The organism is Chitinophaga polysaccharea (assembly GCF_007829335.1).
GTDB classification, from domain to species: Bacteria; Bacteroidota; Bacteroidia; order Chitinophagales; family Chitinophagaceae; genus Chitinophaga; species Chitinophaga polysaccharea_B.
The window spans coordinates 1,614,803-1,672,473 of sequence record NZ_VIWO01000001.1 but is presented as its reverse complement, the minus strand read 5'-3'; the positions used below and the strand labels follow the sequence as shown (position 1 = coordinate 1,672,473).

General features: G+C 45.6%; 51 protein-coding genes (2 of these 51 running past the window's edge). 8 read left to right on the top strand and 43 right to left on the bottom strand.

What is annotated here, in order from left to right; genetic code table 11:
* From FHW36_RS07015 to FHW36_RS06930, 18 genes are all read right to left on the bottom strand, one after another.
* On the bottom strand, positions 1 to 235 hold the beginning of the coding sequence (locus tag FHW36_RS07015) for an ABC transporter permease (RefSeq protein ID WP_145664539.1). The gene continues 1,043 nt to the left of window position 1, outside the view; 235 of the gene's 1,278 nt are visible here — the first part of the coding sequence; its start codon is at positions 233 to 235; its stop codon lies off the left edge, out of view.
* A gap of 145 nt (positions 236 to 380) precedes the next feature.
* Positions 381 to 1,754: an NADH-quinone oxidoreductase subunit N gene (locus tag FHW36_RS07010; RefSeq protein WP_145664536.1), complete on the bottom strand. Its 1,374-nt coding sequence runs from the start codon at positions 1,752 to 1,754 to the stop codon at positions 381 to 383.
* Positions 1,755 to 1,822: 68 nt separating this feature from the next.
* A complete protein-coding gene (locus tag FHW36_RS07005; RefSeq protein ID WP_145664533.1) occupies positions 1,823 to 3,259 on the bottom strand; it encodes a complex I subunit 4 family protein in 1,437 nt (478 codons plus the stop codon).
* A gap of 33 nt (positions 3,260 to 3,292) precedes the next feature.
* Positions 3,293 to 5,191 carry an NADH-quinone oxidoreductase subunit L gene (gene nuoL / locus FHW36_RS07000; protein WP_145664530.1) on the bottom strand — a complete coding sequence of 633 codons (1,899 nt, stop codon included), beginning with the start codon at positions 5,189 to 5,191 and terminating at the stop codon, positions 3,293 to 3,295.
* Positions 5,192 to 5,246: 55 nt separating this feature from the next.
* Positions 5,247 to 5,564, bottom strand: coding sequence for an NADH-quinone oxidoreductase subunit NuoK (gene nuoK / locus FHW36_RS06995; protein WP_079469422.1), 318 nt, complete (start codon positions 5,562 to 5,564; stop codon positions 5,247 to 5,249).
* Positions 5,565 to 5,622: 58 nt separating this feature from the next.
* On the bottom strand, positions 5,623 to 6,123 hold the full coding sequence (locus tag FHW36_RS06990) for an NADH-quinone oxidoreductase subunit J family protein (protein WP_246121090.1): 501 nt from the start codon (positions 6,121 to 6,123) through the stop codon (positions 5,623 to 5,625).
* Positions 6,124 to 6,174: 51 nt separating this feature from the next.
* Positions 6,175 to 6,678, bottom strand: coding sequence for an NADH-quinone oxidoreductase subunit NuoI (nuoI, locus tag FHW36_RS06985; RefSeq protein WP_145664527.1), 504 nt, complete (start codon positions 6,676 to 6,678; stop codon positions 6,175 to 6,177).
* A gap of 51 nt (positions 6,679 to 6,729) precedes the next feature.
* Positions 6,730 to 7,773, bottom strand: coding sequence for an NADH-quinone oxidoreductase subunit NuoH (gene nuoH, locus FHW36_RS06980; RefSeq protein WP_186452325.1), 1,044 nt, complete (start codon positions 7,771 to 7,773; stop codon positions 6,730 to 6,732).
* A 21-nt stretch (positions 7,774 to 7,794) separates the two neighbouring features.
* Complete coding sequence (locus FHW36_RS06975; protein WP_145664523.1) at positions 7,795 to 8,883, bottom strand: 2Fe-2S iron-sulfur cluster-binding protein; 1,089 nt, start codon at positions 8,881 to 8,883, stop codon at positions 7,795 to 7,797.
* A 96-nt stretch (positions 8,884 to 8,979) separates the two neighbouring features.
* Positions 8,980 to 10,341 (bottom strand): NADH-quinone oxidoreductase subunit NuoF, encoded by a 1,362-nt coding sequence (nuoF, locus tag FHW36_RS06970; protein ID WP_145664520.1) that lies wholly within the window; start codon positions 10,339 to 10,341, stop codon positions 8,980 to 8,982.
* A 65-nt stretch (positions 10,342 to 10,406) separates the two neighbouring features.
* Positions 10,407 to 10,619 carry a hypothetical protein gene (locus FHW36_RS06965; protein ID WP_145664517.1) on the bottom strand — a complete coding sequence of 71 codons (213 nt, stop codon included), beginning with the start codon at positions 10,617 to 10,619 and terminating at the stop codon, positions 10,407 to 10,409.
* Complete coding sequence (locus FHW36_RS06960; RefSeq protein ID WP_145664513.1) at positions 10,619 to 11,122, bottom strand: NADH-quinone oxidoreductase subunit NuoE family protein; 504 nt, start codon at positions 11,120 to 11,122, stop codon at positions 10,619 to 10,621. Before FHW36_RS06960 ends, FHW36_RS06965 begins: the two co-directional genes overlap by 1 nt.
* Positions 11,123 to 11,179: 57 nt before the next feature.
* Positions 11,180 to 12,400 (bottom strand): NADH-quinone oxidoreductase subunit D, encoded by a 1,221-nt coding sequence (locus tag FHW36_RS06955; protein WP_145664510.1) that lies wholly within the window; start codon positions 12,398 to 12,400, stop codon positions 11,180 to 11,182.
* A gap of 12 nt (positions 12,401 to 12,412) precedes the next feature.
* A complete protein-coding gene (locus tag FHW36_RS06950; protein WP_145664506.1) occupies positions 12,413 to 12,928 on the bottom strand; it encodes an NADH-quinone oxidoreductase subunit C in 516 nt (171 codons plus the stop codon).
* A gap of 44 nt (positions 12,929 to 12,972) precedes the next feature.
* Positions 12,973 to 13,536 (bottom strand): NADH-quinone oxidoreductase subunit B, encoded by a 564-nt coding sequence (locus FHW36_RS06945; protein ID WP_145664504.1) that lies wholly within the window; start codon positions 13,534 to 13,536, stop codon positions 12,973 to 12,975.
* Positions 13,537 to 13,560: 24 nt separating this feature from the next.
* Positions 13,561 to 13,956, bottom strand: a complete 396-nt coding sequence (locus FHW36_RS06940; protein ID WP_145664501.1) for an NADH-quinone oxidoreductase subunit A — start codon at positions 13,954 to 13,956, stop codon at positions 13,561 to 13,563.
* 163 nt (positions 13,957 to 14,119) lie between these two features.
* Positions 14,120 to 15,883, bottom strand: a complete 1,764-nt coding sequence (locus FHW36_RS06935; protein ID WP_145664498.1) for a tetratricopeptide repeat protein — start codon at positions 15,881 to 15,883, stop codon at positions 14,120 to 14,122.
* 36 nt (positions 15,884 to 15,919) lie between these two features.
* Positions 15,920 to 16,834: a substrate-binding domain-containing protein gene (locus tag FHW36_RS06930; RefSeq protein WP_145664495.1), complete on the bottom strand. Its 915-nt coding sequence runs from the start codon at positions 16,832 to 16,834 to the stop codon at positions 15,920 to 15,922.
* A 565-nt stretch (positions 16,835 to 17,399) separates the two neighbouring features.
* On the opposite strand from FHW36_RS06930, the gene FHW36_RS06925 reads away from it, so the two are divergent.
* The gene (locus tag FHW36_RS06925) at positions 17,400 to 17,837 is read left to right on the top strand and encodes a low molecular weight protein-tyrosine-phosphatase (RefSeq protein ID WP_145664491.1); all 438 of its coding nucleotides are present in this window, start codon (positions 17,400 to 17,402) and stop codon (positions 17,835 to 17,837) included.
* 20 nt (positions 17,838 to 17,857) lie between these two features.
* Entirely contained in the window at positions 17,858 to 19,207 is a 1,350-nt protein-coding gene (hisS, locus tag FHW36_RS06920; protein WP_145664488.1) for a histidine--tRNA ligase, read from the top strand.
* An 80-nt stretch (positions 19,208 to 19,287) separates the two neighbouring features.
* On the opposite strand, the gene FHW36_RS06915 is transcribed toward hisS, so the two are convergent.
* The 5 genes from FHW36_RS06915 to FHW36_RS06895 form a co-directional block, all read right to left on the bottom strand.
* Positions 19,288 to 21,324 (bottom strand): protein-disulfide reductase DsbD family protein, encoded by a 2,037-nt coding sequence (locus FHW36_RS06915; RefSeq protein WP_145664485.1) that lies wholly within the window; start codon positions 21,322 to 21,324, stop codon positions 19,288 to 19,290.
* Positions 21,325 to 21,428: 104 nt separating this feature from the next.
* Entirely contained in the window at positions 21,429 to 21,884 is a 456-nt protein-coding gene (locus tag FHW36_RS06910) for a protein-disulfide reductase DsbD domain-containing protein (protein WP_145664482.1), read from the bottom strand.
* 35 nt (positions 21,885 to 21,919) lie between these two features.
* Positions 21,920 to 22,612, bottom strand: a complete 693-nt coding sequence (gene purQ, locus FHW36_RS06905) for a phosphoribosylformylglycinamidine synthase subunit PurQ (RefSeq protein WP_145664480.1) — start codon at positions 22,610 to 22,612, stop codon at positions 21,920 to 21,922.
* A 190-nt stretch (positions 22,613 to 22,802) separates the two neighbouring features.
* The gene (locus FHW36_RS06900; protein WP_145664477.1) at positions 22,803 to 23,780 is read right to left on the bottom strand and encodes a hypothetical protein; all 978 of its coding nucleotides are present in this window, start codon (positions 23,778 to 23,780) and stop codon (positions 22,803 to 22,805) included.
* A 15-nt stretch (positions 23,781 to 23,795) separates the two neighbouring features.
* Positions 23,796 to 25,316, bottom strand: a complete 1,521-nt coding sequence (locus tag FHW36_RS06895) for a hypothetical protein (RefSeq protein ID WP_145664474.1) — start codon at positions 25,314 to 25,316, stop codon at positions 23,796 to 23,798.
* Between the two features lie 191 nt (positions 25,317 to 25,507).
* On the opposite strand from FHW36_RS06895, the gene FHW36_RS06890 reads away from it, so the two are divergent.
* Positions 25,508 to 26,422: a TIGR01777 family oxidoreductase gene (locus FHW36_RS06890; protein ID WP_145664471.1), complete on the top strand. Its 915-nt coding sequence runs from the start codon at positions 25,508 to 25,510 to the stop codon at positions 26,420 to 26,422.
* Here FHW36_RS06890 and FHW36_RS06885 read toward each other — a convergent pair.
* From FHW36_RS06885 to FHW36_RS06855, 7 genes are all read right to left on the bottom strand, one after another.
* Positions 26,412 to 27,617 (bottom strand): anthranilate synthase component I family protein, encoded by a 1,206-nt coding sequence (locus FHW36_RS06885; RefSeq protein ID WP_246121089.1) that lies wholly within the window; start codon positions 27,615 to 27,617, stop codon positions 26,412 to 26,414. The genes FHW36_RS06890 and FHW36_RS06885 overlap by 11 nt on opposite strands.
* Before the next feature lie 112 nt (positions 27,618 to 27,729).
* Positions 27,730 to 28,176 carry a hypothetical protein gene (locus FHW36_RS06880; protein WP_145664465.1) on the bottom strand — a complete coding sequence of 149 codons (447 nt, stop codon included), beginning with the start codon at positions 28,174 to 28,176 and terminating at the stop codon, positions 27,730 to 27,732.
* 93 nt (positions 28,177 to 28,269) lie between these two features.
* Positions 28,270 to 29,541, bottom strand: a complete 1,272-nt coding sequence (locus tag FHW36_RS06875) for an adenylosuccinate synthase (RefSeq protein WP_145664463.1) — start codon at positions 29,539 to 29,541, stop codon at positions 28,270 to 28,272.
* A 190-nt stretch (positions 29,542 to 29,731) separates the two neighbouring features.
* Entirely contained in the window at positions 29,732 to 31,978 is a 2,247-nt protein-coding gene (locus FHW36_RS06870) for a RelA/SpoT family protein (RefSeq protein WP_145664460.1), read from the bottom strand.
* A 144-nt stretch (positions 31,979 to 32,122) separates the two neighbouring features.
* Entirely contained in the window at positions 32,123 to 32,863 is a 741-nt protein-coding gene (locus tag FHW36_RS06865; RefSeq protein ID WP_145664458.1) for a response regulator transcription factor, read from the bottom strand.
* A gap of 114 nt (positions 32,864 to 32,977) precedes the next feature.
* Positions 32,978 to 34,417: an alpha-L-fucosidase gene (locus FHW36_RS06860; protein ID WP_145664456.1), complete on the bottom strand. Its 1,440-nt coding sequence runs from the start codon at positions 34,415 to 34,417 to the stop codon at positions 32,978 to 32,980.
* Positions 34,418 to 34,419: 2 nt separating this feature from the next.
* Positions 34,420 to 36,999, bottom strand: coding sequence for a beta-mannosidase (locus tag FHW36_RS06855; RefSeq protein ID WP_246121087.1), 2,580 nt, complete (start codon positions 36,997 to 36,999; stop codon positions 34,420 to 34,422).
* Positions 37,000 to 37,052: 53 nt separating this feature from the next.
* On the opposite strand from FHW36_RS06855, the gene FHW36_RS30990 reads away from it, so the two are divergent.
* On the top strand, positions 37,053 to 37,223 hold the full coding sequence (locus FHW36_RS30990) for a DUF6728 family protein (protein ID WP_317131881.1): 171 nt from the start codon (positions 37,053 to 37,055) through the stop codon (positions 37,221 to 37,223).
* Here the strand turns inward: FHW36_RS30990 and lpxB are convergent.
* The 7 genes from lpxB to metG form a co-directional block, all read right to left on the bottom strand.
* Positions 37,220 to 38,326, bottom strand: coding sequence for a lipid-A-disaccharide synthase (gene lpxB / locus FHW36_RS06850; protein ID WP_145664453.1), 1,107 nt, complete (start codon positions 38,324 to 38,326; stop codon positions 37,220 to 37,222). The genes FHW36_RS30990 and lpxB overlap by 4 nt on opposite strands.
* 18 nt (positions 38,327 to 38,344) lie before the next feature.
* Positions 38,345 to 38,647: a hypothetical protein gene (locus FHW36_RS06845; protein ID WP_145664450.1), complete on the bottom strand. Its 303-nt coding sequence runs from the start codon at positions 38,645 to 38,647 to the stop codon at positions 38,345 to 38,347.
* A gap of 64 nt (positions 38,648 to 38,711) precedes the next feature.
* Positions 38,712 to 39,491 (bottom strand): 5'/3'-nucleotidase SurE, encoded by a 780-nt coding sequence (gene surE, locus FHW36_RS06840; protein ID WP_145664445.1) that lies wholly within the window; start codon positions 39,489 to 39,491, stop codon positions 38,712 to 38,714.
* Positions 39,492 to 39,575: 84 nt separating this feature from the next.
* Entirely contained in the window at positions 39,576 to 40,352 is a 777-nt protein-coding gene (locus FHW36_RS06835; RefSeq protein ID WP_145664442.1) for an ABC transporter permease, read from the bottom strand.
* Entirely contained in the window at positions 40,349 to 41,245 is an 897-nt protein-coding gene (locus FHW36_RS06830; protein ID WP_145664439.1) for an ABC transporter ATP-binding protein, read from the bottom strand. Before FHW36_RS06830 ends, FHW36_RS06835 begins: the two co-directional genes overlap by 4 nt.
* 94 nt (positions 41,246 to 41,339) lie before the next feature.
* Positions 41,340 to 43,742 (bottom strand): 3-hydroxyacyl-CoA dehydrogenase/enoyl-CoA hydratase family protein, encoded by a 2,403-nt coding sequence (locus FHW36_RS06825; protein WP_145664436.1) that lies wholly within the window; start codon positions 43,740 to 43,742, stop codon positions 41,340 to 41,342.
* Between the two features lie 194 nt (positions 43,743 to 43,936).
* Positions 43,937 to 46,075, bottom strand: a complete 2,139-nt coding sequence (gene metG, locus FHW36_RS06820) for a methionine--tRNA ligase (protein ID WP_145664433.1) — start codon at positions 46,073 to 46,075, stop codon at positions 43,937 to 43,939.
* A gap of 156 nt (positions 46,076 to 46,231) precedes the next feature.
* On the opposite strand from metG, the gene FHW36_RS06815 reads away from it, so the two are divergent.
* Positions 46,232 to 47,119: a S66 peptidase family protein gene (locus FHW36_RS06815; RefSeq protein WP_246121086.1), complete on the top strand. Its 888-nt coding sequence runs from the start codon at positions 46,232 to 46,234 to the stop codon at positions 47,117 to 47,119.
* Positions 47,120 to 47,195: 76 nt separating this feature from the next.
* Here the strand turns inward: FHW36_RS06815 and FHW36_RS06810 are convergent, their stop codons facing one another.
* Positions 47,196 to 48,008: a HesA/MoeB/ThiF family protein gene (locus FHW36_RS06810; RefSeq protein ID WP_145664426.1), complete on the bottom strand. Its 813-nt coding sequence runs from the start codon at positions 48,006 to 48,008 to the stop codon at positions 47,196 to 47,198.
* 5 nt (positions 48,009 to 48,013) lie between these two features.
* Positions 48,014 to 49,390, bottom strand: coding sequence for a sensor histidine kinase (locus tag FHW36_RS06805; protein WP_145664423.1), 1,377 nt, complete (start codon positions 49,388 to 49,390; stop codon positions 48,014 to 48,016).
* A 580-nt stretch (positions 49,391 to 49,970) separates the two neighbouring features.
* Here FHW36_RS06805 and FHW36_RS06800 point away from each other — a divergent pair.
* A complete protein-coding gene (locus tag FHW36_RS06800) occupies positions 49,971 to 50,528 on the top strand; it encodes a YqgE/AlgH family protein (protein WP_246121085.1) in 558 nt (185 codons plus the stop codon).
* Between the two features lie 501 nt (positions 50,529 to 51,029).
* Here FHW36_RS06800 and atpC read toward each other — a convergent pair.
* Both atpC and atpD read right to left on the bottom strand, forming a co-directional pair.
* A complete protein-coding gene (gene atpC / locus FHW36_RS06795; protein ID WP_145664420.1) occupies positions 51,030 to 51,287 on the bottom strand; it encodes an ATP synthase F1 subunit epsilon in 258 nt (85 codons plus the stop codon).
* A 59-nt stretch (positions 51,288 to 51,346) separates the two neighbouring features.
* The gene (atpD, locus tag FHW36_RS06790; RefSeq protein ID WP_145664417.1) at positions 51,347 to 52,849 is read right to left on the bottom strand and encodes a F0F1 ATP synthase subunit beta; all 1,503 of its coding nucleotides are present in this window, start codon (positions 52,847 to 52,849) and stop codon (positions 51,347 to 51,349) included.
* A gap of 333 nt (positions 52,850 to 53,182) precedes the next feature.
* On the opposite strand from atpD, the gene FHW36_RS06785 reads away from it, so the two are divergent.
* Positions 53,183 to 54,397, top strand: a complete 1,215-nt coding sequence (locus tag FHW36_RS06785; RefSeq protein ID WP_145664414.1) for a metallophosphoesterase — start codon at positions 53,183 to 53,185, stop codon at positions 54,395 to 54,397.
* A gap of 39 nt (positions 54,398 to 54,436) precedes the next feature.
* Here the strand turns inward: FHW36_RS06785 and FHW36_RS06780 are convergent, their stop codons facing one another.
* Both FHW36_RS06780 and pnuC read right to left on the bottom strand, forming a co-directional pair.
* Positions 54,437 to 55,306, bottom strand: coding sequence for a DUF4349 domain-containing protein (locus FHW36_RS06780; protein WP_145664411.1), 870 nt, complete (start codon positions 55,304 to 55,306; stop codon positions 54,437 to 54,439).
* 11 nt (positions 55,307 to 55,317) lie between these two features.
* A complete protein-coding gene (pnuC, locus tag FHW36_RS06775) occupies positions 55,318 to 55,968 on the bottom strand; it encodes a nicotinamide riboside transporter PnuC (protein ID WP_186452324.1) in 651 nt (216 codons plus the stop codon).
* Positions 55,969 to 56,305: 337 nt separating this feature from the next.
* On the opposite strand from pnuC, the gene FHW36_RS30430 reads away from it, so the two are divergent.
* Positions 56,306 to 57,671 carry the 5' portion of a DUF6600 domain-containing protein gene (locus FHW36_RS30430; protein ID WP_186452344.1) on the top strand. The gene runs 341 nt beyond the window's last position, so only the first 1,366 of its 1,707 coding nucleotides appear in the window; it begins with the start codon at positions 56,306 to 56,308; the stop codon falls past the right edge of the window.

Here is a 57,671-nt window from a genome sequence, read left to right as displayed (position 1 = left end):
CTTTATTGCCATCATCCCCCATATGTAGCTGCATACCCCGGTTACGAATAGAAAAGCTGTTGGCCCCCATACTCGCAAAGCTGCTGTAAATACTGCTTTTCATGCTGTCGATCGCAGTAAGAATACCCACCAGTACAGTAATACCCAATGCAATAATGGACACAGTAAGACCTGTACGCAGCTTATTGCCAGTTACAGAACGGTACGCCAGGGAAAAAATATCTCTTGCTTGCATAATATCGGGTTACCTATAAAGTTAACGTAATATAGGTATTTAATTCGTTCATTTTGGGATGAGCGGCGTCAGCAGCTGGTCGGTAGCGGCAATAAAAAAGACCGGAGCGTTTGCCCCGGTCTTTCCATTATTTGGTAACTGGTGATTACAGCCAGCAAAGTAACAGGTTCGGGAATAATCCCAATACCAGCACAAGGGCTACTGCCAGTATTAATGCAGCTTTAAAGCCTCCGGAGATGTTTTCTACTTCAGGTTCACCGGTTTTGAAATACATCGCCATGATGACACGGAAATAGTAATACACGCTGATAGCAGCACAAAGCACTGCCAGTATTACCAGCCACAGTAAATGGCCATGCTGGATAGCAGCAGATAATACAAAGTATTTGGCAAAGAAACCAGCTGTTACAGGGATACCTGCCAGGGAAAACAGGAACACTGCTGTTGCAGCGGCCAGCAAAGGCTGTTTGCGGGCAAGGCCGTTGAACCCTTCGAAAGTATAATCCTTCAATTTCATCAGTACGCCAAATACACCAATGGTAGCAATACTGTAAGCGGCGGCATATAACACGATGCCCTGTGTACCCATATCATTCATGGCTACTACGGCAAACAGCATAAAGCCTGCCTGTGCGATACTGGAGTAGGCCAGCATACGTTTTACGCTTTGCTGGAATACAGCGCTGAAGTTACCAATTACCAGGGTTACTGCGGTAATGATAGACAGGATCAGGGTCCAGTGTTCGCTGATGGTACCGCCGGCAAAGCTGCCGTGGAACATCCGTAAAAAAGCTACAAAAGCACCTGCCTTTACAATGGTAGACATGAAAGAGGTAAATACGGTAGGTGAACCATCGTATACGTCTGGTGTCCAGAAGTGAAATGGCGCTGCGGATACTTTAAAGGATAATGCAAATACGATCAGGATAATACCACACAAAGCCAGGGGATGTACACTTTCTGTACCCAGGCCCAAACCGGCGATATCAAAAGTTCCGGCGGCTCCATATATGAGGGTAATACCCATCAGTAAAATACCGGTAGAAAAAGATCCCATCAGGAAGTACTTCAGGGAAGCTTCATTGCCCTTCAGGCTCTTCTTGTCGGCCCCTGCCAGGATATACTGCGGAATAGACATGATTTCAATAGCCAGGAACAACATGAGGAGGTTGCTGAAAGTAGCTGCCAGGGAGATACCAGCCAGGATAAAGAACACCAGGGTAAAATAGTCTGCCACATGCTCTCCTACTTTTTCAAACTCACTGCCGGATAACAGGAAATATAACAAAGTGGCGCCCAAAGCTACCGCATTGAACAACACGCCAAATTTGGTCACTTCAATCATGCCATACATCACATAACCGCCGTGTTCTACAGACGGATACTGCGCCAGGTTAGCAATAAATGCTATAATGATGGCCGCGATGGCAAAAAATTTAATATGCTGCTTATTGCGTACAAATAAACCAACAAACATCAGTACAACGCCCGATAAAGCAGTAGAAATTAGTGCATTCATATTTTTGCGTTACAAAACCCCGTTACAAATTTTTCCATTTCGTTATTCAGTACCTAAATGACCAAATCTCAAAACAATTTATTTACCACTTCAGATGTACTGCTCACCAAATCCAGCATTGGCTTTGGATACACACCCAACACAATTATCATGATCACAACCAGGCTCAAAGCCAGGGTTTCGCCAGGCTGCAAATCTGTAGTGGTGTCGGTTAAGTCATTGCTTTCACCAAATATTACCTTCTGTATCATACCCAGGGTATACACAGCAGCGAGGATAATACCTAATCCCGCAAATGCCATAAACCAGTGATTATATTGGAACAATCCGCTGAACATCAGGAACTCACCGATAAAACCATTGGTAAGCGGTAAGCCGATGTTAGCCAGACTGATAATAACGAGGAAAATAGCCATCCGGGGGGCTTTCCGTGCCATACCACCCATCTGATCCATGTTCTTCACTCCTAAGCGTTGCTGTATCACTTCTACGATAATCCACAAACCAATGATATTGATACCGTGGTTAAACATCTGGATCAGCACACCCTGCAGACTTTGCTCGTTGTTAGCGAAAATAGCAGCACACATTAAGCCAATGTGGGCAATGGAAGAATAAGCAATCAGGCGTTTCAGATCGTTCTGCACCATGGCGATACAGGACGCGTAGATAATACCGATCACACACAGTACAATGGCTACATCCGACCACATAGCGGCGCCTTGCGGAATCACCGGCAATAACCAGCGGATAATGCCAAACAATCCCATTTTTACCATGACACCGGAAAGGATCATCGTAACAGGCGTGGGCGACTGCTCATAGGTATCCGGCTGCCAGGTATGAAACGGAAATATGGGCATCTTAATGGCAAATGCCACAAAGAATAACCAGAATAACCATTTCTGATCATCCGGGTTCAGGTGAATACTACTGAAGGAAGACCAGCTGAAGGAATGATCAGCGGTTTGGAAATACAGGTAGATAATACCTACCATCATCAACAGTGAACCAAGGAAAGTATAGACAAAGAATTTAAAGGTAACGGCTATACGTTTTTCACCTCCCCATAAAGAGCAAAGAAAATAAACAGGTATCAGCGCTAATTCCCAGAAAATGTAAAACTGCAGGGCATCAAAAGCGGTGAAAACACCGGTTAGCCCGGCCTGGGACAATAACATCAAACCATAAAAAGCGCCCGGCTTTTCATAATCGCGGTTATAAATAGTAATGAAAACCAGCAGAGAAGCTATCGCCGTCAATAAGCAAAGCATCACGCCCATTCCATCTAACCCTACACGAAATTGACTTCCCAGCTGCGGAATCCAGTTGGCAACAAGATTCAGACTGTCTGGAGCAGTACGAAAACGGCACCATGCTCCTATTGCTAACACCACTGTTGCCAGCGATGAAATCATGCCCAGCACCTTTGGCCCGGATCCCTTCAGACCAAATGCGATAAGGCCGGCTATGAAAGGAATCAATATTAATAAAACTGTCAACATAATTTATCTGCGCTTGTAACTTCCGCTATTGGTTTATAATAAGAATCCGATCACAAATAATACAATCATACCGATAACCATGGCAAAGATGTAAAAACCTACCAGGCCATTCTGTACCAGGCGAATCCGCTGGCCACCCAGCTGTACACCACGCCCGATACCATTTACCAGTTTGTCGATACCTGCCTTTTCTATCGTATCCCGGAAGAAACGACCCAGTTCATACAATGGTTTCACTATGATAGTATCATACAATTCATCTATATACCATTTGTTTTCCAGCACTTTACCGAAGCCGATGCTCTCAGCGCCGGTATCTTCATAACTCGCAAATTTCCGACGGGCCAGCAGGATAAATACAATCACCAATACACTGCTCACACCCATTAATAACCATTCGGTGTTGTGGGCCAGGTGATGCTCTACTGCAAACGGAGCAGAAGGTGCAAATACTGGCGACAGGTAATCAGCCAGCAGGTTCTTTGTACCAAATACTTCTGGTAAACCTACATAACCACCAAAGATGGAGAGCACAGCGAGAATCACCAATGGAATAGTAATTGCAGCCGGGCTTTCATGCAGGTGATGTTCCTGGTCATGTGTACCGCGGAATTTACCGGCAAAAGTGATGTAGTATAAACGGAACATGTAAAAAGCCGTCATCAGAGCGCCAATCAGTCCCAATACATATAACATGGGGTTGTTAGCATAAGCCTGCGCCAGGATTTCATCTTTAGAGAAGAAACCGGAGAATCCCGGAATACCAGCAATAGCCAGGCAGCCTACCAGGAAAGTCCAGCTGGTAGTAGGCATGAACTTTTTCAAACCACCCATCTTGCGGATATCCTGTTCTCCGCCCATGGCGTGAATCACAGATCCAGAGCCAAGGAATAATAAAGCTTTGAAGAACGCATGTGTCATTACGTGAAACACCGCGGCTCCATAAGCGCCTACACCCAGGGCCAGGAACATATAACCGAGCTGACTCACGGTAGAATAAGCCAGCACTTTTTTAATATCATTTTGTTTTAACGCGATCGAAGCGGCAAACAGGGCGGTAGCCAAACCAATGATCGCTACGACCGTTTGCACATGTGGCGCCAGTGTGTAAATCACGTTGCTGCGGGCAATCATGTAAATACCGGCAGTAACCATGGTAGCGGCGTGGATCAGGGCTGATACCGGGGTAGGGCCCGCCATCGCATCCGGTAACCAGGTATATAAAGGAATCTGGGCAGATTTACCCATCGCTCCTACAAACAGCAGCATGGCAATGGCGCTGAGGATCGTGTTGTTCATGCCCAGCGGCGCTGCTTTGGCAAATACCTCAGGGAAAGTAACCGTACCAAACTGCATGATCATGAAGAAAATAGCAATCAAGAAACCAAGGTCACCGATGCGGTTCATCACAAATGCTTTCTTGGCGGCGTTATTATAGCTGGTATTTTTAAACCAGAAACCGATCAGGAGATAAGAGCAAAGACCAACCCCTTCCCAGCCTATAAACATCATGACGTAGTTGGCGCCCAGCACCAGTATCAACATAGAAAAAACGAAGAGGTTCAGGTAAGCAAAATACCTGGCAAAACTTTCATCGCTTTCATCATGCATGTAAGAAGTAGAGTAGATATGTATCAGGGTGCCCACACCGGTGATCACCAGCAGGAACAGGGCACTCAGCTGATCTACCTGGAAAGCAAAAGGAATATGCAGGGATCCCACACTGATAAAATCAAACAGGGTAACTACCTGTGCAGCAAAACCGGGAGCTTTTACTTCCAGGAATATTAACAGGCTAATCACAAAGGACGCCAGTACAGCGCCGCTTCCAACAAATCCTACCAGGGACTTGGATAAAAATCTGCGTCCCAATCCATTCACCAGGAAACCTAATAATGGTAAAAATGGTACCAGCCAAACTAGATTAATCATTTATCAATTCTATTTACGACGACGAAAAATTCAATAATTAAGAAGAGCAGAATTATTAATTTTTCAGCCTGTTAAGAATGTTAATATCTACTGAGTGTGTATTTCTGTAAACCATTGTAATGATAGCCAGTCCCACTGCTACTTCTGCAGCCGCCACCACCATTATAAAGAATACAAACAGCTGTGCCGATCCGGCATCTACTCTGCCTGCATCTGCCCACATTTTGGAAAATGATACCATCAGCAGGTTCACCGCATTCAGCATCAGCTCTATGCACATAAAGATGATGATGGCATTTCTGCGCATCAGTACACCCATCACACCTATACAAAACAAGGCGATACTCAGGAATATGTAATATTGAACAGGCATAAAATAAATTACGAATTACCAATTAAGCATACCCGGCAGCTCCGCGTATACTCTTTTTCTAGTCTTTTTTACCAATTACAACGGCACCTACCATGGCGCTGAGGAACAGGATACTGCTCACCTCAAATGGCAGCACATATTGTTTGAACAGGATTTGTCCCAGGTTCTTAATCAACCCTACTTCCGTAGGTTGCGTGCTCAATGCAGGCATGCTGGCATCGCGTAAAGCAGCTACCAGTACCACCAGTAAAGCACCCCCACTGATAGCGCCGGCATATTTCAGCCAGTTGCGTTTCTGTGGTTCCAGCTCTGCATTCAGGTTCATGAGCATCAGTACATAAAGGAACAATACCATGATGGCACCGGCATACACAATGATATGTACCACTGCCAGGAACTGGGCATTCATCATAATATAATGCCCGGCTATAGTAAAGAATGTTACGATCAGGCACAACACACTCGTCACAGGATTCTTACTTAATACCACGCCCAATGCTGAAATCAGCGCGATGACCGACAGCACCATGAAAATTATTTGTTGGATACTCATTCCCATCTCTGCTATGTTTGACTATTGTATTTTTAGCTAAATGCGCTGTGAATAATATTATTTCCCCTCTTTAGGATCAGGAATCAACAGATCATCTTTTCCGTAAATGAAGCCTTTACGCTGATAGTTTGCGGGAGCAAAGGTTTCAGACATATAGATAGCGTCTTTAGGACAAGCCTCTTCACAAAAACCGCAGAATATACAACGCAACATATTGATCTCATATCTTGCGGCATATTTTTCTTCCCTATACAGGTTTTCTTCTCCGGGCTTTCTTTCTGCTGCTTCCATAGTAATGGCTTCAGCTGGACAAGCTACCGCACATAATCCGCAGGCGGTACATCTTTCACGTCCTTCTTCGTCACGGTTTAATATATGTAATCCACGAAATACCGGGCTGAAGTCACGTTTCTTTTCAGGAAAGCTCACCGTGGCCTTACGGTGAAAAATATGTTTAAAAGTGATAGTCATACCCTTGGCAATAGCAGGGATATACAACTTCTCCATGAAGGTCATCGGCCGGCGATCTACTGCTTTTGCCCTGTTTGTTAATGCTTGCATAACGAATGCTTTATTTCATCCACACCTGCGTGTGTATTTAATGAGATAATATTAATGTTGACGCGCCAATACCAACGCTCCTGTAATCAGCATATTTACCAACGCCAATGGAATCATTATTTTCCAACCCAGGCGCATCAGCTGATCGTAACGGAATCTTGGCACCGTCCAACGTACCCACATAAAGAAGAAAATGAATCCCAGGGTTTTGATAAACAGCGCCAGGAACCCTAACAGCGTTAATATGTTACCATCTACTCCCAGCTTATCCATGTACGGGAAAGCATAACCACCGAAGTACATAGTAGCCATCAGGGCAGAGCTGATAAACATATTGATATATTCTGCGAACAGGAAGAAACCAAGTTTCATGGAAGAATATTCCAGGTGATACCCTCCGTTCAATTCGTTTTCTGCTTCAGGTAAGTCGAAAGGAGCACGGTTACATTCAGCGAAAGCACATACCAGGAAGATGAAAAAGCCCAGTGGTTGGTATACCACATTCCACAACCCATGGCGTTGCTGTTCTACGATATCTTTTAAACTCAGGGAACCGGTCATCATCAGCAGGGCGATCAAAGCCAGCCCCATTGGCAGCTCGTAGGAAATAATCTGGGACGCAGCACGTACAGACGCCAGCAGGGAGTATTTATTGTTGGATGCCCAACCTCCAAGCATAATCCCATATACGCCCATACTCACTACACCAAAAATGAAGAGAATACCAATGTTAACATCCGCTACCTGCAGGGATATTTCACGGCCGGCGATGGTCAGCGTATCACCCCAGGGAATAACAGCACTGGTCATACAAGCCACCAGCATAGCAATGGAGGGACCGAGTATGAACAGGAAGCGGTTGGAAGTATTTGGAATAATTTCTTCCTTGAAGAAGAGCTTTCCTCCATCGGCCAATGGTTGCAATAATCCCATAGGACCTGCACGGTTAGGCCCCAGACGATCCTGGATCCACGCCGCGATCTTCCTTTCTCCCCAGGTAGAATACATGGCCACTACCAGTGAAAGTACCAGCACTCCGGATATCAGGAGTACTTTTTCAATTATAAAAAACCAATCTATGCTTAATAAGGTCATACTTACACGTAATTACGATTGTTACTTCTTAAAATCATCAGAGTGAGCCGGGCCATGGATCTTCGACAGATCAATGTCCGGTCTGTTTACCTGGCTTTCAGAATGGATATTAAACAACAGCTTAGGTTGTCTGCCATCCAGTACTTCTACCAACGCATCTTTAGGCTTCACGGTATTCACGTAATGACCTTGTGAAATAACGCTGTGGCGTTCTATTTTACGTGGGCCTTCGATGATCCAGTCTTTCACATCTTTTTTATCAAAACGGCAGGTATCACAGATAAATGCTTCTACTTCGCCATATTTGTCTTTACGGGCAGTTACGCGGAATACTTCATTACCACGCATCCACAACACAGTTTTACCGCAGCATTTCGGATTTTCACAATCGCGGTGGGCATCCACCGGTTTCAGGAACCATACACGGTTTTTGAAACGAAAAGTTTGATCGGTTAAGGCGCCTACCGGACAAACATCGATCACATTACCGATAAAGTCGTTATCCAGTGACTGCGAGATATAGGTACTGATTTCAGAGGCATCTCCCCGACCTAATATCCCGTGTTCACGTTTTTCGGTCAGCTGGTCGGCAGTATACACGCAACGGTAGCAGAGGATGCAACGTGTCATGTGTAATTTGATTTTATCGCCCAGGTCTACCTTATCGAAAGTTCTGCGTTTAAATTCATAACGGGTGCTATCCGCTCCGTGTTCGTAGCTCAGATCCTGTAAGTGGCATTCTCCCGCCTGATCACATACCGGGCAGTCCAGCGGGTGGTTAAGCAGCAGGAATTCCACCACGCCCTTACGTGCTTCCAGTACTTCCGGGGAAGTGATGTTAGACACTTCCATACCGTCCATGACGGTAGTACGGCAGCTGGCCACCAGTTTAGGCATGGGACGAGGATCGGCATCGGAGCCTTTGGATACTTTCACCAGGCAGGTGCGGCATTTACCACCACTTCCCTGCAGTTTGGAATAATAACACATGGCTGGCGGCACTATTTCTCCTCCTATCTGCCTGGCCGCATTCAGTATGGTTGTACCGGGTTCCACCTCTACAGAGATGTTATCGATTTTAACCTTAAATAATTTTTTTTCCTCCGCCATCTTAATATAGTTTTTGCCTGCGAAGCTGCTCAGCAGCAAGGAAGCAAAGGTTATGATTTTATAACTTGTTTACTATTGTGTTGTTTACCCACTGACTTACACAGCTGCTACCGGGGCCGGCAATGGATCCGCATAATGCGCCAGCCCAAAGTTCCGGGTCAGGGCTTCCTGCGGATGCGCCACATGCCATTCAAATTCGTCACGGAAGTGGCGTATAGCGGCAGCCACCGGCCATGCAGCAGCATCGCCGAGCGGGCAAATAGTATTTCCTTCTATCTTACGTTGAATATCCCAGAGCAGGTCTATATCACTCATTTTACCTTTACCGTACTCAATATTCTTCAGTACTTTCTCCATCCAACCGGTACCTTCACGGCAAGGGCTGCACTGGCCACAGCTTTCGTGATGGTAGAAACGGGCAAAAGTGAGGGTATTACGTACAATACACTGGTCTTCATCCATCACAATAAATCCACCGGAACCGAGCATAGAACCTGTTGCAAATCCGCCATCAGCAAGGCTTTCATAGGTCATCATGCGGGTTTCGCCCTTTGCTGTTTTCAGCAACAGGTTAGCTGGTAACACCGGTACAGAAGATCCGCCGGGGATACAGGCTTTCAGGCGTTTGTTATTTTTGATACCCCCGCAGTATTCATCAGAATAGATGAACTCTTCTACGGAGATATTCATTTCAATTTCGTATACACCGGGCTTGTTGATGTTGCCACAGGCAGAAATCAGTTTGGTACCGGTAGATTTGCCGGTGCCATACTTGATATATTCGTCGCCGCCGATGTTGATGATAGGCACTACTGCCGCCAGTGTTTCCACGTTATTTACCACGGTAGGGCACTGCCATAATCCTTTTACCGCCGGAAATGGCGGTTTGATACGGGGATTACCGCGTTTGCCTTCCAGCGATTCTATCAGGGCTGTTTCTTCGCCACAGATATAGGCGCCGGCGCCACGTTGTACATATATTTCGAGATCGAAGCCGGTACCGAGAATGTTTTTACCCAGCCATCCTTTATTTTTTGCTTCTGCAATGGCTTGTTCCAGGATGTCGGGAATCCATGCATATTCACCGCGGATGTAGATGTAAGCACTGTTAGCGCCAAGGGCAAAGCTGGAGATAATGAGCCCTTCAATGAGGAGGTGGGGGATGAATTCCATGAGGTAACGGTCTTTGAACGTACCTGGTTCCGATTCATCCGCATTACAAACCAGGTAGCGGGGAACGCCTTCCGGTTTAGCGATGAAACTCCACTTTAAACCGGTAGGGAAACCTGCACCACCACGACCTCTCAGGCCGCTCTTCTTCACTTCTTCCAGTACCGCATCGGGTCCCATGGTTTTCAGCGCTTTTTCCGCTGCAGCATAACCGCCATTGCTCCGGTAGGTGTCATAGTACCGGATGCCTTCTATATGTGCTTTATCTAACAGTAATTTGCGTCCCATTTTCTTCCTTATGGTGTAATGGTATCGGACTATCCGATCCCATCAATGATTTTTGTGTATATCTTTTATGCCTTACGTATACCGTGTTGCGAAATGCGGTCTGCCAGTCTGTAAAACAGGAGGCCGGCGCTAACGCCACAGATAAAGGAAACCAGCCAGTTATCGATCCGCCACAATGCGGTGAGTAATCCCACCAGTAAAAGTGCTTCTACGATTTGCAGTTTATGCCGCTGATACATGTCCCTTACACGCATGGGCAGGTTGTTTTTTGGATGCATCAGTTTGCGTTTGCTTTAGATCTGCATTCTGCAATGATTTCATCTACCTTGGCAGGCGTCAGATGCTCGCGGTAATGCTTACCCAGCTGCATCATTGGTGCGTAACCACAGGCGCCCAGGCATTCTACCGTTTTAAGGGTAAACAACCCGTCTGCTGTAGTTTCGCCCACACCAATACCCAGTTTATTTTTTATATAATCAATGATCTGATCAGCACCACTTACCATGCAGGGACCTGTTTGGCATACCTCGAAAAGGTAGGTACCAACCGGTTTCAGGTTAAACATGCTATAGAAAGTAGCTACTTCATACACTTCAATCGGCTCCAGTTGCAATAGCGCAGCAACGTAGTCCATTGTTTCTGCACTCAGCCATCCACCAAATGCCTCCTGAGCCAGGTGCAGCACTGGTATCAATGCACTTTTCTGCTTCCCTGCCGGGTAGCGTGCAATGATTTCTTTTACTTTATTCAGTTTCTCTTCCGAAAATTGAACCTCAGCCATTATTTTAATCAGCTTTAATCTTCAAAATATTCTTTACCGGAGTTTATCAGCTCCCTGTTAGGCATCCAGTTCTCCCGCAATCAGGTTCAGGCTACTCATACAAACGATGGCATCGCTCAGCATGGAACCTTTAATCAGTTCGGGATAAGCCTGGTAGTAAATAAAGCAGGGACGGCGGAAATGCAGTCTGTAAGGACTACGGCCGCCATCGCTGATCAGGTAAAATCCAAGTTCACCATTTGCTCCTTCCACGGCATTGTACACCTCACCCGGTAATATATCTGTTTCCCCCATCACTATTTTAAAGTGATAGATAAGGGCTTCCATTTTCGTATATACATCCTTTTTATCAGGCAGGTAATAAGCTGGTACGTCTGCATGGTATACATCTGCCGGCAGGGATTTCAGTTTCTCCATGGCCTGACGGATAATGCTGATGCTTTCCCACATTTCGGCGTTACGCACCAGGAAGCGGTCGTAGCTATCGCCGGTAGTGCCCACTGGTACCGTAAAGTCGAAGTCCTGGTAGGAGCTGTACGGATTAGCTACACGTACATCGTAGTCAACGCCGGCAGCACGCAGGTTAGGACCTGTAAAGCCATAGCTGAGCGCTCTTTCCGCACTGATAGCGCCTACCCCTTGGGTACGTTCCATGAAGATACGGTTACGGGTAAGCAGGGTTTCAAACTCTTTCAGTACGGCTGGATATTCTGCCAGGAAGCGTTCTATTTTGGCAAATGCAGTTGGCGTGAAATTTCTTTCAAAACCACCGATACGACCAATGTTGGTGGTCAGACGGGAACCGCATATTTCTTCGTAAATTTCGTATATCAATTCCCGGTAGGTCATCACGTATACGAAACCGGTTAAAGCACCGGTATCCACACCCATTACTGAGCTACAGATCAGGTGATCTGCAATACGTGCCAGTTCCATGATTATCACACGCAGGTAGTCTACCCGTTTAGGCACTTCGATACCCAGGAGTTTTTCTACGGTGAGTAACCATCCCATGTTGTTGATAGGAGCGGAACAGTAGTTAAGACGATCGGTAAGTGGTGTAATCTGGTAATAAGGACGGCGCTCCGCAATCTTCTCAAATGCGCGGTGGATGTACCCTACAGTAGGTACCGCGCTCACAATACGCTCACCATCGATTTCCAGGATGTTCTGAAATACGCCGTGGGTAGCCGGGTGGGTAGGACCCAGGTTCAGCGTGGTGGTGTCTTTCTCGATGGAGCCTTCCGGCAGTTTTATATGTTGTTTCTGATCTAACATAGCCTGGTTGTATTAAATATTTCCTCCCCTTCCAAACATTTCGTCATCCTTGTCAATACGCATAGCGTCTTCCAGCGGATATTCCTTTCTCATGGGGAAATAGGTCATTTCGTCTACATTCAGTACACGGATCAGGTTAGGATGGCCAACAAAATTGATCCCGAAGAAATCGTACGTTTCGCGTTCCATCCAGTTAGCCGATTCATATAAGCTGGTAGCGGTAAAAACGTCCGGTTTGGTCACAGGCGTAAATACTTTCAGACGGAGCCTGATATTGTCCTGCAAGTTGTGCAGGTGATATACTACTGCCAGTTCTTCGTTCTTTTTTTCCGGATAATGCACGGCAGTGATATCCGTTAAAAAACGAAAACGCAATTCCTCATCATCAAACAGGAATTGCATTACTTTCAGGTTATAATCTTTCTGTGCGGTGAGGGTAAGCAGTCCAAACGGCTCTTCAAAGCCGCTAAGCACATCTCCAAACTTCTCCGTCAGGCGTTGCTGTATGCGTTCGTTTGTTAAAGACATTAACAATTTGAAATTTACGATTTACAATTAACCATTCCCTCTCCTTACTTGATACCGTAGGATTCCATCAGCTCCTTATACTTGTCGGAGTTACGGCGGCGAAGACTTTCCTGACCTACGAGGTCCTGTATTTTCATGAAACCGTCGATAATTCCTTCTGGTCTTGGAGGGCATCCCGGTACATATACATCTACCGGAATTACCTGGTCTATACCCTGTAATACGGAATAGGTATCAAATATACCACCGCTGCAGGCGCAGGCGCCTACAGCCATTACCCAGCGTGGTTCCGCCATCTGCAGGTATACCTGGCGTACAATAGGTCCCATTTTCTTGGAAATAGTACCCATCACCATCAACAAATCGCACTGACGCGGTGTAAAAGCCATACGTTCTGCTCCAAAACGCGCCATATCATAGGTAGCCGCCATGGTAGCCATGAACTCAATACCACAGCAGGATGTAGCGAAAGGTAAAGGCCAGATGGAGTTTTTACGCGCCAGGCCTATTGCCTTATCAAAAGAGGTGGCATAAAATCCTTCACCGGAATATCCATCAGGGATTTCCACCATCTTCACTTTATTATTATATTGAACCGGACGAGCCATTGGATTTAATTTAGAGGTTTAAGATTAGTCTTCCCACTTCAGGGCGCCCTTCTTCGTGATATAAATAAAACCACATAAGAAGAAACCCACAAACATCAACACAGCCATGAAGCCTTCCCAACCCAGCTCCCTGAAATTCACAGCATAAGGGTAGAAAAAGATAACTTCCACATCAAATAACACGAAAAGAATAGCGGTGAGGAAGTATTTGATAGCTACTGGCTGGCGGGCATTTCCCTTTTGCTCGATTCCACTCTCAAAGTTAATAAGCTTATCGCTGGTTTTACGCTTGGGACCCAAAAAGTGAGTAGCTAACATCGTGATCCCTACGAAACCTAAAGCAGCAATTAATTGCAGTACTATAGGGAAATAGCTGAAAGGAGTAGTCGTTGCTGACAAAAATACAGTGTCTGTATACATAAGCTTCCCGATAAAAACATTGTCCGAATGCGCAAAAATACTGTAAGTTGACCAAATATCAAATCTATTGGCAGTTAAAATATTATCTTTTTTCACCAACCGGAAACTAAAAAACCTCCTGTAAGTACAGGAGGTTTTTTAGTTATTTGACATTTTTCAATGCTTATTTCTTGTTCTGGCCTGCCTTAGCAGCTGGTTTAGCCGCTGGCTTGTTAGCCGCTTTTTCGCGGGCAGCCATATTTTCTGTGATTTGCTTAACGGTGCCGTTATTTGGGTCTAAAGCAGTCAGTTTATCTGCATACACCTTCAAATTCGCTTTATCTTCCTTAAAGTAGTAATACAGCAACTCATAAGTATAAGCGTTGATCAGCGTACTCTTGTTTTTAGCCGGGTCTACTTCTGAGATTTCAATGTATTTGTCGTAGTAAGGCTTGGCAATACCTTCCTGCGCCTGCGGATCTTTAACGAAGTTAGTCATACCTCTCCAGTAGTAACCGGTACCCAGTTCAGGCTTTGCCTCAATTACTTTCTGGAAAGCGGCATCTGCTTTCGACAGCAGGGCGGTATCAGAAGGCTTAACATTTACTGCGCCATAGTAGTAGTTGATACCTACGTTGAAATAGTCAATGGCCTGTAATTGCTCTTTATTGGCAAGGCTTATTTCATTGGCTTTTGCATACCACTCAGCAGCAGCTGCGTATTTTCTTGCTGCTTTCAGCTGTTCTGCAATCTGGATAAAGGTTTCCGGATCTTTGGCAGTGATAGATCCTGCATATTTTTCCAGGTAGCCCAGCGCTTTTTCAGTATACTGGTTTTGCGTAGTAGTATCGGCAGATTTTAAACGCATGTAGATAGTACTCAGCAGCTTATAGTCGTTGGAGTCCAGTTTGGACTCGCCCACTTTAGCTACATACTCATCCATTGTTTTCTTAGCGCTCAGGGAGTCGCCTTTCTGCAGGTAAGCATCTCCTATCAACAGGTTGAGCTTATTGGTATAGAGCTCATTAGCGCCTGCCAGGGTAGCCTGACCTTTAGAGATCGCGTTATCATAGTCTTTCTTAAAGAAAGCGATGTAAGCGCCCAGGTACTGGTTCTTGGTTTTATCTGCCGGGTCAGCAACCGCCATATATTTTTCCAGGTACTTGGCTGCTTCGTCCCAGGATAACTGATCTTTCTTTGGTGTAATATAGAAGTTAAACAGTTCGTAGTAAGCCGGGCCATAGTTGGCGTCCATATTGGTAGCTTTGGTATAATCAGCTACTGCTTCAGATTTCAGCCTGGCGTTGTAGTTTACCAAACCTTCTTTCATTACAGCTTCTGCGTTGTTAGGATCCACTTCCAGCGCTTTTTCATAAGTAGTGATGGCTTTACCACCATTTTCACCACCCAGGAAGCGGTATGCATCTCCTAATTCGATATAGTCAGCTGCGATCGGTGTGTATTGTTCTTTCTTTTTGCGGCCTTCATTGTTCAGGAGTTTTTCCATCACAGTAAGGGCATAAGGGCGATCGCCACCTTTAATTTCGGTGTTGGCATCGGCTATTGCGCGGGCTACATCCCCGTCGCGGCCCTGAGTAGCAGCACTGGCGGCTTCAAATTTCTGTTTTGCAGCAGCGGCATTACCATTGATCAGATCAATACGGCCCATACCTGCCTGTAATAAGGCTGAAGTAGGCACTGCCTGTAAACCTTTCTGGAAAGTAGCTGCAGCACCTGCAACATCTTCCAGTCCAAGCTGTGCTATACCGAGGTAATAATAAGCTTTGTCCTCCGTAGGCTTTGCTGCTATCACCTTCTCTAAATTCTGCTTGGCAGACAGATATTTACCATAATACAGGTCTTTCACTCCGTCTTCCACAGATTGGGCCATCACACCGCTGGATGCAGCGCAAAGCAATGCTACGATTAAACTTTTCCGTTTGTTCATGCAATCTGGTTTTTTAGTTTTAGTTGTGTTTTTTTTCTACTTCAGGTTCGCTTCCCGGAAAACTACATTCAATCTGGCGGGGAATAAACGGAACTGTTTGATGACCAGTTGCCCTTCATAACTGCCGAGAAAGGTTGCAAATCCACTGCCCAGGCCATGATAAGGCTCTTTCAGGCAGAAAAAGAAGCCACGCTTTAATGGATAGGAACCAATACCAATATAAGCCTGGTATGGTTTAACAAAATCCGAACCATTGTCTGCCCTTAACCTCACTACACTCACTTGCTTCGTGAAGGCCATTGACAATGAATCGGCGGGATCAGAGATCCAGCTGACACCTATCACACCAATTGCGTCTTTGTTTTTAGACACGTAATCCACCACTTCAGGATTGGTTTTGGCAGCCATTGTGTTTGTTGGCAAAGGCTTTCCCTTGTTGATGGAATCCATGATGTATCGCACGGTGCTTGAGTTGGCATTATCAAACACCAGTTGCCATTTTCTATCTTTAGCACTACCGTCCATGATGCTGCGCACCTGATCCATCGTAAATACAGAATCAGGATTGTCTTTATTCACCACCAGTGCCAATGCATCCCAGGCAAGTAAAAGGCTGTTAGGCGTAATTTTTATTTGCTTGAAATATTCCAGCTCCTGTTTGTTGAAATCGCGGGTTACGATCACCAGGCGGGCGCTATCATTTAAAAGATCTTTAAAACAATCTGCTTCCGGTTTATAAGAAGCTTCAATATGTGCTTTGGGATACAGCGATTCAAAAACTTTTATTTCTGAATCCATGAGCGGTTTATACGTTTCATCTACGCTGATGCGAATAGTACCTTCCGTGGCTGTATCAAGTTTTTTCGCATTGGGATTTGGGCCACAAGCCGCTAACACCAATATTAGTGCTGATAAATATACAGCATTCATTCTTTTAAAACTGAAAAACATATCTGCCCTCTTTAGTTCCTGTTAAAAAAAAGTTTCCTGATTCCATTATAAACCCTAAAGAGACCGTAGATTAGCAATATCGCACCAGCTATGTTCATCGTTGTTTGTGAAATATTGAAATGAGCCACCCCCATTCGTTCTCCGAATACGGCAAACAAACCAAAAAGGATAAAAAATAACCCTCTGATCAGCTCACCCATTGGCCGATACCTGTTTTCCAGTCGTCTGCTTGTCTGTTCTTCGTGTGTTTCCATGTTGCGAGTTACAATTATACAAAAAATAATTTTTTAATCCGGTAAAGAGAATTTTAGAAGAATGTTAAAAAACTGCAACAAAACTGCATCCAATCGCTTATCCGGCCGCAATTTGAGGCATTTTTTCAACATCGCGCAAATTTTTGATTTAAAATTTCATCATTTCCCGCTAATTACAATTTGCGGAAGTTTTTGCTTTAATGCATCTGAAATCCTTCTTTTTGAGCCCGTTTCTATGATAAAGATGCAAATGGGCAAACATTTCCATAATATCTTGTAGGTTTGCGGCCTGATTCATCTTTTGATACGATATGAAGATTTTGATGGTATGCCTGGGAAATATTTGTCGTTCTCCCCTGGCAGAAGGCGTAATGCGACATCTGGCTACCGAAAGGGGGCTCAAATGGGAAATTGATTCTGCCGGCACCGGGAGCTGGCATATAGGCCATTCCCCCGACCACCGGTCTGTAAAAGAAGCCAGGAAAAACGGCGTGGACATCTCCAGCCTCAAAGGCCGGCAGTTCCAGGCAGCCGATTTCGATACCTTCGACCGCATCTATGTAATGGACCGGAATAACTATGCCGACGTGATAAGAACAGCCCGCAACGGGGCAGATAAAGCCAAAGTGCAATTCCTGCTGCCAGGGCAACAGGAAGTACCGGACCCTTACTACGACGACAAAATGTTTGCTCCCGTATATAAAATGATCTATGAGGCCTGTGATGCCATCACAGCCCAGCAACAATAAACTTTTAATATTTTTTTGAGATGATAAAGCCAGGCATTCCTAAAGGCACCCGTGATTTTGGCCCCGTGGTAGTAAGAAAACGTAATTATATCTTCCAAACCATCCGCGAAACCTTCGAACTATTCGGCTTCCAGCCCCTGGAAACCCCTGCGATGGAAAATTTATCTACCCTTACCGGCAAATATGGAGAAGAAGGGGACAAACTGATGTTCAAAGTATTGAACAATGGAGAGATCTATCCCGCCGCTCACGAAGCAAAAGATAATAAAGCACTCGTAGCCGCTATCACGGAAAAGGCCCTGCGGTACGACCTCACGATCCCATTTGCCCGCTATGTGGTGATGAATCAACATGAACTGGCTTTACCCTTTAAACGCTATCAAATGCAGCCGGTATGGCGGGCCGACAAACCCCAGAAAGGCCGCTACCGCGAATTTTACCAGTGCGACGCAGACGTGGTTGGAAGCAATTCCCTGCTGAATGAAGTGGAACTCCTGCTGATCTACGATACTGTGTTTACTAAACTGGGATTGAAAGGATATGAACTGCGCATTAATAACCGCAAAATACTGGCTGGCCTCGCAGAAGTAATCGGCAAACCCGAACTGCTGACTGATATTACCATCTCCATCGATAAACTGGATAAGATAGGCGCAGCCGGTGTGCGGAAAGAACTGGAAGAGCGCGGACTCGCATCTGAGGATATTAATACAATTGAACGCTTCCTCGCCATTGACGGCAGCAGCACGGAAAAATTGTCGCAACTGAAAGAACTGCTACAATCCTCCGCTACAGCGCTAAAAGGCATCGAGGAATTATCATTTGTGATCAACGCTGGTTATGCCGATTTTAATACTACACCGATCATAGACGTAACCCTGGCCCGCGGCCTCAACTACTACACCGGTTTAATCGTAGAAGTAAAAGCACCTGCCACGGTTAAAATGGGAAGTATCGGCGGCGGCGGCCGATACGATGATCTCACAGGCCTCTTTGGCCTTCCGGGCATCTCCGGCGTTGGTATCTCCTTTGGCGTAGATCGTATTTATGATGTGCTGGAAGAACTGCAGCTGTTTCCCCAAACAGCACAGCAATCTACCAAAGTCCTGTTCCTGAACCTGGGAGAAGACAGCGCCCGTAAAGCATTTGACTACATGATGCAACTGCGTAAAAATGGCGTAGCAGCAGAACTGTTCCATGAAAATGCCAAGATGGACAAACAAATGAAGTATGCAGATAAACGTGGTATTCCGTATGTGATCATCCTCGGTGAATCAGAGTTACAGGAAAATACTCTCAGCATCAAAAACCTGGTGAACCGTCAACAGGAAAAAATTGAGGCGGCTGCATTACTACAATTTACCTTCTAACATACAGCTGGCTTCAGCAAAAAATAAAGCCGGCGGTTTCTTCACAGATACCGCCGGCTTCTTTTATAGCATCCTGCTAATTACTTGGCATGACGTTTAGCAAATTCTGCTTTTGCTCCTTCCAGGTATTTCACAAATGCATCCACATCTTCCTTCGGATCATAACCATATCCTTTATTCACCAGTGGCTTACCTTCCAGGTCAACCGGGATATAGTAAGGTTGTGAGTTACGATTGAAGTTAGATACTTCCAGGTCCTGGTTCTTCTGTCCCACGTTGTTCACTTTTTCACCGGTAGTTTTGGAAACATATTTTTCCGCATCTTCCAGCGATGTTTTTTCATCCGTGTATAAAGAAGCCACGATAAAGTCGTTGCGCAGGATTTTCATTACTGCAGGCGATGACAGTACCGATTTTTCGAACTTACGGCAGTTTACGCAGGTATGACCGGTGAAGTCGAGCATCAGGGGCTTATTGGCCGCTTTAGCTGCTGCCAGCGCTTCCTCGTAGTCGAAGAATACGTTTTCCACACCCGGAATTTCAGAGTGTAAGATCCCCACCAGTTTTTTTGGTTTCACGGTGTTAGCCTGGCTGCCGCCAGTGCCGCTACCAGCGCCACTTTCCAGGGTCGCCTGGATATCCACCAGCGATTTATTCAGGTTAAAGTCCTGGGAACCTTCGTGTGGCAGGAATCCACTAATACCTCTCAGTGGCGCCCCCCACATACCCGGGATCATATATACCACGAAGGTAAACGTAACGATGGCGAAGCAGAGCCTTGTAACCGACAGGAAAGGAACATCGCTGTCATGGCTGAATTTCAGCTTGCCAATCAGGTACAGCGTAAGCAATCCGAAGATAGCGATCCACAGGGCGAGGAATATTTCACGGTCCAGCAGGTTCCAGTGATACGCCATATCTACGTTGGAGAAAAACTTCAACGCCAGCGCCAATTCAATGAAACCCAGGGTTACTTTCACCGCATTTAACCAACCACCGGATTTCCCGATCTTATTCAGCAGGCTGGGAAACAGCGCGAATAAGGAGAACGGGATGGCCAGGGCCAGGGAAAAGCCAAACATACCTACCAGGGGACCGGAGTTACCTCCTTTAGCCGCCAGCACCAACAGATTTCCTAAAATAGGACCTGTACAGGAGAAAGATACGATGGCCAGGGTGAGTGCCATGAAGAAGATACCCAGCATGCTGCCCATACCTGCTTTAGAATCAGACACATTGGCCCAGGAGCTGGGCAGGCTGATTTCAAATGCGCCCAGGAACGAGAACGCAAACAACAGGAAGATCACAAAGAAAATCATGTTGGCGATACCGTTACTCGCCAGGGAATTCAGCGCACTGGCGCCGAATATCTTGGTGATAAGAAAGCCCAGCAGCGTATAAATAACGATGATAGACAAAGAATAAGTAAAGGCATTCTTGATACCTTGAGCACGGGTGCCGCTACGCTTGGTGAAGAAACTCACCGTGATAGGAATCATAGAAAATACGCAAGGCGTAATTAATGCGATAAAACCACCACCAAAGCTGGCGATAAATATCCACCAGAGCGATTTATTAGAGGCATCATCGTCGGCCACATCTCCTGAAGCGGTATCCTTACTACCGGCAGCAGCAGTAGGCGCAGTACCAGCGCTGGCAGATTGCTCCACCGGCACGCTGAAAGTTTCTTCTACCGGAACCGCCTCCTCCCCTTTCAGGGCCATGTAAGTAATGGTACCACTCAGTTTGGACGTTGCGCCTTTCAGCTTTACATCCGCCAGTAATTCCACTTCATTCTCGAAATATTTGATGTCGAGATTGTCGAATAATGGCTCTTTGCGGCTTTCCAGCTTACCATTTTCTGTAATGCCGGCAATAGTAGCATTCACGCTGGTGTCCAGCGCTACCCTGGTATTGGGATCATCATTTCCCATAGTGGTGGAAAAAATCAACCAGCCTTTGTCTACCATACCTTTCAGGTGCAGTACATATTCCTGGTCGCCTTTTTTTTCTGCGGAAAACTGCCATTTAACAGGTTTCGGGCTGTTGTCCTGGCCATTTGCATGCAAGGCAAAGAGGGCGAAGACAGGTATCAAAAATGAAAGCAGTTGCTTCATAAAGTCAATAGGCTTTAAATAATATAGATCTGAGAAAACAAGAAACGAGTTCCCTGGAAGAGGAACTCGTTTTACGAGTATTTTTATCAGTTACCGGATACAATTTACTTTCCTCCTACATTCACCGCAAATTCCAGTTCTTTTGGAGGCAGACACTGATGGTCATCACACACCATGAATTCTACAGAGCCTTTCACTTTAGTAGCTGCTTTACCTTTTACGGTTACTTTCTGCACGAAGTCTACTGTGTTTTCGTAGTATTTCAGTTCAGAGTTGAAGTTTTTGTCGAATGCCTTATGCAGTTTACCCGCTTCCGTTACTTTACCATCCAGTGTTGCCAGTGGATTTTTAGTAAACTTGAAAGAGGTAGGTACCGGACCTTCTCCTGCTTCCTGCGCGTACAGATGCCAGCCAGCTTCGATTGTAGCGATGGCGTGTACCTCGTAGGTGTTGGCATTTACTTTCTTGGCAGAGAAGCTCCATTTTACCGGATTTTCGATTTGTGCACTTGCCAGGATGGGCAAGGCGAACAATGCCAGTGCTGTGAGTAATTTTTTCATGCTTTTCTTTTTAATTGGTTGGTTGATTTAATCTATTAGTTGTTATTGATCAGACTCTGTAAAATCAGCTGCCCGTCCGTATTACCCAGGGCGAGGCTGGTAGCTCTTTCCGGGTGAGGCATCATACCAAAGACATTTCTTTCTTTGTTACAAATACCCGCGATATTACGGATGGCGCCGTTTGGATTAGCAGATTCAATAATGTTGCCAAACTCATCGCAGTAGCGGAACAGTACCTGGTTATTCTTAAACAGTTCTTCAATGGTAGCATCATCGGCATAGTAGCGGCCTTCTCCATGGGCTACGGGTATCATCAGCGCCCTGCCGGTTACATCTTTAGTGAGCGAGGTAGTGGTATTTTCGCTTTTCAGGAAAACGTTCTTGCAAACAAACTGCTGGTGGTCATTCAGCAATAATGCACCTGGCAACAGGCCGGCTTCGCATAATACCTGGAAACCATTACAAACACCGATTACGCGGCCACCTTTGTTGGCAAATTCAATCACACTCTGCATCATTGGGCTAAATCTCGCGATAGCGCCGCAACGCAGGTAGTCGCCATAAGAAAAACCACCCGGCAATACGATGCAGTCATTGGTAGTGAATGCGCTCAGGTCTCTGTCCTTATGCCACAGTTCTATTACTTCCTGTCCCAGGTCGTTACGCAGGGAATCAATCATATCATGATCACAATTAGAACCGGGAAAGGTGACAACGCCAAATTTCATCTGAAAATGTTTTGTGTTTATGTGTAAATAATGTTTTTAAAAACTGTTTCTATCCCCGTTTTTATCCTCATTTTTCACGAATGACAAATCTAATGGGAAAGGACAAAATTACTTCGCCGTTCGCAATTTTCCATTGCCGTTTGTCCTGATTTAACAAATTACTGGTAATCAGCCTTTTAAAATGGAGAAACTAGCTGAAATACTGCATAACGATGACGTACGCCAGTGTGATAAAGTGGATAACGTTGGCAAAAGTATCATTTGTGACCGACCAAAAGACGTTACCGGCAAACATGGAAACCGGCAAAACGGCCAATACCCAGTACCCGGCAGAAAAATGTACGTTAAAAAACGGTACCAGCATGGCTACCAGCACATATATGATCAATGCGGCCCATATCTTACGGCCCTGAATCAACATTTTCTTAAGCGGACGCTGTAATAACAGCCAGCCTATCACAAAAAACAACAAACAGGCCACCATGGCTCCCCATACCTTATAATCCTTAATCATAGGTAGCGACAACCCAATATTCGGTATTTTCAAGAGCAAAGTCATCTGCCCGGTCAGGAAGAGATAAGTACCCATCAAATAAATCGGACATATGAGCCCCAGCATGGCAATAATCCATTCCGCCAGGCGGAAAGCCCGCATAATGAGCATGCTCGCCAACAACAGCACACAGAAGATGACAGACGGAAAATAAAACAATCCACATACCCCCAACGCAAACCCGATGTTAAATACCACATCCCGGGCGGAAGTCCGTGTATACAGCTCCGTTATACTGGAAAACACCCACAGCATAATCAGGTTGACCAGCAACGCAGGAGAAAACACATTCCAGCTGTAAAGCATAGAGGTGAAAAGCAGGAAACACATAGCCGGCAGGTAAGTAGGCCGGGCAAACAACCGGTGATGGTTGATAATGCGGGTAAATAGCAGCGATTGCAGAAACAACAACAATATCGCCAGGGAAGTGAAGATCAACGGACTATTGCCTATAGCGGCTTGCATCCATCTCGCCAGCAGGAGGTATAATAATCCCTCTGACCCATCTGCCACAAAGGAGGATGGATGAATCAGATAGTAAAACTTAACGACCAGTGTATATATCAGCAGGAGCAATACCGTCAACGGATTGCCTGAACGGAAAAATCTTATCACAGTGCAAAGGTGTGATTAAAAGTCAATTTTAGCAAAGCAAATATAATTCCTGTAAACACATGGTACTACTACAGTACGACCACTGATCTGTTTACCATACCGGGGCATCCAGGTAAAACCTTTATCCAGGTTACGCAGGGTAGGCATGCGGTTTACTTTTCCACCCGGCGCCAGGCTTACATCCGTAAGCATATAGCTCCTTCTGTCCAGCTCATTATACAGGAAACGCAGTTCACTGCCCACATTTACCATCAGGTAAGACAGGTACAGGTCGGCGTTATCGTCGAATTGGCTCTTGTGTACAAAGTTGTTCCACTGCATATTGCCCTCGTCATCGAAAGACAGCACCGCCACATTATCGTAGTGGTAGCGCAATCCCTGGGAATTGTTCCAGTAGTAGGGGTTATAATACATGGAAGAGTAAGGCGAATAGTAGTAGGGAGCATACATACCACCGTATGGGCTTCCGTACATGTAATTCCAGCGGTTCCAGGGCTGATAGCGGGAAGAAGTGGAGAACGATTCGGCTGTTAATAAGAATCCGCCATTAGCGGTATTGATGATTTTCCGGATGAAATAATCATTGAATGCTGCATTGGTGCTGGATTCGCCGCGGGCATTCGCCTTCAGTTCATCTGCAAAGGCAGTTGATTTCTCATACACGGTTTTATGATTGCCGTAATCATACTTATAGAGATAGATGCCTTCTACATTTCCGCGCTTCTGTTTATAGTAAAAGGCCGTTACCAGCGCGGTTTGCTTGTTGTTGTCCAACTTCATTTTCACCTCATCCAGCAACTGGGATTTGAACTCCATGTGCGTTACTTCAAAACTATCTACCAGCGGACGTTTGATGATCAGGTTGCCATTTAACACATAATCCCGGTTGGAAGTACGCTCCAGCTTATTAAAGATAAAATCGCCGCTATTAGTGAGGTTAAAATTGCTCAGGAACTGTCTTTTCTGCATGGGCAGCGACAAGCGGCTGTTATTGACCAGATTCATGGAGCTGTCGTACAGGAAAGTGTAAAACACATTGTTGTTTTCATTGTCCTGGTTGATCTTATACACCATAATGCGGTTCTTATCTTCCGATACATCCACAGAATATACCTTGTTTTCTTTGGAATATATACCAATGCGGGTAGAATCGATCAGGATAGGCGCATCTGCGAAGGTGGCATCAGGCGACATGGTAGCACAGAGGCTGAAAACAGCATCTTTACGCTGAAACTGGTATATCATCAGCACTTTATCGGGGTAAGCCACAAAGTCCATACTGATCACCTTCCGTGGCAGAAAATCCAGCTTCACCCGGTTTTTCAGCTGCATCGTATTATCATACACTGATACCACGTAATCGCCACGGTCTGTTTTATACACGAGGATATTGCCTGCTACCCTGCCAATGATTTCGAACTCTGTGCTTTTGTAATCATCCTTTTCCGGTTCTGAATAGGTGATCTTCTGTGCCATTGCTGCTGAGCCGGCAAAAAGCAGCAGCAATACTAACTGTATGCGGTATAGCGTATGCATGCGGTAATATAAGTTTCAGATATGTGTTAATACAGATGGCACGTTTCAATGCTTCAATTTCAAACTTACATTAAAAATCAGAAATTAAGCAGTCAATTTACACCTGCCAGGTCTTGCTTTTACATAAATTCCAAAAGGCCCGATTTATTGTGTACTTTTATTAAATTATTTTCAAAAAGCAGCTATACTTGATGGAAAGCGTCATTATAACAGGTGGAACAGGACTTATAGGAACGGCATTGACCCAATTGTTGCTGGAGCGCGGCTACAAGGTAATTATATTGAGCAGGCGCCCGGAAAACGGCGGCAATAAGGCGGTAACATATGCCCATTGGAACCTGGAAGCACAAACGATAGATAAAGACGCCATCCAACAGGCTGATTATATTGTACACCTGGCAGGAGCCAATGTAGGCGCCAGGCGCTGGACAGCGGCACGTAAACAGGAGATTATTGATAGTCGCACCCAAAGCAGTGCACTCATCTATACCGCACTACAAACCATTCCCAATAAAGTAAAGAAAGTAATCAGCGCCTCCGCCACCGGCTACTATGGTGATTTTACAGGTCATGTTTTCACAGAAACCGACCCGCCGGCCACCGACTATCTTGGCAGCACTACGCAGGCCTGGGAACAAAGCATTGCTAAGGTTACTACGCTGGGAAAGAAACTGGTTATTTTACGTACCGGGATCGTATTGAGCAGGGAAGGCGGCGCCCTTAAAGAGTTTTACAAGCCACTGCGCTTTGGATTTGCCACCATATTGGGTTCTGGCGACCAGTTTATTTCCTGGATACATATTCATGACCTGGTAAGACTTTATTTCAGTGCTATCGTTAATGATAAACTGGAAGGCATTTATAATGCGGTAAGTCCTCATCCTGTTTCCAACCGGGAACTGATCCTTAGCATGGCCCGGATAGCCAAGGGCCGCAGCTTTATGACCACTTATGTACCAACGGCAGTATTGAAGCTGGCATTAGGTGAAATGAGTGTGGAAGTATTAAAGAGTATGCAGGCATCTCCGGCTAAAATACAACAGACGGGGTTCCAGTTTTCGTATCCTACCATCGATGAAGCGATGGAGCAGCTGTTTAGCCAATAATGGTTTTTTCCATGGCAGCTGCTTTCAGCAGGCATTCCTCCCATTCTTTTTCCGGATCACTGTAGAAGGTAATAGCAGAACCGGTTTGGAAAGACAGGTATTGGCTTGTCGCATTATAAAGCATACTACGGATCACTACATTGAAATCGAAATCGCCTTCCGGCGTAATATATCCTACTGCTCCGGAATAAAGCCCACGGCGGGTTTGCTCATATTGTTCAATCAACTGCATCACCCTGATTTTGGGTGCGCCTGTCATGGAGCCCATCGGGAACGTAGTGCGGAGCACCGCTGTAAACGGCAGCTGTGGCGGCAATTGAGCCGATACGGTGGAAATCATGTGGTGTACATGGGCAAAAGAATAAATTCCAAACAACTCGGTTACCTCTACAGAACCCTGTACAGCAGTATGCGACAAGTCGTTGCGTACCAGGTCTACCACCATTACATTTTCGGCTCTCTCTTTTGGATTTTGCAGTAATTGTTGTTGCAACCGCTGGTCGGTAACCGGATCTGCATCTTTACGGCTGGTTCCTTTGATGGGCTGTGAAATAACCGTGTTCCCTTTTTTCTGCAGGAAGCGTTCCGGGCTGGAACAGGCCAGGTAGCGATCGTACAGTCGATAATAGGCAGCAAAGGGTGCTGGCGAAAGGTTATTCAACTTTGTGAATAACGCTGTGGGATTTACGTTGACACCAGTCATATAATTTTCCCGGCAGAAATTGATTTCATAACAATCTCCCTTCAAAATATGCTGGCGGATATCCTCTACCGCGGTAATATAGCTGCGGTGATCCAGGCGGCTTTGCAGCGCTGGCACCGGCTCCGTGGTAACGGGTGTTACGTGAACGGGCATACGTAAACAGTCGTCATATATAGCGCGGGCCTCTGTTTCATGGAGTTGGATGCCGCCAATATGCACCTGTTGTTGTTGTAATTGAATGATAATACGTGGCTGAAAAAAGCACATATCCGGGAAGCCAATACCATCGGTATTGGCGGATTGTAATCCGGGGGCTGTTTCATTTTTAAGATCATATGCCAGGTGACCGAAGAGCCAGTCGGCGTGCCGGTCATGGAAGGCCTGTAAAGCGGGGAAGGCGTTGCCTGCGTTTACTTCAAGGATTTGCAGGGCATCTGCAGCCAGAACGGCGTCATATTCGTGCCAGGGAGAATCGTAATTATTATTGTCCAAAAAACAACAAATGTTGAACTGGTTTCCCCAATTCAACATTTGTTGCTTAAATATTTTCTGATTATCAACCGGGAAGGTGTGGAATATCCTGATAACAATCGTGTTTTAAAGCTTAAAAATCATCATCCTCATCATCAAAACGATCGTTAAACAGATCCATATCCTTGAATTCATCATCTATGCCCAGGTCGTCGTCGTCATCGGTTTTCTTACCGCCGCCGGCAGGACGACCGCGTTTACCCTTTGACTTAGGCATGTCAAATTCTTCAAAATCGGGATCATAATCATCATCTTCTCCTTTTTCCCAAGCATCGTCCATGTCGTCCATATCATCGTCATCATCATCCTCCTCATCGTCATCTTTACGTTTGGATTTTGATGCAGACTTATCTGATTTCTTAGCGGCAGATTTTGAAGGTTTCACATCTTCATCATCTTCCTCCTCTTCATCTTCATCCACCTCTTTCTTAGGCTTGGCCGCAGCTTTAGGAGCGTCTTTTTCAGTCTTAGGAGAAGTAGTTTTTTTGGTCTCTTTCTCTTTATCAGATTTTGATTTCATAATAGGTTGCCTTATTTCTTTGCCGTAAAGTTTTAATAGTTTTTTTTATTCGCCAAATTTTTTTTGCTGTTTTTTTTCCTTACTTTTTTCCTTCTACTTTTCAAGGATCTGATCGCGCCCAGGTCCGTTGGAAACGTATTTCACGGGAACGCCCAGGTAATTCTCCACAGATGAAACAAACGCTTTCATCTCGGTCGGTAACTCGTTGAATTGCTGACAAGTAGACGTCTTATCACTCCAGCCTTTAAAGGTTTCCCATACTGGTTTAATGTCCAGACCGTTTAACTGGAAAGGCAGTTGTTTTGTTTGCTGACCGTCGATCTCATAAGCTGTACAGGCCAATACTTCATCAAATTCGTCCAGTACATCGCTTTTGGTCATTACCAGTTGCGTTACGCCACTCAGCATGCAGGTATAGTTCAGTGCAACCAGGTCAATCCAGCCACAGCGGCGGGAACGGCCGGTAACGGCGCCAAATTCATGACCGGCGCTACGCAGGTGTTCACCCACTTCATTGTCCAGCTCAGTAGGGAAAGGTCCGCTACCCACGCGGGTACAATAAGCTTTGGTAACGCCAATTACTTCTTTGATCCAGCGCGGAGCAATACCCAAACCGGTACATACACCCGCAGAAATGGTGTTGGAAGAAGTAACAAACGGATAGGTACCGAAATCTACGTCCAGCATACTTCCCTGAGCTCCTTCGGCCAATACTTTTTTACCGGCTTTCAGTTGTTCATTCAGGAAATATTCACCACTTACCACGTTCATCTTTTTCAGGAAAGGAATCGCTTCAAAGAATTCTGCTTCCCAGGCGGCAATATCTGCAGTGAGATCTGTAATATCGTAATGAGACAAGAGCTGCAGGTGTTTCTGCTTCAGGCTCTCATACAGGCTTTTAAAATTAGGCGACAACACGTCTCCTACACGCAAACCGTTTCTGCCGGTTTTATCCATATAAGCAGGGCCGATCCCTTTCAGGGTAGAGCCGATTTTATCGTTGCCTTTTGCAATTTCAGATGCTTTATCCAGCGCGCGATGCGTAGGAACGATGATATGGGTTTTTTCTGCTATAAACAGATTTTTTGTCAGATCTACGCCCAGTGCTGCGATATCTTCGCTTTCCTTTTTGAAAGCTACGGGATCCAGTACTACCCCGTTACCGATAAGGTTCACGGTCTTATCGTGGAATACACCGGATGGAATGGTGCGTAATACTACTTTCTGTCCGTTTACATATAACGTGTGACCAGCGTTCGGGCCACCCTGGAAACGGGCAATCACGTCGTACCTGCCGGCAAAATAGTCCACAATTTTACCCTTGCCTTCGTCGCCCCATTGCAGGCCTAACAAAACGTCTACCATAATGATTTAATTAATTATCGGAGGTTGTTGCTTTAAAAGAAGTCGCAAAATTAAGGCGAATATTAAGAAATACAAATTTTGAAAGCTTTTAGCCTTCCCTTATCTGCGGTCAGTAAACCCCATAGTCATCACATCACGTAAATATACGTCACCTTTACTGATAGTTTCCCTTAAAATAACAATGACTATATCACGATTCCTCGAGCCGTTGGATAGATTGTATGCCATCCAGCTTTTTAAGCCGGTCTACCAGCTCATCCAGCTCCTCTTTATCATGTACATAAACCTTGATCAACCCTTCAAACAGGCCTTCTTTTGACTCAATACTGAGAGCGGAGATATTTATTTTCAATTCTCCCGAAATGATGTTGGTGATTTTGTGGATAACTCCTACATCGTCCATACCGATAATACGTAAGCCGGTGAGGAAAGAGATTTCCCGGTTCTTTACCCACTTGGTTTTTACAACCCGGTGGCCATAGTTAGCCAGGAGCTGGGCCGCGTTGGGGCAATTGGTACGGTGAATTTTGAGGCCTTCACTGGCGGTAATAAAGCCAAATACGTCATCGCCGGGGATAGGCCGGCAGCAATTAGCCAGCTTATAGGCAATCTTATCCGAGCTTTCACCGAAAATAATCAGCTCTGCATCCTTCTTGGAAGGCAGCTGGTGCTTCACCTGCTCTTCCGGTACATGTTCCGGCGCCTTCACCGGTTTTGGGGGTTCCAGCTTATCGCCCAGTACAGCAAACTGTTTGAGCTCTTTCAGGTCGATATTCTTAACCGCTACCTGGTAGTATAAATCGAGTGGAGATGGTTGTTTATAGAACTGTACCAGCTCGCTGATATTATGCTGGTTGATGGAGATATTCATGTGGGATAGTTTACGCTCCAGCGCTGCTTTCCCATCCATGGCCACTTTTCGTTTTTCCTCCTTCAGGGCATCCTTGATCTTCGACTTAGCTTTGGCTGTGAGCACAAAGTTGAGCCAGTCTTCCGAAGGTTTTTGCTTATTGGAGGTAATAATCTCTACCTGGTCTCCACTGCGCAGCTTATGGCTCAGGGGTACCAGCTTGTAATTCACCTTGGCGCCGATACACTTATTCCCCACAGCACTATGGATAGAGTAGGCAAAATCCAGTGCAGTAGAATTAACCGGCAATATCTTCAGATCGCCTTTAGGCGTATATACATAAATTTCTTCTGTGAACAGGTTGCTCTTAAAATCGGCCAGGAAGTCGAGTGTATTGGAATCGGGATTGTTCAGTATTTCCCGGATCTGGGTAAACCACTGATCAAATTTGGATTCCTGCTGTGCAGAAGCGCCGCTGCCTTCTTTATAGCGCCAGTGAGCGGCTACGCCTTTTTCAGCATAGTCGTTCATGCGTTTGGAGCGGATCTGTACTTCTACCCATTTACCGTTGGGGCCCATTACCGTTACGTGCAAAGCCTCGTACCCATTGGATTTGGGGTTACTGAGCCAGTCTCTCGTTCTTTCCGGACTGGGGTGGTAAAAGTCGGTAATAATGGAATATACTTTCCAGCAGTCCGCTTTTTCCTTTTCCAATGGGGAATCCAGGATAATACGGATAGCGAAAAGATCATATACTTCCTCGAAGGCTACGCCCTTGGTTTTGATTTTATTATGGATAGAATGGATTGACTTGGGCCGGCCATAGATCTCGAATTCAAAGCCTTCCTCCTGCAATACCTCTTTGATAGGTTTAATAAACTCATTGATATAGCGGGTACGCTCCCGTTTTGTTTCTTTGAGCCGTTTGGCGATTTCCCGGTAGGTTTGCTGCTCGGTATATTTCATCGCCAGGTCTTCCATCTCGGATTTAATATTATAAAGCCCGAGGCGATGTGCCAGGGGGGCATATATAAATACCGTTTCGGAAGCTATTTTCAGCTGTTTTTCGCGGCTCATGCTATCGAGCGTACGCATGTTATGCAGCCGGTCTGCCAGTTTAATCAGTATTACCCGGGGATCATCGGCCAGGGTAAGCAATATCTTCTTGAAGTTTTCAGCCTGTGCGGTACTGGTGCTGGAATCTATGACGGTGGATATTTTGGTTAACCCGTCTACGATATGTGCGATTTCATTACCAAATTCACGGGATACATCTTCGAGGGTCACTTCTGTATCTTCCACGGTATCATGCAGTAATGCACAAATAGCGGAGCGTACCCCCAGCCCTATTTCTTCCACGCATATCTGCGCCACTGCCAGCGGATGCAGGATATACGGTTCCCCGGACTTGCGGCGCATTTCCTTATGTGCATCGGCTGCCATTTCAAAAGCAGTACGTACCAGCTCCCTGTCGCCTTTTTTTAGCCGGGGTTTTAATGCCCTCAATAAAGCACGGTAATGCCGAACGATTTCTTTCTTTTCCTGCTCTTCGTCTAAATTATATTTTTGAACTGCCACTGTTTCCATTAGAATAAAGTTACGATTTAATATAATCTGAAAGAAAAGCAGGATGGAAAAAGCGGGGGCCGGCAAAAAATTCCCATCCTTTCCCTGGCTCAGTCACCGGGAAAGGAACGGGAATTCGCTTCAGTTATGGTTGTTATTTATGCGCTAGGTGAGTGGTACACATATTTTAACAGGCAGTAATGCTTCGGGCACATTCAGCCTCAGCCCTACATTGTACACCGTTTCCAGCTCTACCCGGGGTTCCAGCTTCAGCTGCTTCCGGATCCGGCCAATAAACACGTCCATGCTCCGGCTGGCATAAAAATCTTCTTTTCCCCATACCCGCAGTAACACTTCGTCTTTTTGTACGATAATATTGGGACGACACAGGAAATAACGCAGCATTTTGGCTTCAATCGGGGATAACTTGCTCTTTACCAGCTTGCTTTCCGTCTCATATATTTTAAGCTTCCGGTAATGATATGTGTAGGTACCCAGGTTATGCCCTATCAACAGCTCCGTTCTGTTGGGCCGGGTCCATTTCAGGATCACCCTTATCCTCCTCAGTAATTCTTCGAAACTAAATGGTTTGATCAGGTAACCATCGCCTCCTAACTGGAATCCGTTGATCCGGTCTTCATCCCCGGTTCTTTCGGAAGAAAGGAAAAAAATAGGCGTTAGCAGGGTGCTTTTGCGAATATGCCGGGCGAGCTCAAAACCATTCATTTTCGGAATGACAATGTCTATCAGGCAAATATCATATCGGTTTCTGAGATATAGATTCCAGGCATCAATACCGTCGTAACAATGTTCTACGTTGTAGCCGGCCTGCTCAAGATGTTGTTTTACTATACTACCGAAGGCCTTATCATCTTCAACAAGCAGCACTCTTGGGTTTCTGTTCATATAGCTACCATTTGTGGATATTATCGGTTATAAAACAAAAAAGAGAGGACTGCGGGTAAGCCGTCCTCTCTTTTTTTCTTTATCAACATTAATTCACATGAACTAACACATAAATCACATTTTTTCCACAGTCGGTATTTTAATCGCTACAGCATGTTTAAATCCTTTCTGGCGGATAGCTTCAGGCACCTGGATGGTTACACCGTCGGCAGTAGTTTTCCACACCAGCTTATTACTGGCTCCCAACAGCTGTAAGCGGGCGCCTTTGGCAGGTGTCAGCCCTTTAAAACTGATAGTAGCCGGTACCTGCTCATTTTCATCCAGCAGGTAGATAGCGTATACTGCACCGTCTTTTTTACGGGTAAAGCATACTTTGCCATCTTTATAAGGCGCTACAGCGCGGGTACCGTAAATAGCATCACCATTCACATGCATCCATTCCCCAATACCCTTCATGGTAGCATAAGCCGCGTCATGCAATTCGCCATCAGGGCCGGGAGCCACATTCAGCAGGTAGTTACCTCCCTTGGCCACAATATCGACCAGGTTGTGGATGAGCACATTCACGGTTTTATACTTATCGTCCGGTACATAAGACCAGGAGCTGCCCATGGTCATACAAGTTTCCCAGGGATAGCTGAGCGGCTTGTTAGGAATTTCCTGCTCAGGCGTGCGGTAGTTTTCGTAAGGACCATGTACACTACGGTCTACCACGATCAACCCCGGTTGGTGACTGCGCGCCATGGTGGTAATTTTACCCATATCTATATCCTGATCCTGTGGAGCAGTCTGACTCCAGGAGAGCGATTCTTTGGTCTGTGTTTTACGCGGGCGTACCCAACCTCCGTCCAACCAGAGAATTTCCAGTTTACCATAACCTGTCATCAGCTCTTCTATCTGGTTGTAGGTATATTGTTTAAACTGGTTCCATCTTTCAGGATACTTTTTAATATCGTAGTTCACGTTCCTGTCACGGGGCGGGAAATAAGGCCACCAGTAATATGCTGTATGCCAGTCGGGCTTAGAGAAATAAGCGCCGGCATGAATTCCTTCCTCCCGGAACGCCTGGAATATCTCCTTGGCGAGGTTAGCCCGAGGATTTTTACTGAAAGCGCCATCGGCGGCGGTAATCTTATAGTCTGTTTGTTTGGTATCAAACATACAGAAACCATCATGGTGCTTGGTCGTAAATACCAGGTATTTCATACCGGCATCTTTGGCTGCCTTTGCCCATTTTTCTGGATTAAAATGTACCGGGTTAAAGGTTTTTCCTAAAGCCTCATACTTTTTCAGGTAATCGTAATACGGGATACCGGCAGGTTTACGCTGTGTCCAGCCTTCATCTTCCGGGCAAATGCTCCAGGATTCCACTACGCCCCATTGCGAATAAGGTCCCCAGTGCATAATCATACCAAACTTCCAATCCTGCCACTCATCCAGTTTTTTCACAACTGCCTGGTCGGTTTCAGGTACATACGGATGTTCTTCGCTTTGGGCCTGGGCGCTCGCCATTCCCATTAATACGCAACCTAATGCAATCCAGAATTTTTTCATTTTCAGTGTTTATAAGATGCTTCCAATGTGGTTATCTTCAATGCCTGCTGAACAATTTCAGGCAATTGTGTTGTTTGCAACCGGATAGTCCGGGTTTCCCCAGGTAACAGGTCAAAATAGTTTTCTTCAAAATGTGTAGCCGCCGGCGCATTGTCGAGCGATAAATAAACATTCCGCGCCAGCTTATCCGATTTCAAACGGATATATACCACTCCATTCTCTTTAGCTGGCTTGCTGGTCACTACTTCCAGGTGCGGCACCTCCAGCTTCATTTCCTTCGCCGGAGCAAAGTAAAAGATATTCCGTTCTAAATCCTTATTGTCAATTCGCAGTTGCGCATAGAATATTACCATTGCCGGGTTTCGTCCCTGCAAAATAGCCGCCGTATCGATGGCATGCAGCTTTACGCTGGCATTGCTGTTTAACTGGATATCCTTCAACTCCTTTTGCCAGATTGTCTTTCCGTTCAAGTCCATCGCCGACATGACCAGGTCGGCTTTTCCCTGGTATTCATCCGTCACTACCCAGGTATTCAACTGCCCGTTTTCTATTACGTTAGACACCAACCGGGGCTTGAAAGCCTCTTTCACGTAGTATTGCAGCGCTTTCCAGCGACCGTTATAATCCCTGCCCGACCAGGACGGGCCAGGCCAGCAATCGTTCAGCTGCCAGTAAAGCGTACCCATACAATAAGGCATGGCGCGACGATGCGCCTCTATGGCCACTTTCATACCCTCGGCCTGTAATACCTGGCTAAGATATACGAATGCCGGAAAATCTTTCGGCTCCCGGTAGTAATGCAACATATAGGTTTTAATCGCCGTATTCCCTTTAGCAGGGCTTTTCTGGTGTGCCTGCATCACGTTGGAGAAAATATCGTAATCGTCTTTGGTAGCAAATGTGCGTATCGTTTCCATCCCCGGGAAGGACTGGAAACCATATTCGCTCATAAACCGGGGAATATGCGTATTAAAGGCTTCAAACCACTCCATGCCATGCCAAACGCCCCAGTAGTGGTTATCGCCTCTGGTAAATTCTTCCGGCTTTCCCCAGTTGCTGATAGGAGAAGAATGGAAATAAAATACCCCCGGCTGGTAAGTCGCCACCTGTTGTGGTAAAATAGTTCTAAACAGCAGGTCGTACCCTTGCTGTAAACTATCCCACTGCTTGTTCGTATAGGCGTAACCGCTTTGCCATCCCCAGTTTTTAATAGCTACCGCTATCTCATTATTCCCGCACCATAAAGCCAGGGAAGCATGATTACGCAAACGCCTGATGTTATCGGCGGCCTCTTGTTTCACATTCTCCAGGAAAGCAGTATCGGAAGGATAAAGGGTACAGGCAAACATGAAATCCTGCCATACCAGGATACCTTTCTGGTCTGCCAGATCGTAGAATTTATCATCTTCATAAACACCGCCGCCCCATACGCGCACCATGTTAAAATGCGATGCTGTCATATCGTGAAACAGCTGCTCCTGTTTATCGGCAGTTACCCGGGGCAGAAAATTGTCCTGGGGAATATAGTTGGCGCCCTTCATAAATACCGGGCGGCCATTTACTTTCACATAAAAAGATTCGCCCAGGCTGTCTGGTTTATTCACTATCTCTATCGCTCTGATACCAATTTTATCGCTATGGGTATCTATTTTCTTCTTACTGAGGAGCAAATTGGCCACCAGCTCGTACCGGTATTGATCACCCATACCTGCAGGCCACCACAACACTGGTTTTTCTATCGCGAAAGGTATTTTAAACACCTGGGTACCTGCCTGTAAAGTTACCGGGAACAACGCCAGGGAAGGTTCTCCTCCACGGGCCGATTTCTTTTGCAGCTGCAGCGTATACTCGCCCGGTACCGCAGCTTCCACGGTCACTTCCGCCTGCATTTCCGCCCGCGTGCTATCTACCTTCAACTGCTGCCAGTATACATCACGAATGGTTGCTCTATTCCAACTGTGCAGGTAAACCGGGCGCCAGATACCGGAGGTGACCAGCCGCGGCCCCCAATCCCAACCATAATGATAGGGTGCCTTTCGCGCATATACGCTTAATGGAATATCGCTGGCATCGTTGCCGGCAGGATAAATAACCTGATCCTGTAAAAATTTAGGCATGTCTGTTTTAATGGGACTTTTAAACAGGATGCGTAATTCATTGTCGCCCGCTACCAGCCACTCTTTTACATTTACTACATGCGACACAAACATATTAGATGACTGTAAAACCAGGTGATTATTGAGGTATACGTCTGCATAGGTATCCAAACCTTTGAATTCGAGCGCCATCACATCAAAATTCAGTTCTTGCTTTTTCAGCTTCCACTTTTTCCGGTATTCCCAGTCTTTTTTATCAACCCATTGAACTACCTTTTCATTGGTACCGATAAAGGGATCAGGAATTAAATGCTGGGCCAGCAAATCCGTGTGTACGGTGCCGGGAACAGTGGCAGGGCGCCACACGCCTTCATCGGTACGGGAAAACTCCCAGCCGGAGCCCATGAGGTTAACGGTATGATCCTGTGCCTGCAGATTCATAAAAACAGCTAAACAAAGCCAGGCACTTAACAGTATATATTTCATGTTCTAATTTTTCAGAAGAACCAAAAATAGCACTGATTTACGATCTTTGAGAAATGAAAAGTATCTGGAAACAAATATTGAGGTATCTATATATCGGTAAAAAAGATCCCAATGCACCAAAAACACGGTACGTGGCCATGATGCATGGGATGAACAGAATCTCTCTTTTACTTTTTATTATTGCGATCATCGTGATGATCATCCGGCTAATCCGGAAGCATTAGCGCTCTACTGCATATTCATAGATCACTTCAGCCGCGCGGCGGGAAGCATCCTTCTCGCCCAGTTTATGCCACAATGCGGCATAGTCATTCATTACAACTTTCCTGACATTGGTATCTTTCAGCAACAGCCTCAGTTCCTTCAGGAGATTCTCTTCTGTAAGGTCGTGTTGAATTAATTCCTTTACTACCAGTTTATCCATCACCAGGTTTACCAGGGAGATGTACTTTACCTTAATCAGGTGTTTGGCGAAAAAGTAGGAAATAGGATTTCCCTTATAACATACTACTTCAGGCACCCCGAATAACGCCGTTTCCAGCGTAGCGGTACCCGATGTTACGAGGGCGGCGGTAGCCTGCCTTAATAAGGTATATGTTTGTCCTTTTACCATCGATACATTGGGGTGTTGCCCGGTCAATGCTTCGAGGAAATGATCGTCCAGGCTGGGCGCCTGGGCTACTATAAATTGGTAATCAGGGAAATGTTTAGCCATGGTGAGCATAATCGGCAATTTCACGCTCACTTCTTGTTTACGGCTACCCGGCAATACGGCTATAATAGGCTTATCGGACAAAGGCGCATCTGCAGGCTTTTCCTTAGCAGCTTTTACCACTTCTACCAGCGGATGACCTACATATTCTACCTCATAATTCCATTTATGATAAAATGCCTGTTCAAACGGAAGAATGCACAGCATTTTATCTACAGACTGTTTTAATTTTTTCACCCTGTTTTCTTTCCAGGCCCACACCTGTGGAGAAATGTAGTATACTATTTTAAAGCCTTGCTGTTTTCCCCATTCTGCAATACGCATATTAAAGCCGGGGTAATCTATCAATACCAGCACATCAGGTTGCCAGGCGGTAATATCCTTTTTACAGGTATCTATATTGCGTAAAATAGTGCGTAGGTTCATCACCACTTCCACAAATCCCATAAAGGCCAGTTCCTTGTAATGCTTTACCACATGGGCACCGGCGGCCTCCATCATATCGCCTCCCCAACTGCGTATATCCGCTGCGGTATCTATCTGTCTTAATTGCTTTACAAGATTACTGCCATGCAAATCACCAGACGCTTCTCCTGCAATAATGTAATATTTCAATATAATGTAGATTAAAAATTATCTGATCAGTTTGAGTAACAGGATAGCAATGGCATACAGCATGGTCATCAGGAAAATACCTTTGGCGGTAATATCCAGTCGTTTTCTTGTATACAGGAAAAACACCAGCCCATTCAGCAACAGGCAAATGCTGGTGAGTTTGGGAATCATCTGGCGGTTATCTTTCAGGATGCCGAGGAATTGTCCAAATCCTACATTGTTATGCGGCCTGATGACAAAAAAATAGTACAGAAAAAACGCTGCCAGTGGGGTTAGAAACCCCAGTAAAATCCCTAATGGAAGATTGTCTTTTTTTAACATACGTGTGTTTAGCTTTTAGCTGCTAGCTGTCCGTGATCATCATGGAACTGCTGCCTTTACCTTTTTACAGGTCGCTCCAATCCTCTTCCAGCTTCTTTTTCAGCTTATAATTAGTCAGATCAAACTGCACTGGCACTATAGAAGCAAAGTTATTATCTAATGCCCATACATCGGTATCCTCTCCTGTGTCGCGGTTTTTAAATGCACCGGTCAGCCAGTAATATTTCTTTCCATGCGGATCGCGACGTTCGTCAAACTCCTCTACCCACTTGGCATCTGCCTGACGGCTCAATTTCAATCCTTTAAACTCGTGCTCACTTACAACCGGGATATTCACATTAAACAGTGTACCCGCCGGCAATTCAGACGAAAGCATACGTTTGGTTACTTGGTGAGCGACTTTCTTAGGCAGTGAAAAATCTGCATCGTAACTGTATTCGAGGAAGGAAAAACCTACCGAAGGAATTCCTTCTATCGCTGCTTCCATCGCGGCAGACATCGTACCAGAATAAATGACATTAATGGAGTGATTGGCGCCATGATTAATCCCACTCACACAGATATCAGCTTTATTACCATGCAAAATCTTATCCCGGGCCAGTTTCACACAGTCCACCGGCGTACCGGAACATTGCCAGGCTTCCACCCCTTCAAAAATATCCACTTTTTCCAAACGTAAAGGAATGCCAATGGTAATAGCATGCCCTTTCCCCGATTGCGGACTGTCCGGCGCTACTACCACTATCCTGCCCAGCGGCCGTACCGCTTCAATTAATGCACGTATACCGGGTGCTGTAATACCGTCATCGTTGGTTACCAATATTATTCGTTCCTGTTTTGCCATAATTCACCATTTAATATTGCCCAACAAATTTAAGCTCTCTGCGATACATTTCGCTTTAAAAGAATGTGAAATATATAGATATTTCTATAGATCGGATTTTAATATTTTCCTGAAAACCAAAAAGATACCTAAAATGATATAGCACAGCATGGCCAGTATATATACATAAGTATCGTAATGATCGCTGGTAGCCACCATTTTACCCACCAACGGAAAAGGCAGCAATTCATCCCCGCTTTGCAGTGGCAGCAGTCCTCCCATAGTGCCAACGTATCGCTTCAGCAGGAACGTTAACAATTGATCCAGCATCATATTATAGGCAACAAACAGTACAATGGCCATTCCGGCACGTTTTACCAGCACCCCGATCAATAAAGCTATCGTGAGCATCACCACCAGTTGCAGGAAATAATAGAGCATGTATTCATATCCTTCAAAGCTGAACGGCTTATTACCATAAATGACACCTACAAGGATAGCACTGATGGTGGCTACTACCAGCGTCAACAGTGCCAGCAGCACCAGCCAGAACAATTTAGCATATACGAAATGCTTCCTCTCCCAGCCATCAATGATATTCTGACGGTTGGTACGGTAGGTATATTCGTTGGTAACCAGGATAATCAACAACAGGCCGAATAAAGCAGAAATATAGCTATTGATGGAGGCCATCGTTAGCCATATATCCGGGAAACTAAAAGGGTTACCTACCAACTTGCTGAGCTGCTGGAGGTTTTCAGTGAACTTATCGGCCACCATAAAGTTACCCGCGGGAATGATGATAAGTGCCAGCAGCAGCATTGCCCAGAAAGTACGGTAGTTCTTTACTTTCAGCCATTCGGTATAGATGATTTGTTTCATTGTGCAGGGGTGTTAGTAATTTCCAGGAATGCAGTTTCAAGGCTCTTCTTACGCAGTTGAAGGTGACTGAGCCAGATTCCCTGTTGCGCGCAGTAGTTGTTGATGGCAGCAGCATCAGGCTGTGCAGCAAACATAACTTTCAGCAGGCCGCCATTCAATTCGGCACTGGTACAACCGGGATATTGCAATAGCAGCGACTGCAGCGCATGGTTGTTGGCCGCCGCAATTTCTATATAGTCATTCCGGCTAATTACCTCGTTTACAGCGCCCGATAACAGTAAATTCCCTTTTCTCAGGATAGCTACATGGGTACATACCTTTTCTACTTCGTCCAACAGGTGACTGGCCAGGATAATGGTTTTACCGGTACCGGCGAGGCGACGCACCAGGTCCCTTACTTCCGCAATGCCTGCTGGATCCAACCCATTGGTAGGTTCATCCAGGATGAGCACTTCCGGGTCTCCCAGTAATACCCCTGCAATTGCCAGCCGCTGCTTCATGCCCAGCGAATAGGTTTTGAAAGCGGAATGCTGACGCTGGGTAAGGCCGCAGATATCCAACACCCGCGCTATATCATCTTTCCCCCGCTGCTTCACCGCAGCAGAGATTTCCAGGTTTTTATATCCACTGAGATAATGATAAAAGTTGGGCGTTTCCAACAAAGTGCCTATTTGCCGGCGCTCCCGGGCAGTTGGTGTTTTATCAAATAAGGTAAAATGGCCGGTATCGGCTTTCAGTACATCGGTTACAATGCCCAGCAGGGTGGTTTTTCCACTCCCATTGGGACCGAGTATACCAAAGACGCTGCCCGCAGGTACCTCAAAGGAAACACCGGCTAAAGCCTGTACTGCTCCATATCTTTTTGAAATGTTTTGTAGGGTTAGAATTGGCACGGGAAATATTATAAGGGTGTACAATAAAAAGGGAAATGCAGCGAATGATCTTATGGCTAATCTTCACTACATTTCCCGTAGAAAATAACAGTTTTTAATTCCGTACAGGTTTGCCTGTTTTAATCACACTTTGCAGCCGCTCCAATGTTTTGCGTTCACCACACAGGCTCAGGAATGCTTCGCGTTCCAGGTCCAGCAGGTATTGTTCGCTCACAAAGGATGCTTCTGTAAGATCGCCACCACACATCACATATGCCAGTTTATTAGCTACTTTCTGGTCGTGTTCTGAAATGTAGTTACCAAACCTCATCGCGTATACGCCAGCCAGCATAGCTCCCAGCGCACCACGGCCCATCACTTTTATATCGGTTCTTTCCACTGGGCGGGTATATCCTTCATCCGCCAGGGCAATCACACTGCGTTTAGCGTCGGCAATGAGCCGTCCGGGGTTCATGGTAATTTCGTCATGTCCTTTCCGCAGCACGCCCATATCAAAACCTTCAAAACCGGATGTGGCCACTTTGGCGGTAGCCACGGTCATGAAGTAATCTTTCAGTGGTTCTTCTTCAATCCGGCCTTCTTTAAATTCCAGGCTGGCCCGCAGCGTCATTTCTTTGGTGCCACCTCCGCCCGGAATCAGCCCTACACCCAGTTCTACCAGGCCTATGTAGGTTTCAGCGGCGGCCTGCACTTTGTCGGCGTGCAAACACATCTCACAACCACCACCCAAAGTAAGCGCATGAGGCGCTACCACCACAGGGATGGAAGAATAACGTAAACGCATGGTGCTGCGCTGGAACAGGCGTACCGCCATGTCCAGCTCATCAAATTCCTGTTCTGCCGCCAGCATGAAGATCATACCTACATTGGCACCAGCGGAAAAATTGGTGCCATCGTTTCCTACTACCAGGCCGCGGAAGTCTTTTTCGGCACGCTCTACTGCCTTATTCAATCCTTCCAGCACTTCGCCACCAATGGTATTCATTTTTGTTTTCCAGTCAAAACATACTACGCCATCACCTATGTCAATAAGGCTGCAGGCACTGTTTTTCCAAATAATATTGTTGGAGAAATTTTCCAGGATAATGAACTGTCCTTCACCAGGCAATGGTTTATAAGCCTGTGAGGCCACATCGTAATAAAATTTCTTACCGTTATCTGTTTTATAGAAAGTACTGATGCCCTTTGCCAGCATATCTTTCACCCATTGGGCCACTGTCAGTCCTTTTTCTTCTACCAGCTTTACGGATGCTGCTACACCCAGCAGATCCCAGGATTCGAAGGGGCCTATTTCCCAGCCAAACCCGGCTTTCATGGCATCATCTACCTTGTACAGGTCATCGGCTATTTCAGGAATGCGATGCGATACGTAGGAGAAAAGATAAGCATGGAACTGTTTGTAAAACTCGCCGGCTTTGTCGGAAGCCGTAGCCAGCATTTTGAGGCGCTGCTTCAGGTCCTCTATAGGTTTGGCGGCATCGATGCTGCCAAATTTAGGTTTTTGTTTAGGTCCATACTCCATGGTTTGGAGGTTCAACGTAAGGATTTCCTTACTGCCGCCTTCCCCTTTGGTTTTCTTGTAGAAGCCTTGCCCCGTCTTATCTCCCAGCCAGTTGTTTTCCACTACTTTCTGGAGGAAGCCAGGGATTTTAAAAATGCCGATGGCCTCATCCTGCGGACAATTGTCCATCACGCCTTTGGCTACTTTTACAAGGGTGTCTATCCCTACTACATCGGCGGTACGGAAGGTGGCTGATTTAGGGCGACCAATCACCGGTCCTGTCAGCGCATCTATTTCATCGATACCCAGCCCCATTTCCTGCATGATGTGGAAAATGGCCATGATAGAAAATACGCCTACCCTATTGGCGATAAACGCTGGCGTATCTTTACAGAGTACGGTAGTTTTACCGAGATAGAGATCGCCGTAGTGCATCAGGAAATCGATCACGGCGGCGTCGGTATGAGGTGTGGGAATTATTTCGAGTAAACGGAGATAGCGGGGCGGGTTAAAGAAGTGCGTACCACAGAAATGCTTTTGAAAATCTTCACTGCGGCCTTCCGTCATCAGGTGAATAGGGATACCGGAGGTATTGGAAGTGATCAGCGTCCCAGGCTTCCGGAATTTTTCCACCTGTTCAAACACGGTTTTCTTCACATCCAGGTTTTCTACTACCACTTCGATGATCCAGTCTACCTCGCTGATACGTTTCATATCATCGGTGAAGTTGCCGGTTTTAATGCGTTTTACCACATCTTTCGTAAACACCGGCGATGGATTGGATTTTATCGCTGCCTGCAGGGCATCATTTACGATACGGTTTCTTACAGCAGGATGTTCCAGTGTCAGTTTCTTTTTTGTTTCTGCTTCGTTCAATTCCTTTGGCGCTATGTCCAGCAGCAAAACCTGTACGCCAATGCCTGCAAAATGACAGGCGATCCTTGATCCCATTACTCCCGAGCCAAGAACGGCTACCTTGTTGATATGTCTCATCATAGCTTTTAGCATTTAGCTGTTAGTCTTAAACGGATCTTACAGCATTGGTAAGTTTACTGATCCCTGAATTTAGCATTTTTTGTACTTCCATCATCAGCAGAAAGATGATTTCTATGATAGTTTTTTGGGTAAACAAAAAAAAGTGGCTGTACCGGTCGGTACAGCCACTGTATATCTTGTTCGGATAATCAGCATCAGCTTACGCCGCTACCTGCTTTTACAGCTTCAGAAGGGTTTACAAAAACCAGCTTACCGTTATCTTCGGCCATGAGGATCATGCCCTGGCTTTCGATACCGCGCATTTTGCGGGGAGCCAGGTTGGCTACCAGTGTTACCTGTTTACCCACAATGTCTTCCGGCGCAAAGTGCATGGCAATACCGGAAACCACCGTACGTTTTTCGGTACCGATATCTACCAGTAATTTCAGCAGTTTATCCGCCTTCGGTACTTTTTCTGCTTCCAGGATAGTGCCTACGCGCAGATCCAGCTTAGCGAAATCATCGTATTGGATTTCAGGCTTTGCCGGCGTAACAGGCACTTCAACGGCAGCAGGTGCAGCTGCTGCAGCTGCATCCATGGCTTGTTTTAAGCCGGCATGCAGTTTTTCTACCTGTGCTTTTACCTGTTCGTCTTCAATTTTCTTGAACAACAGCTCCGGTGCACGCAGGGTGTAACCAACACTCAGCAACTTAGTGCTGCCGGCGTTATCCCATTCCAGCATACGGTCTACCACCTTCAACAGATGACAAATCCTCTTGGCGGTAAAGGGCAGGAATGGCTCAGAGAAGATAGCCAGGTTAGCAGACATTTGCAGGCAGATATGCAGACTGATATCTATACGCGCCTGCAAGTATTCCTCGTTCTTACCTTCGTACTGAGGATGCTTGATATTAGGCTCCCCTGCCTTCAACTTTTCAAGTACGCTGGCCAGTATCCATGGTTCGCACTTCTGGAGGTACTGATTTCCTTTACGGGCAAATTCCATCACTTCAGACAATGCCTCCCGGAAGCGGTAATTTTCCAGGCTGGTTTCAATTTTTTCTTTGGCAACTGCAAATTCATTCAACATTTCACGATCTGCCTCTTCCATGTATTTCTCATGCAGCGGCGGTACTTTTCCACCGCAAAGCTTGTGCATCAGCACCAGCGCACGGTTGATAAAGTTGCCAAACACAGCTACCAGTTCATTGTTATTCCTGTCCTGGAAATCTTTCCAGGTAAAGTCGTTGTCTTTGGTTTCCGGCGCAGTAGCGCAAAGCACATAGCGCAGCACATCCTGCTGATCCGGGAAGTCCTGGATATAATCGTTTACCCACACCGCCCAGTTACGGGAGGTAGATACTTTCTCTCCTTCTATATTCAGGAATTCATTGGCAGGAACATTATCCGGTACCACAAATCCTCCGTGTGCCTTCAGCATCGCGGGGAAGATGATACAGTGGAAAACGATATTATCCTTACCGATGAAGTGTACCAGTTTGGTATCCTCTTTACACCAATAGCTGGCCCAGTCTTCCGTCAGTTCTTTGGTAGCGGAAATATAGCCGATAGGTGCATCGAACCATACATACAGCACTTTCCCTTCTGCATCCGGTAAAGGTACTTTGATCCCCCAGTTGCTGTCGCGCGTCATGGCGCGGCTTTGCAAGCCGCTATCCAGCCAGCTTTTACATTGGCCATATACATTGTTTTTCCACTCTTTATGACCGTCGATGATATATTCTTTCAGCCATGGTTCGTAGTTCTGCAATGGCATGTACCAGTGTTTGGTTTTCTTTTTCACCAATGGTGCATTGCTAAGGGCTGAGTGAGGGTTGATCAGTTCATCGGGGCTGAGGGTTCTTCCACAGCGCTCGCACTGGTCGCCATAGGCTTTGTCGTTGCCGCAGTTAGGGCAGGTACCAATGATATAGCGATCGGCCAGGAACATTTCTTTTTCCGGGTCAAAAAACTGTTCACTTTCTCTTTCTTCAAACAGGCCGTCCTTGTACATTTTCAGGAAGAAATCCTGGGAGGTCTGATGATGCAGCTGGTTGCTGGTACGGGAGAAGATGTCGAAAGAAATGCCCATAGCGGCAAAGCTATCGCCAATGATTTTATGGTATTTATCCACTACGTCCTGCGGGCTCACATTTTCCTTCATCGCTTTGATGGTGATAGGTACACCATGTTCATCTGTTCCGCAAACGAATTTTACATCTGCCTTTTTTGCGCGCAGGTAACGCACGTAAATATCTGCAGGCAGGTAGCAGCCGGCCAGGTGACCAATGTGTACCGGGCCATTGGCATAGGGCAATGCCGCAGTTATTAAATATCTATTAAATTTTCCCATATTCTCTTAAAGAATGCTTAAATAAATTTTAAATCGGGCGATTGTTTTGGAATCACCATTACAATTTATCACCTTAGTCCGCAAATAAAGTATGAATTTACGCTAACTAATCTGCAAAGGTAAACAAAAGGTACAATGGTAAAAATTCCACCATATTTGAAAAAAGGTGATCTGATCGGAATTACCTGTTCCAGCAGCAAAATGGACCTGCAGGCAGCTGAATATGCACGGGGCGTGCTCAGCTCCTGGGGTTATCGCGTACACCTTGGTATTACAGTAGGCACCAGCTTTCATAATTTTTCTGCCCCCGATGAACTCAGATTGGAAGAACTGCAGGATATGCTGGATGACCCGGAAATAAAAGCCATTGTCTTCGGACGTGGTGGCTACGGCATGGTTTGTATCCTCGATAAACTCGACTTTACCAAATTCCGGAAGTCGCCCAAATGGCTCTGTGGTTACAGCGATATTACTACACTGCATTCCCATATACAACGGAAATTTGGTATTGCCACACTCCATTCCATGATGTGCAGCGGCATTACCCCCGATACGCTGGATAATGAGTACGTACGCAGCCTGGCTACCGCACTGAAAGGGAAGCCTTATCGCTATACTACCGCCGCTCACCCGCTGAACCGCGAAGGAAAAACTTCCGGTATACTGGTAGGTGGTAACCTGTCTATACTGGCTAATCTTTCCGGTACGCCCTCCCAGGTAAATACAAAAGGTAAAATCCTGCTGCTGGAAGATATAGGCGAATACCGGTACAACATCGACCGGATGATGTACAACCTGAAACGCGCTGGCTGGTTAGATAAACTGGCGGGGCTGGTAGTGGGTTCCTTTGTAGACGGTAAGGAAACAGATACGCCATTTGGACAGTCCGAATATGAGATTATCAGCAACCTGGTAAAGGAATATGACTACCCGGTTTGTTTTGGCTTTCCATCAGGGCATACCGCCGAAAACTATTCCCTGAAACTGGGGGTAAAGCATGAACTTAAGATCGGCGCCAAAACCATCCTCACTGAGCAGCTATAATCCGCCTTACAACAGCATAAAAAACAAATGCCGGAACTGGGTTCCGGCATTTGTTTTTTATGCGTATCTACTATGATTAATCTTCTACATCCGGTACTATTTCCAGCCCATAATCATCTGCAGTGAGGATACCTGCTGCACGGGTGCCTTCGATCTGTGCTGTATCCGGCTGCAGGTCGTATACCTGGGTTTGATTATGGAGATAGTCTATGCCATAGAGCTTCCCGGCCACACCTATGGGAACGCCCATGAGATACTTGATTACCTCGCATACGATTTGCATACCGAGTGCGCCATGCGTAGCGCCAATAGCACCTGCATCAAAATTGCGGTATTCTTCTGTAATAGGCAGGGCGCAGCGATAGGTAGCTGAGCGCGTGCCATCCACCAGGGGCATATTAAAGCCACCAAACCAGGCCATCCAGTTATGTACTTCCCCGGTAATAAAAGGTTTATCATGAACCAGGCAGGCATCATTAATCACCAGGTGGGAGGGCAGATGTTGTGAGCAATCAATCACCAGGTCAAAACCCACCAGCATCATACCGATGGTTTCAGGTTTTACCTGCATCAGTATCGGGTAATGTTTGGTATACGGATTTACCGCCCACAGCCTGCTGGCCGCCATTTTCGCTTTATGCTTACGGATATCCTGCATCTGGTATACTGGCTGCCGGTGCATATCTTCATCGTTGATCACACCGTAATCCGCGATTCCTAATACCCCTACTCCACTGGCGCTGAGGTACTGTACTACCGGGCTTCCCAGGCCGCCGGCTCCTACTACTAATACCCGGGCTTCCTTCAGCTTTTCCTGCATGCCAACACCCATACCCGGTACGGCAATGGGATTTTTAAAATGCTGAATTTCTTTTTCACTAAGTATCATACGCTTTATCCTTTATCTAGTTCCTGTGGAAATTCCAGGGTAAACTTACTGCCTTTCCCTACGATGCTTTCCACTTTAATTTTGCCTTTGTGTGCGTCTACAATGGCTTTCACATAGGTGAGTCCCAGTCCGAAACCTTTTACGTTATGCACATTCCCGGTATGGGCGCGGTAGAACTTTTCAAAGATACGGGAAATAGTATCGCGGCTCATCCCGATACCATTGTCGATAATCACGATGAACAGGCTTTTACGCGTATTATAAGTCTGGATAACGATCTTAAGCTGATCATTGGAATACTTGATGGCATTGTCCATCAGGTTGAAGATGAGGTTGGAAAAATGCACATCATCCGCCATAATCACCGGGTTAATAGCATCCAGTTGCAGGTCTACCTCACCATTTTTACCGGCCAGCTGCAGCTGCAGGTTATCCGTAGTGTTTTGGATCACGGAATGTACATCGGTGGCCTGAAGTTTCAGCCCTATTTCATCTTTCTCGAGGAGGGCCGATTGCAGGATACTTTCCACCTGTTTATTCATGCGTTTATTTTCTTCCTTGATAATACCCGAGAAGTATTGAATTTTTTCCGGTTTTGACATCACTTTCTCATTCCTGATGGCATCAATGGCCAGGGAGATAGTGGCCAGTGGCGTTTTCAGTTCATGTGTCATGTTGTTGATAAAGTCCGATTTTATCTCCGACAGCTTTTTCTGGTTCAGCATCGTGCGGATGGTAAGGGCAAAGGCGGTGATAATAATTATGGTAAAAAGCACCCCACCGGCGATCATCATCCCCAACTGCCGGGTAATGGAGTCATCGTTGGCCATGATAATATATAACTTCTCCACCCGGGGATTAAAGTCATTTGGTTCTGCCAGGGGAATTACCTGTACCCGGTATTTTTTTTTGTCACCGATGCTATCAGCATCGTTTCGCTGGAACATTTGCTCAAAGCCGGCTGACAACATTTTGGGCACTCCCAGGTCCGACCCCGGGATTCCCCCGATAATGGCGAATTCAAAATGAGTAGAATCGAGGCGGTTTTTCCTCATATTGTTCTGGATAATACGCCTCACTTCCTCTACTTTGAAGATCTCACTGATGGCTGGCGGATTATAGGGCATCCGGGTAACATCCAGGGGGTTAAATCCTTTTATAGCCGGCGCCCGGTTATCCAGCTTAAACATGGCCATGCTCTGACGGCGGTACATCAGATCGTTGTACACGTCATTGGTCATGTTAACAGCACGTTGAAACAACTGCTCTTCTTTAATCAGTATCGCGCTTTTGATCCAGCTCACCTGGATATAGATGATGCCGAACAGGGATAGCGTGATCAGTACAACAATAACGGGAAAAATCTTCTTCAGTGGTATCATGTAATGGTTTGTCTGACTTTAAGTTACGTCAAAGATAAGTGGAGGGAAATATTAAAATATGTTAAAAAAGATGTTTGCTATAGCAACTATGATACAAAATTCCGAACGGAACGCAAGCCTGCAGCTTGTTAACAGCAATACAACATCACTTTAACGTAATTTTAACTGGCCACTGCTGATTTTATTATTGCATCTTTCCTTACCTTTGCTTTACAATCTTGGTACTAAATTTGATTAGTTCAAGATTATAACAAAGTAATTAAACTTTCTACATACATCGATGTGGATTCGTTCCATAAGCGATTTAGATTTTGGTTGATAAAATGGTAAGGAGGTTTTCTAGCCTCCTTTTTTATTTCCTTTATTTTCCTCCCAAGCTCCTAAAATGCAAAGAATTTTCGCATTTTTTCCATTTTTCGAATTATTTCAGTAGAGAAATCAGTCAGTACTACTGCCTCATGCTATTTTAAACCTGATCCTGAATGTCTTAGCGACATTACTCCGCCAGTTACTTTCCAGGATACTTTTTTCCTTTACTATTCAATCATTTAATTAAATTTGAATAGAGCTATAAAATTGTATGTCTATGGTAAGTTTGTCGCCCGGCATTTTGCTGATAGCTGATCCGTTCTTAAAAGATCCAAATTTTGCACGCACGGTAGTATTGCTCTGTGAACACGAAGAAAAAGGCAGTTTTGGGTTCGTTATCAATAAGTTATTCACCCAGTCACTGGACGACCTGGTACCAGAGGTGTTAATCAACAATATCCCGGTTTACTATGGTGGCCCGGTACAAATGGATACCATACATTTTATTCACCGGCAGCCTGATTTGATTGCCGGGGGCCTGGAAATACTACCTGGTATTTACTGGGGAGGCAGGTTCGACGAGGTGGTGGCTGCCCTTAATAAAGGCCTGTTGGAGCCTAAGCAGATCAAGTTCTTTATTGGCTATAGCGGGTGGACTGAGGGCCAGCTGGAAGAAGAAGTAAAGGAGAAATCCTGGATCCTGTCGCAGCCGGATGCAGCCCTGGTATTCGAGTCCCGGGAACAGCAAATATGGCAGCAATCTCTCAAAAATCTTGGCAGCGCCTTTGCCATGATGGCAAATTATCCCATTGATCCCTCCCTGAACTAAAAGTTAATAATCTGAAAGAGAAGGAGATGTAGCATGATGGCTGGTTTTATTGAAAAATGAACAGCCGGAATCGTGTTTATTTAAAACAAATTAAATATCTTGCTAAAGTAATTGGTAAATAATATCAATTACGTAGCCCGTTCAGGTAAGTAATAACCGATAAGAATACACCTATGAAGGAACAAACCTATGAAAACATTTTGACCCTTCTATAGACCGATACCAGAATTTTACCTGATCATCAACACTTTATAATCAAAGGCATATTCATTAGGTAATATATACAGCCCTTGATACGGCTGTTTATTGTTGTGCATTATAGAACTGCGGATATCTCGTATAGCCGTACAGGTAATATATTGCACATAGATGAATAGAGAGGAAATCCCGGTGTTGCAATCCTGTTCCTTACCGGGTCATCTAAGATTGGAATAGTTAGGACAAAAACGAAGGCCGGGTAATCTTACCCGGCCTGGTTATTATAATTTCTTGCTGGTATGCTTATTTCTCCACTGCTACAGCGCCTTCTACGAGTACGGTAGCCTTATTGCGCAACACTTCCACAAATCCACCGCTGATAGTAAAGAATTCGGCATGCGCCTTATCTTTCAGCACTTTCATTTTACCATTTCCGAGAGCTGCAATTAATGGCGCATGTTTATCCAGTATTTCAAAAGAACCGTCAATACCTGGCAGCTGTACTCCGTACACTTCGCCGGCATATAATTTTCTTTCTGGTGTTAATACTTCTAATAGCATGTTATGATCGTAAATGGTGAAGGATAATGATCCCGGCCAGGCCGGGATCATTACTATAATTAGTTATTCGCTGCTTCCAGTAATTTCTTACCTTTTTCGATAGCTGCTTCGATATTACCTACGAGGTTGAAAGCTGCTTCCGGATACTCATCCACTTCACCGTCCATGATCATGTTGAAACCACGGATAGTTTCTTCGATTGGAACGAGTACACCTTTCAGACCGGTAAATTGTTCTGCTACGTGGAAAGGCTGAGACAGGAAACGTTGTACACGACGTGCACGGGATACTGTCAGCTTATCTTCGTCGCTCAATTCATCCAGACCGAGGATCGCGATGATATCTTGCAGTTCTTTATAGCGTTGCAGGATCATTTTCACACGCTGCGCACAGTTGTAGTGTGCTTCACCCACGATAGATGGGGTGAGGATACGGGAAGTTGAGTCCAGCGGGCTCACAGCAGGGTAGATACCAAGATCGGAAATCTTACGATCCAATACGGTGGTAGCATCCAGGTGAGAGAAGGTAGTTGCAGGAGCCGGATCCGTCAAGTCATCCGCAGGTACGTAAACCGCCTGTACGGAAGTGATGGAACCATTTTTAGTAGAGGTAATACGTTCCTGCATCAGCCCCATTTCAGTAGCCAGTGTTGGCTGGTAACCCACCGCTGAAGGCATACGGCCCAACAGCGCAGATACTTCAGAACCTGCCTGGGTGAAACGGAAGATGTTATCTACGAAGAACAGGATATCACGACCACCACCTGCCGAACCATCTCCATCGCGGAAATACTCAGCCAGGGTCAGACCTGATAATGCCACACGGGCACGGGCTCCTGGTGGTTCGTTCATCTGACCAAACACAAACGTTGCCTGTGATTGTTTCAGTAATTCTTTATCTACAGCGGCAACATCCCAGTCACCGTGTTCCATGGATTCTTTAAACTTATCACCGTATTTTACGATGTTGGCTTCGATCATTTCACGCATCAGATCGTTCCCTTCACGGGTACGCTCACCCACACCGGCAAATACAGACAAACCTTCGTAACCTTTCGCGATGTTGTTAATCAGTTCCTGGATCAATACGGTTTTACCCACACCAGCACCACCAAACAAACCAATTTTACCACCCTTAGCGTATGGCTCAATCAGGTCAATTACTTTAATACCGGTGAACAGTACTTCTGTTTCAGTAGCCAGATCCTCAAATTTAGGCGGCTCACGGTGAATAGGATAACCATTTGAAGTATCGATATCACCCAAACCATCGATCGCTTCACCTACCACATTGAACAAACGTCCTTTAACCTGGTCGCCAATTGGCATTTTAATCGGAGCGCCTTTATCAACTACGGCCATGCCACGAACCATACCGTCGGTGGAGTCCATTGCCACGGTACGAACGCTGTCCTCACCCAGGTGCTGTTGTACTTCCAATACTACTTTCTGACCATTTTCGCGGGTAATTTCCAATGCGCTGTAGATTTCGGGCAATTTGTCATCAAAGTGCACGTCCACCACGGGACCGATAATTTGTTTGATCTTACCTGTGTTAGGCATATTTTTAAAGAGGTTTATAAAATACTAAAATGTTACTTCCTCAAAAACCGCTTGCGGGGCAAACAGTTTCCAAAATTTGCCGCAAAGGTAAGAGTTAATAGATGAATATCAAAACGGTATTGACGAAAAAAAACCTTTTCCCACCGCATTTTTCACTGTTCTCACCGTTATTTTACTTTTATCTCCCGGCAATCTAAAGCGCAGTCTATCAAATTACAGAATATTTATATCTATAAATAACCGGTATTGCTACACCACTCATATAAAAATAGCTTCCTTTTCTTGATTCTCTTACTATTTTTAAAAACTATCCGATATATATAATATCTACATATGAAAAAATCAAACAGTGAACAGTCCAGGCGATCTTTCCTGGGCAACATTTCCAAGGCCAGCCTGCTGGGTATGACTGGCATCCTACCCGCTGTAGCCAAAGCCGGTATCCACCCGGCCGATAATCCGGATATTACCTTTCTGTGCAAACCTTACCTGCAATACCCTGGCCCACATACCATTTCTGTGATGTGGCTCACCTCCCGCCCTTCCTATAGCTGGGTGGAATATGGTACCGACGGACAGCTCAACCAGAAAGCCCACAGCACCCATCACGGCCTGGTAGACGCCAACAACCGCCTGCACCGTATTGAACTGGGCCCCCTGCAACCAGGAAAAAAATACAGCTACAAGGTTTGCTCTAAAGACATCGTGTCGTTTGAACCTTATAAAATGACCTACGGCAACACCATCACCAGCGATACCTATACTTTCACCGCCCCCGATCCACAGGCAAAAGAAGTATCCTGGGTGATCATTAATGATATCCACGACCGCCCGGCCTCTATTCCTCACCTGATGGAACTGAATGGGCAAGATCACTATGATTTCGTTTTCTTCAACGGCGATGTGTTCGACTACCAGGCCGATGAACAACAAATCATCGATCATATGCTCAGCCCCTGCGGCGATACCTTTTCTACCCAAATACCCTTCATGTATGTAAGAGGTAACCACGAAACCAGGGGCAAATACGCCCGGGAATGGCACCAGTACTTCGATAACCCGGGACACAATAACTATTTTACCTTTAACATAGGTCCCGTTTTCGCAATTGTATTGGATACGGGAGAAGATAAAGAAGACACTCACCCCGTATATGCGGGCATCGTAGACTTTGATGCCTACCGGCAGCAACAGGCACTATGGCTGGAACAACAACTGCAAAGCCCTGCCTTTAAAAAAGCGAAGCATAAAGTTGTCATGATGCACATTCCACATTATCACTCCGGCGAGTGGCACGGCGTAAAACATTGCCGCGAAATGTTTGGCGACCTGTTCAACAAACACAAGATAGATATCCTGGTATGTGGCCATACTCACCAATACGGCGTTTACGCGCCCGTAAAAGGGCAGCATGAATACCCGCTTATCATTGGTGGCGGCCCGAAAGACGGCGCCCGCACCCTCATAAAAATAAAAGCAGATCAGCAAAAACTGGTATTAACCATGCTGAAAGACGATGGTACCAAAGTAGGTGAGTACACCGTATAAAATAAATACTGATGCCGGAGTAGCACTACTCCGGCATTTTTATACTTTCTTCTGTGAAGCGATAAAAGTGTTTGCCAACACTATCAATTTCAATATTACCCATGCAGCTGCCGCTGCAAAGAATACACCCGCCACTAACACGCCATAGTACTTTATTGTCCACTCCAGCGCCACTTTCAAACGGGTTACAAAACTGATTGGCTTGTCCGCCGCTCCTTCGTACATGGAAAACTGCACTGTACAAAATTCATTCTCCGTATCAAAATTACCCAGCTCTACGCCCAGTCCCTGCAATTCCGTTTCCACCTCGTAAATTTTGTTATGTAACGCAATAAAGTCTTCTATCTTTCCCTCTTTGGCTTTCAGGTCGTTGAAAGAAGCCAGTGATTTCTCCAGGGAAACCTTGGTGGCGTTCAGTTTGCGGTATTCATTGGTTTTATCAGTTTTAGTAATTTCGGTAGATTTAATCACGCCAATTCCCTGCGTAGCCAGGTAAAATGAGTCGAACTTTTCCGGTGAAACACCTATCAGCATTTGTATTTCCCGTGCTCCTTTATTGCCCGACTCCTGCTGGTACTGAATGATTGCATCAAACTTTTTAATGATACTATGCAGCAGTTTTTCATCTTCCGTAAAATGGGTGGATTTAGACCGCACGTTGGCCACTTTCTCATACTTCTGGCTACCTGCTATACTGGTAGAGCCTGCGTTGGCGGGGTCAAACGGTTTTATTTTTTCAGAGGCATAGTTTTTACGGTGCTTAACAACATCTGATAAAAAACTATTGCCGCCTGATTGGTCATATTGCCGGCCCTTGTAACAATAGCCGTAAATAATCCGAAACACATACATCGCTATAAAAACGAGTATAAATACAACGGCTACACGCCGGTAAGATTTTGAGAACATAGGTAGCTTGATTATTTGGTTACAATGGATTGTTGTCTATACGTTTTCAACCACTTCAAAAGGCCCATAGTGGCGATAATCAGTAAAATAAAATACTCGATTCCCAGGAACTTCACGTCTTTCATAAAATAAATAACGGTAGCCACTACATCTATCATTACCCAGAGCAACCAGTTTTCCCAGATTCTTTTCGCCAGCAGGATATTGGCCATTACACTCAATACCGCCACCAGCGAGTCAGTATAAGGATAAGCTGCCGGATGCTCAAATATACCCGGCCACCATATATGCAGACGACTGATAATATAACCTGTGATCCCGGAAAGTATCAATGCCGCCAATCCCAGTCCCCAACGCTGCCGGGGCTGCAACGCATACACCGGCTCATTTTCCGGCTGCTTCCTGTACCAGAACATCCACCCATACACACCCGTAGCGAAAAAGTAGATCTGCAAAAACATATCTGCATATAGCTGCAATTGCCAGAAGAGTATAAAAAAGCAACTCACATTGACTAACCCTACCGGCCAGGTTAAAATATGATCCCGGGCGGCCAGCCATACGCACCACAAACCGGTTAACGTACCTATAAATTCCACATAACTGACCGAATATCCCAGTGCAGTAAAAAAGATATGCTGAATGCTAAAAAATGAAGACATTGGGCCAAAATTATAACGAACTGCTGCAATATTACAGTAATGTTTTATTATTCGTATCGACACGGTATTTTTCATTGAAATACATATAGTTACAAGCGTTTATTAAATTGGAATCATTTTTGACATAGTATATATAAACGCCCAAACTGCAGCAAAAGCGTTATAAAAACTTTAACACCATTCTTTAACAATTTAAATCATCAGGTCTTCGATACATTATTCAATTCATCATCAAAAAATGCTGTTGATATTATAAAGTAACTATACACACAACAACATTCATGACATCTTCAGAAGTCTGGGACAATAAAAATCGGGACTAATAAAACAGGGAGTTATGAACAGGGTAATTAAACATACAGGGATACTTCTCCTAACCATATCTTTCTTCGTAAGCAGCTGTGCTACTACTTATGCTCCTTACGGAAGCCAGTATGACCAGGGTGGTCAATACGATCAATACAATACGTCTTATCCTTCCGGTCCGCAGGTACAGGTAAATGCGGCTATTTCATTTTACGATGAATTGAGTCCTTATGGTACCTGGGCCAGTTATCCGGGTTACGACCGGGTATGGATACCTAATGCAGGCCGGGATTTCAGACCATACTATACAAATGGACACTGGGTTTATACCGATTATGGCTGGACCTGGATGTCTGACTATTCCTGGGGCTGGGCTGCCTTCCACTATGGCCGTTGGTTATATGACGACTACCAGGGATGGATGTGGGTACCCGGTAATGAATGGGGACCAGCCTGGGTAAACTGGAGAGGTGGTGGTGATTACTATGGCTGGGCGCCTATGGGACCGCAATACTCCTATAATCCTCCGAGCAATTGCTGGGCCTTTGTACCCAGACAATATATCGGTAGTTCGCGTATCAATAACTACTACGTAGATAATAGCCGGAACGTAACTATTATCAACAATACCACCATTATCAACAATACCAATAATTATGGCGGATACCGCGTATACGCAGGACCCAGCGCCAACGAAGTACAACGTTATTCCGGTCAGCAGATCAGGCCTTTAAGAGTGGAAAACAGTGGCAGACCCGGAACAGGCAGGGTGGAAAGCAACCAGTTGCGTATTTATCGTCCAGACGCCGCAGCTATCCAGAGAGGACAGACTGCCGACCGTTCAAGACCGGTACAGCAACTTGACTATAACCGTCCAAATCGCGGTAATAACAACAACGGTAATATTTCCAATAACAATGGCAATACATCCGGACGTATTAATTCTGGTAACAACGGCAACAATAATAATGGGAATGTTCCTAACAACAATTTCCCGGGTAGAGTAAGACCGGGCGACAATAACAATATTCCCAATAACAATAACGGTAATATTCCGAATAACAACAATAACAACAACTATCCTGGACGGGTAAGGCCAGGTAGCAGTGATAATGGAAATATTCCGAATAACAACAATGGTAATAATGGTAATGTTCCCAACAACAATTTCCCCGGTCGGGTAAGACCTGGCAACAGTGATAACGGTAACATTCCTGCCGGCAACAATACGCCAGGTGGTAATTACAATAGACCTTCCAGGGGATTTGACCAGCAACAACAGCAACAAGAACAACAGCGTTTACAGCAGATACAACAGCAACAGCGTATACAACAACAGCAACAAGAGCAGCAGAGAATACAGCAGCAGCAACAACAGGACCGTGTTCGCCAAATAC

What these genes read in the sequence shown, in the direction of transcription:
- FHW36_RS07010 (WP_145664536.1), bottom strand. Translation starts at nt 1,754, where the DNA reads ATGAATGCACTAATTTCTACTGCTTTATCGGGCGTTGTACTGATGTTT.
- FHW36_RS07005 (WP_145664533.1), bottom strand. Translation starts at nt 3,259, where the DNA reads ATGTTGACAGTTTTATTAATATTGATTCCTTTCATAGCCGGCCTTATC.
- nuoL (WP_145664530.1), bottom strand. Translation starts at nt 5,191, where the DNA reads ATGATTAATCTAGTTTGGCTGGTACCATTTTTACCATTATTAGGTTTC.
- nuoK (WP_079469422.1), bottom strand. Translation starts at nt 5,564, where the DNA reads ATGCCTGTTCAATATTACATATTCCTGAGTATCGCCTTGTTTTGTATA.
- FHW36_RS06990 (WP_246121090.1), bottom strand. Translation starts at nt 6,123, where the DNA reads ATGGGAATGAGTATCCAACAAATAATTTTCATGGTGCTGTCGGTCATC.
- nuoI (WP_145664527.1), bottom strand. Translation starts at nt 6,678, where the DNA reads ATGCAAGCATTAACAAACAGGGCAAAAGCAGTAGATCGCCGGCCGATG.
- nuoH (WP_186452325.1), bottom strand. Translation starts at nt 7,773, where the DNA reads ATGACCTTATTAAGCATAGATTGGTTTTTTATAATTGAAAAAGTACTC.
- FHW36_RS06975 (WP_145664523.1), bottom strand. Translation starts at nt 8,883, where the DNA reads ATGGCGGAGGAAAAAAAATTATTTAAGGTTAAAATCGATAACATCTCT.
- nuoF (WP_145664520.1), bottom strand. Translation starts at nt 10,341, where the DNA reads ATGGGACGCAAATTACTGTTAGATAAAGCACATATAGAAGGCATCCGG.
- FHW36_RS06965 (WP_145664517.1), bottom strand. Translation starts at nt 10,619, where the DNA reads ATGCATCCAAAAAACAACCTGCCCATGCGTGTAAGGGACATGTATCAG.
- FHW36_RS06960 (WP_145664513.1), bottom strand. Translation starts at nt 11,122, where the DNA reads ATGGCTGAGGTTCAATTTTCGGAAGAGAAACTGAATAAAGTAAAAGAA.
- FHW36_RS06955 (WP_145664510.1), bottom strand. Translation starts at nt 12,400, where the DNA reads ATGTTAGATCAGAAACAACATATAAAACTGCCGGAAGGCTCCATCGAG.
- FHW36_RS06950 (WP_145664506.1), bottom strand. Translation starts at nt 12,928, where the DNA reads ATGTCTTTAACAAACGAACGCATACAGCAACGCCTGACGGAGAAGTTT.
- FHW36_RS06945 (WP_145664504.1), bottom strand. Translation starts at nt 13,536, where the DNA reads ATGGCTCGTCCGGTTCAATATAATAATAAAGTGAAGATGGTGGAAATC.
- FHW36_RS06940 (WP_145664501.1), bottom strand. Translation starts at nt 13,956, where the DNA reads ATGTATACAGACACTGTATTTTTGTCAGCAACGACTACTCCTTTCAGC.
- FHW36_RS06935 (WP_145664498.1), bottom strand. Translation starts at nt 15,883, where the DNA reads ATGAACAAACGGAAAAGTTTAATCGTAGCATTGCTTTGCGCTGCATCC.
- FHW36_RS06930 (WP_145664495.1), bottom strand. Translation starts at nt 16,834, where the DNA reads ATGTTTTTCAGTTTTAAAAGAATGAATGCTGTATATTTATCAGCACTA.
- FHW36_RS06925 (WP_145664491.1), top strand. Translation starts at nt 17,400, where the DNA reads ATGAAGATTTTGATGGTATGCCTGGGAAATATTTGTCGTTCTCCCCTG.
- hisS (WP_145664488.1), top strand. Translation starts at nt 17,858, where the DNA reads ATGATAAAGCCAGGCATTCCTAAAGGCACCCGTGATTTTGGCCCCGTG.
- FHW36_RS06915 (WP_145664485.1), bottom strand. Translation starts at nt 21,324, where the DNA reads ATGAAGCAACTGCTTTCATTTTTGATACCTGTCTTCGCCCTCTTTGCC.
- FHW36_RS06910 (WP_145664482.1), bottom strand. Translation starts at nt 21,884, where the DNA reads ATGAAAAAATTACTCACAGCACTGGCATTGTTCGCCTTGCCCATCCTG.
- purQ (WP_145664480.1), bottom strand. Translation starts at nt 22,612, where the DNA reads ATGAAATTTGGCGTTGTCACCTTTCCCGGTTCTAATTGTGATCATGAT.
- FHW36_RS06895 (WP_145664474.1), bottom strand. Translation starts at nt 25,316, where the DNA reads ATGCATACGCTATACCGCATACAGTTAGTATTGCTGCTGCTTTTTGCC.
- FHW36_RS06890 (WP_145664471.1), top strand. Translation starts at nt 25,508, where the DNA reads ATGGAAAGCGTCATTATAACAGGTGGAACAGGACTTATAGGAACGGCA.
- FHW36_RS06880 (WP_145664465.1), bottom strand. Translation starts at nt 28,176, where the DNA reads ATGAAATCAAAATCTGATAAAGAGAAAGAGACCAAAAAAACTACTTCT.
- FHW36_RS06875 (WP_145664463.1), bottom strand. Translation starts at nt 29,541, where the DNA reads ATGGTAGACGTTTTGTTAGGCCTGCAATGGGGCGACGAAGGCAAGGGT.
- FHW36_RS06870 (WP_145664460.1), bottom strand. Translation starts at nt 31,978, where the DNA reads ATGGAAACAGTGGCAGTTCAAAAATATAATTTAGACGAAGAGCAGGAA.
- FHW36_RS06865 (WP_145664458.1), bottom strand. Translation starts at nt 32,863, where the DNA reads ATGAACAGAAACCCAAGAGTGCTGCTTGTTGAAGATGATAAGGCCTTC.
- FHW36_RS06860 (WP_145664456.1), bottom strand. Translation starts at nt 34,417, where the DNA reads ATGAAAAAATTCTGGATTGCATTAGGTTGCGTATTAATGGGAATGGCG.
- FHW36_RS06855 (WP_246121087.1), bottom strand. Translation starts at nt 36,999, where the DNA reads ATGAAATATATACTGTTAAGTGCCTGGCTTTGTTTAGCTGTTTTTATG.
- FHW36_RS30990 (WP_317131881.1), top strand. Translation starts at nt 37,053, where the DNA reads ATGAAAAGTATCTGGAAACAAATATTGAGGTATCTATATATCGGTAAA.
- FHW36_RS06845 (WP_145664450.1), bottom strand. Translation starts at nt 38,647, where the DNA reads ATGTTAAAAAAAGACAATCTTCCATTAGGGATTTTACTGGGGTTTCTA.
- surE (WP_145664445.1), bottom strand. Translation starts at nt 39,491, where the DNA reads ATGGCAAAACAGGAACGAATAATATTGGTAACCAACGATGACGGTATT.
- FHW36_RS06835 (WP_145664442.1), bottom strand. Translation starts at nt 40,352, where the DNA reads ATGAAACAAATCATCTATACCGAATGGCTGAAAGTAAAGAACTACCGT.
- FHW36_RS06825 (WP_145664436.1), bottom strand. Translation starts at nt 43,742, where the DNA reads ATGATGAGACATATCAACAAGGTAGCCGTTCTTGGCTCGGGAGTAATG.
- metG (WP_145664433.1), bottom strand. Translation starts at nt 46,075, where the DNA reads ATGGGAAAATTTAATAGATATTTAATAACTGCGGCATTGCCCTATGCC.
- FHW36_RS06810 (WP_145664426.1), bottom strand. Translation starts at nt 48,008, where the DNA reads ATGATACTTAGTGAAAAAGAAATTCAGCATTTTAAAAATCCCATTGCC.
- FHW36_RS06805 (WP_145664423.1), bottom strand. Translation starts at nt 49,390, where the DNA reads ATGATACCACTGAAGAAGATTTTTCCCGTTATTGTTGTACTGATCACG.
- FHW36_RS06800 (WP_246121085.1), top strand. Translation starts at nt 49,971, where the DNA reads ATGTCTATGGTAAGTTTGTCGCCCGGCATTTTGCTGATAGCTGATCCG.
- atpC (WP_145664420.1), bottom strand. Translation starts at nt 51,287, where the DNA reads ATGCTATTAGAAGTATTAACACCAGAAAGAAAATTATATGCCGGCGAA.
- atpD (WP_145664417.1), bottom strand. Translation starts at nt 52,849, where the DNA reads ATGCCTAACACAGGTAAGATCAAACAAATTATCGGTCCCGTGGTGGAC.
- FHW36_RS06785 (WP_145664414.1), top strand. Translation starts at nt 53,183, where the DNA reads ATGAAAAAATCAAACAGTGAACAGTCCAGGCGATCTTTCCTGGGCAAC.
- FHW36_RS06780 (WP_145664411.1), bottom strand. Translation starts at nt 55,306, where the DNA reads ATGTTCTCAAAATCTTACCGGCGTGTAGCCGTTGTATTTATACTCGTT.
- pnuC (WP_186452324.1), bottom strand. Translation starts at nt 55,968, where the DNA reads ATGTCTTCATTTTTTAGCATTCAGCATATCTTTTTTACTGCACTGGGA.